Source organism: Pyxidicoccus sp. MSG2 (assembly GCF_026626705.1).
Taxonomy (GTDB): Bacteria; Myxococcota; Myxococcia; order Myxococcales; family Myxococcaceae; genus Myxococcus.
In genome coordinates, this window is the sequence record NZ_JAPNKC010000001.1 from 1372812 (window position 1) to 1430482 (window position 57671).

Annotated in this window: 41 protein-coding genes (2 of these 41 cut by a window edge); 23 read left to right on the forward strand and 18 right to left on the reverse strand. The window is 71.0% G+C overall.

The window, feature by feature from the left end; all coding sequences use genetic code 11:
* The 5 genes from OV427_RS05670 to OV427_RS05690 all read right to left on the reverse strand — a co-directional run.
* Window positions 1-2366, reverse strand: the 5' portion of a protein-coding gene (locus OV427_RS05670; RefSeq protein ID WP_267855083.1) for a UvrD-helicase domain-containing protein. Its footprint begins 1300 nt before the window's first position; only the first 2366 of its 3666 coding nucleotides appear in the window; it begins with the start codon at window positions 2364-2366; the stop codon falls past the left edge of the window.
* Complete coding sequence (locus OV427_RS05675; RefSeq protein WP_267855084.1) at window positions 2363-5602, reverse strand: PD-(D/E)XK nuclease family protein; 3240 nt, start codon at window positions 5600-5602, stop codon at window positions 2363-2365. The genes OV427_RS05670 and OV427_RS05675 overlap by 4 nt, the downstream gene beginning before the upstream one ends.
* A 153-nt stretch (window positions 5603-5755) precedes the next feature.
* Window positions 5756-6544, reverse strand: coding sequence for a GNAT family N-acetyltransferase (locus tag OV427_RS05680; protein ID WP_267855085.1), 789 nt, complete (start codon window positions 6542-6544; stop codon window positions 5756-5758).
* 36 nt (window positions 6545-6580) lie between these two features.
* Window positions 6581-7390, reverse strand: a complete 810-nt coding sequence (locus tag OV427_RS05685; RefSeq protein ID WP_267855086.1) for a GNAT family N-acetyltransferase — start codon at window positions 7388-7390, stop codon at window positions 6581-6583.
* 43 nt (window positions 7391-7433) lie between these two features.
* Window positions 7434-8378: a LysR family transcriptional regulator gene (locus tag OV427_RS05690; RefSeq protein ID WP_267855087.1), complete on the reverse strand. Its 945-nt coding sequence runs from the start codon at window positions 8376-8378 to the stop codon at window positions 7434-7436.
* 160 nt (window positions 8379-8538) lie between these two features.
* Between OV427_RS05690 and OV427_RS05695 the strand changes: the two genes are divergently transcribed.
* Window positions 8539-9582, forward strand: coding sequence for an SMP-30/gluconolactonase/LRE family protein (locus OV427_RS05695; RefSeq protein WP_267855088.1), 1044 nt, complete (start codon window positions 8539-8541; stop codon window positions 9580-9582).
* A gap of 13 nt (window positions 9583-9595) precedes the next feature.
* Here OV427_RS05695 and OV427_RS05700 read toward each other — a convergent pair whose 3' ends face one another.
* Window positions 9596-11071 carry an adenylate/guanylate cyclase domain-containing protein gene (locus OV427_RS05700; RefSeq protein WP_267855089.1) on the reverse strand — a complete coding sequence of 492 codons (1476 nt, stop codon included), beginning with the start codon at window positions 11069-11071 and terminating at the stop codon, window positions 9596-9598.
* Window positions 11072-11275: 204 nt separating this feature from the next.
* Here OV427_RS05700 and OV427_RS05705 point away from each other — a divergent pair, with 204 nt between their 5' ends.
* Together OV427_RS05705 and OV427_RS05710 are read left to right on the forward strand one after the other, a co-directional pair.
* A complete protein-coding gene (locus OV427_RS05705) occupies window positions 11276-12181 on the forward strand; it encodes a phosphatase PAP2 family protein (RefSeq protein WP_267863372.1) in 906 nt (301 codons plus the stop codon).
* A complete protein-coding gene (locus OV427_RS05710) occupies window positions 12181-13389 on the forward strand; it encodes a dienelactone hydrolase family protein (RefSeq protein ID WP_267855090.1) in 1209 nt (402 codons plus the stop codon). The genes OV427_RS05705 and OV427_RS05710 overlap by 1 nt, the downstream gene beginning before the upstream one ends.
* A gap of 19 nt (window positions 13390-13408) precedes the next feature.
* Here the strand turns inward: OV427_RS05710 and OV427_RS05715 are convergent, their stop codons facing one another.
* The 3 genes from OV427_RS05715 to OV427_RS05725 form a co-directional block, all read right to left on the reverse strand.
* The gene (locus OV427_RS05715; protein WP_267855091.1) at window positions 13409-14317 is read right to left on the reverse strand and encodes a metallophosphoesterase family protein; all 909 of its coding nucleotides are present in this window, start codon (window positions 14315-14317) and stop codon (window positions 13409-13411) included.
* Window positions 14318-14483: 166 nt separating this feature from the next.
* Complete coding sequence (locus tag OV427_RS05720; RefSeq protein ID WP_267855092.1) at window positions 14484-17429, reverse strand: choice-of-anchor D domain-containing protein; 2946 nt, start codon at window positions 17427-17429, stop codon at window positions 14484-14486.
* 282 nt (window positions 17430-17711) lie between these two features.
* Window positions 17712-18614, reverse strand: coding sequence for a DMT family transporter (locus tag OV427_RS05725; RefSeq protein ID WP_267855093.1), 903 nt, complete (start codon window positions 18612-18614; stop codon window positions 17712-17714).
* 185 nt (window positions 18615-18799) lie between these two features.
* Here OV427_RS05725 and uvrA point away from each other — a divergent pair, with 185 nt between their 5' ends.
* Together uvrA and OV427_RS05735 are read left to right on the forward strand one after the other, a co-directional pair.
* Entirely contained in the window at window positions 18800-21697 is a 2898-nt protein-coding gene (gene uvrA, locus OV427_RS05730) for an excinuclease ABC subunit UvrA (RefSeq protein WP_267855094.1), read from the forward strand.
* Window positions 21698-22067: 370 nt separating this feature from the next.
* On the forward strand, window positions 22068-23522 hold the full coding sequence (locus OV427_RS05735) for a POT family MFS transporter (RefSeq protein ID WP_267855095.1): 1455 nt from the start codon (window positions 22068-22070) through the stop codon (window positions 23520-23522).
* A 188-nt stretch (window positions 23523-23710) separates the two neighbouring features.
* Here the strand turns inward: OV427_RS05735 and OV427_RS05740 are convergent, their stop codons facing one another.
* The 4 genes from OV427_RS05740 to OV427_RS05755 all read right to left on the reverse strand — a co-directional run bounded on the left by OV427_RS05740 (window position 23711) and on the right by OV427_RS05755 (window position 31558).
* On the reverse strand, window positions 23711-25285 hold the full coding sequence (locus tag OV427_RS05740) for a peptide MFS transporter (RefSeq protein WP_267855096.1): 1575 nt from the start codon (window positions 25283-25285) through the stop codon (window positions 23711-23713).
* A 161-nt stretch (window positions 25286-25446) separates the two neighbouring features.
* Window positions 25447-28362 (reverse strand): ATP-binding protein, encoded by a 2916-nt coding sequence (locus OV427_RS05745; protein ID WP_267855097.1) that lies wholly within the window; start codon window positions 28360-28362, stop codon window positions 25447-25449.
* Entirely contained in the window at window positions 28359-29147 is a 789-nt protein-coding gene (locus OV427_RS05750; protein WP_267855098.1) for a methyltransferase domain-containing protein, read from the reverse strand. The genes OV427_RS05745 and OV427_RS05750 overlap by 4 nt, the downstream gene beginning before the upstream one ends.
* A complete protein-coding gene (locus OV427_RS05755) occupies window positions 29144-31558 on the reverse strand; it encodes a hypothetical protein (protein WP_267855099.1) in 2415 nt (804 codons plus the stop codon). Before OV427_RS05755 ends, OV427_RS05750 begins: the two co-directional genes overlap by 4 nt.
* A gap of 358 nt (window positions 31559-31916) precedes the next feature.
* Here OV427_RS05755 and nadA point away from each other — a divergent pair, with 358 nt between their 5' ends.
* From nadA to OV427_RS05770, 3 genes are all read left to right on the forward strand, one after another.
* Window positions 31917-32849 (forward strand): quinolinate synthase NadA, encoded by a 933-nt coding sequence (gene nadA / locus OV427_RS05760; protein WP_267855100.1) that lies wholly within the window; start codon window positions 31917-31919, stop codon window positions 32847-32849.
* An 82-nt stretch (window positions 32850-32931) separates the two neighbouring features.
* The gene (locus OV427_RS05765) at window positions 32932-33531 is read left to right on the forward strand and encodes a hypothetical protein (RefSeq protein ID WP_267855101.1); all 600 of its coding nucleotides are present in this window, start codon (window positions 32932-32934) and stop codon (window positions 33529-33531) included.
* Between the two features lie 68 nt (window positions 33532-33599).
* Window positions 33600-34412 (forward strand): class I SAM-dependent methyltransferase, encoded by an 813-nt coding sequence (locus OV427_RS05770; protein ID WP_267855102.1) that lies wholly within the window; start codon window positions 33600-33602, stop codon window positions 34410-34412.
* Here OV427_RS05770 and OV427_RS05775 read toward each other — a convergent pair.
* Window positions 34405-34842, reverse strand: a complete 438-nt coding sequence (locus OV427_RS05775) for a metallothionein (RefSeq protein WP_267855103.1) — start codon at window positions 34840-34842, stop codon at window positions 34405-34407. The two genes, OV427_RS05770 and OV427_RS05775, sit on opposite strands and share 8 nt — an antisense overlap.
* Window positions 34843-35013: 171 nt before the next feature.
* Between OV427_RS05775 and OV427_RS05780 the strand changes: the two genes are divergently transcribed.
* Together OV427_RS05780 and OV427_RS05785 are read left to right on the forward strand one after the other, a co-directional pair.
* The gene (locus OV427_RS05780) at window positions 35014-36582 is read left to right on the forward strand and encodes a hypothetical protein (RefSeq protein WP_267855104.1); all 1569 of its coding nucleotides are present in this window, start codon (window positions 35014-35016) and stop codon (window positions 36580-36582) included.
* Between the two features lie 89 nt (window positions 36583-36671).
* Window positions 36672-37907, forward strand: coding sequence for a hypothetical protein (locus OV427_RS05785; RefSeq protein ID WP_267855105.1), 1236 nt, complete (start codon window positions 36672-36674; stop codon window positions 37905-37907).
* 24 nt (window positions 37908-37931) lie between these two features.
* Here OV427_RS05785 and OV427_RS05790 read toward each other — a convergent pair whose 3' ends face one another.
* Both OV427_RS05790 and OV427_RS05795 read right to left on the reverse strand, forming a co-directional pair.
* Window positions 37932-38678 carry a hypothetical protein gene (locus OV427_RS05790; protein ID WP_267855106.1) on the reverse strand — a complete coding sequence of 249 codons (747 nt, stop codon included), beginning with the start codon at window positions 38676-38678 and terminating at the stop codon, window positions 37932-37934.
* A 219-nt stretch (window positions 38679-38897) separates the two neighbouring features.
* A complete protein-coding gene (locus OV427_RS05795; RefSeq protein ID WP_267855107.1) occupies window positions 38898-41372 on the reverse strand; it encodes a serine/threonine-protein kinase in 2475 nt (824 codons plus the stop codon).
* A 405-nt stretch (window positions 41373-41777) separates the two neighbouring features.
* On the opposite strand from OV427_RS05795, the gene OV427_RS05800 reads away from it, so the two are divergent.
* The 4 genes from OV427_RS05800 (at window position 41778) to OV427_RS05815 (ending at window position 45972) form a co-directional block, all read left to right on the forward strand.
* Window positions 41778-43652, forward strand: coding sequence for a hypothetical protein (locus tag OV427_RS05800; protein WP_267855108.1), 1875 nt, complete (start codon window positions 41778-41780; stop codon window positions 43650-43652).
* Window positions 43653-43745: 93 nt separating this feature from the next.
* Window positions 43746-44567, forward strand: a complete 822-nt coding sequence (locus OV427_RS05805) for a glycerophosphodiester phosphodiesterase (protein ID WP_267855109.1) — start codon at window positions 43746-43748, stop codon at window positions 44565-44567.
* A gap of 10 nt (window positions 44568-44577) precedes the next feature.
* Window positions 44578-45312, forward strand: coding sequence for a deoxynucleoside kinase (locus OV427_RS05810; protein ID WP_267855110.1), 735 nt, complete (start codon window positions 44578-44580; stop codon window positions 45310-45312).
* Window positions 45313-45453: 141 nt separating this feature from the next.
* Window positions 45454-45972: an acyl-CoA thioesterase gene (locus tag OV427_RS05815; protein WP_267855111.1), complete on the forward strand. Its 519-nt coding sequence runs from the start codon at window positions 45454-45456 to the stop codon at window positions 45970-45972.
* Between the two features lie 107 nt (window positions 45973-46079).
* Here OV427_RS05815 and OV427_RS05820 read toward each other — a convergent pair whose 3' ends face one another.
* Window positions 46080-46469 (reverse strand): HesB/IscA family protein, encoded by a 390-nt coding sequence (locus tag OV427_RS05820; protein WP_163996857.1) that lies wholly within the window; start codon window positions 46467-46469, stop codon window positions 46080-46082.
* A 128-nt stretch (window positions 46470-46597) separates the two neighbouring features.
* On the opposite strand from OV427_RS05820, the gene moeB reads away from it, so the two are divergent.
* Both moeB and OV427_RS05830 read left to right on the forward strand, forming a co-directional pair.
* On the forward strand, window positions 46598-47764 hold the full coding sequence (moeB, locus tag OV427_RS05825) for a molybdopterin-synthase adenylyltransferase MoeB (protein ID WP_267855112.1): 1167 nt from the start codon (window positions 46598-46600) through the stop codon (window positions 47762-47764).
* Between the two features lie 8 nt (window positions 47765-47772).
* The gene (locus OV427_RS05830) at window positions 47773-48105 is read left to right on the forward strand and encodes a rhodanese-like domain-containing protein (protein ID WP_267855113.1); all 333 of its coding nucleotides are present in this window, start codon (window positions 47773-47775) and stop codon (window positions 48103-48105) included.
* 18 nt (window positions 48106-48123) lie between these two features.
* Here the strand turns inward: OV427_RS05830 and OV427_RS05835 are convergent, their stop codons facing one another.
* On the reverse strand, window positions 48124-50439 hold the full coding sequence (locus OV427_RS05835) for a serine/threonine protein kinase (protein WP_267855114.1): 2316 nt from the start codon (window positions 50437-50439) through the stop codon (window positions 48124-48126).
* 127 nt (window positions 50440-50566) lie between these two features.
* Here OV427_RS05835 and OV427_RS05840 point away from each other — a divergent pair, with 127 nt between their 5' ends.
* The 7 genes from OV427_RS05840 to OV427_RS05870 form a co-directional block, all read left to right on the forward strand.
* Window positions 50567-51403 carry a hypothetical protein gene (locus OV427_RS05840; RefSeq protein ID WP_267855115.1) on the forward strand — a complete coding sequence of 279 codons (837 nt, stop codon included), beginning with the start codon at window positions 50567-50569 and terminating at the stop codon, window positions 51401-51403.
* Window positions 51404-51626: 223 nt separating this feature from the next.
* Window positions 51627-52946 carry a hypothetical protein gene (locus tag OV427_RS05845; protein WP_267855116.1) on the forward strand — a complete coding sequence of 440 codons (1320 nt, stop codon included), beginning with the start codon at window positions 51627-51629 and terminating at the stop codon, window positions 52944-52946.
* A gap of 18 nt (window positions 52947-52964) precedes the next feature.
* A complete protein-coding gene (locus tag OV427_RS05850) occupies window positions 52965-53678 on the forward strand; it encodes a VTC domain-containing protein (protein ID WP_267855117.1) in 714 nt (237 codons plus the stop codon).
* A 6-nt stretch (window positions 53679-53684) separates the two neighbouring features.
* A complete protein-coding gene (gene tmk, locus OV427_RS05855; protein WP_267855118.1) occupies window positions 53685-55394 on the forward strand; it encodes a dTMP kinase in 1710 nt (569 codons plus the stop codon).
* Window positions 55395-55400: 6 nt separating this feature from the next.
* Window positions 55401-56102 carry a DUF4956 domain-containing protein gene (locus OV427_RS05860; RefSeq protein WP_267855119.1) on the forward strand — a complete coding sequence of 234 codons (702 nt, stop codon included), beginning with the start codon at window positions 55401-55403 and terminating at the stop codon, window positions 56100-56102.
* Window positions 56099-56908 (forward strand): hypothetical protein, encoded by an 810-nt coding sequence (locus OV427_RS05865; RefSeq protein ID WP_267855120.1) that lies wholly within the window; start codon window positions 56099-56101, stop codon window positions 56906-56908. The genes OV427_RS05860 and OV427_RS05865 overlap by 4 nt, the downstream gene beginning before the upstream one ends.
* A 131-nt stretch (window positions 56909-57039) precedes the next feature.
* Window positions 57040-57671: the 5' end (the start) of a metallophosphoesterase gene (locus OV427_RS05870; RefSeq protein ID WP_267855121.1), read on the forward strand. The gene runs 1024 nt beyond the window's last position; only the first 632 of its 1656 coding nucleotides appear in the window; it begins with the start codon at window positions 57040-57042; its stop codon lies off the right edge, out of view.

Genomic DNA, 57671 nt, shown 5'->3' on the forward strand with positions numbered 1-57671 from the left:
GCGCGGTGGATGGTGAGCAGCTGCACCGCGCGCGGGTCTCCCGCGTCCAGCAGGTCCGCCTGGGCCTCGGTGGGGTCGTTCTCCGCCAGCATGCGCAGCTCGCGCGCGAAGGCCACGCACCCACCCGTGCCGCGCTCGTCCCGCCGCGACGCCAGCGCCAGCAGCTTCTCCACGTTGGCGCTCGCCTGCTCCGCGTAGGGCGAGCCTGCCAGCGCCTCGCGGTAGCCCGTCACGTCCAGCGCGGACAGCAGCAGCTCCCGCACGCCCAGCCTGTCCCGCTCGCGCCGCAGCGAGGGCAGCGCGCCCAGGAAGCGCTCCAGCCGCAGCCGCTCGCGCTCGGGGATGGACTCCAGCACCTTCGGGTCCGTCAGCCCCGTGGACGCCAGCGACAGGGGCTGGTCCCCCGCGAGAAGGAACAGCGACGCGTCCGACAGGCCCACCAGCGGAGAGCGCAGCACCGCCGCGAAGCCGAGCGAGTCCTCCGCGTCCGCCAGCAACGCCAGCAGCGAGGCCAGGTCCAGCACCTCCTGTGCGCCGTAGAAGCCCCGGCCTCGCAGCACCCGGTGCGGCACCCCGTGGCGGATGAGCGCCTGCCGGTACACCTCCAGGTGCGTGAAGGTCCGGAAGAGCATGGCCACGTCGCCACCGCGCGCCGGGCGCAGCCCCTCGCCGTCCTCGCGCTCCACGGTGGCCGGTGCGCCGGGCGCCAGCAGACACCGCAGCCGCCGGGCCACCGAGTCCGCGTCCAGCCAGCGCAGGTCCGCCGCCGTGTCCGCCTCCTCCAGTTGCAGCCGCTCCACCACCGGTGCCTCGGTGAGCGACGGGCGCACCGCGGACAGGTCGTCCTCCCCGGGGACGTAGACCACCTCGAAGGGGCGCGGCTCCTGCGCGTCGGCGGCGACGAGCACGCCCGCGAACGTCCTGTTGAAGAAGGACAGGAGCCCCGGCACGGAGCGGCGGTTGTGCTGGAGGAAGCCGCGCGTGCCGCCCTCGTCCTCAATCTTCTTCGCCAGCACGGAGAAGACGGAGACGTCCGCGCCGCGGAACTCGTAGATGGACTGCTTGCGGTCTCCCACCGCGCAGAGGAAGGCCGGCTCCAGCGGCAGCGCCGTCACCAGGTCCGCGTCCTTCACCAGCTCGCGCGGCCCGCCGTCGCGCTGCTCCGCGAGCAGCAACACCAATTCCAACTGGAGGCGGTTGGTGTCCTGGAACTCGTCCACCAGCAGCGCGCCGATGCGCTCCTGCACCTGGCGGCGGAACTCCGGGAAGTCTCGCAGCAAGTCACGGGACTTCACGAGCAACGAGGTGAAGTCGAACACGTTGCGCCGGGACAGCTCCGTGTCGTGGCGCTCCTCCACCTGCGTCAGCAGCGCACGGAAGGTGGCCTCGAAAGGAGCGGTGCGCCACGCGGCCCAGGCGTCGTCGATGCGCGGAACGGAGCCATCGCTCTTGCCGAAGATGCGCCAGTACACCTCGCGGATGGGGGCCGCCGCGCCCTTGCTCAGTCGCGCGTGGTTGCGGCCATCCGCCTTGAAGCAGGCCCGCATCCACGGGAAGCGCTCGCCCGTGCCGAAGTTCTCCGCCGTCATCCCGTTGAGTGCGCGCTCCAGCCCGCCGAGCAGCCGGCTCCACTCGCCCTTCGTGTCCAACCCCCGCGCCTCGGAGCAGAGCTGGAGGCACTTCTTGATCGACTCCTCCAGCTCTACGCGGGCCGCGGCCGCGTCACCCACGGCGGCGGTGGCGGCGCGCAGTCCCTCCTCGCGCAGCTTGCGGTAGACGGACACCAGCGCATCCACCAGCCCGTCGGAGAAGCCCGAGCCGGAGAAGCCCAGCTCCTGGCACAGCTCGCGCACCTGCGCGTCACCCTCCTCCAACGCGTCCAGCACCACGCGCTCGCACACGTCCCGCACCAGGCCCGTGGCTTCAAGCTCGTCCAGCACCTCGAAGTTCGGGTCGATGCCCACCGCCGGAGGCGCGCGGCGCAGCAACTGACCGCAGAGCGAGTGGAAGGTGCCCACCGTGGCCCCGCCCAGCTCCTCGCGCACCTGCCGCCACACGTCCGGCAGCGGGAAGGGCTTGTCCACCCGCGCCAGCGACGCGCGCAGCTCCGTCTCCTGGTCCTGCCGCGTGTCCCCCTGCGCCAGCCCGTCCAGGCGCTGCCGCACGCGCGAGCGCATCTCCGCCGCGGCCTTGTCCGTGAAGGTGAGCATGCACAGCCGCGACGGACGCAGCGCCGCGCCGACCTCGCGCGCGCCCGCCAGCAGGTGCAGCGTCATCGTCACCAGGCTGTATGTCTTGCCCGCGCCCGCGCCGGCCATCAGGGCCAGGTTGCGCTCCAGCGCGAGGAGGTGCGGCGTGTCGCTCATCCGCCCTCCTCCGTCATCCGTCGCTCGGTAATCCGGCACACGGCGCGGAAGCCACACGTGCCGCAGTCCTGGGGCCGCGCGGCGAAGCGTCCCTCGCGCAGCGTATTCACGAGCGACTCCACCGCGTTGGGCAGGTTGAGGCCGTTCTTCTCCGCCACCTGTGTGCGCACCTCCGGGTCCGTGGACAGCAGTTCGTCCATCTCCTGCGCGGAGACGACCTCGGAGAGGTGGATGGTGGCGCCGGTGCGCAGCGAGAACCACGCCGCCTGCTTCGCTTCCTTGTGGCCGCTCTCCCGCGCCGCGTAGAGGTAGAGCGGGAGCTGGAAGTCCGACGTGAGCAGCTTCTCCTTCAGCGCGCGCTTGTCCAGCCGGCCGGACTTGTAGTCGATGACGCCCACGTCACCGCCCGACATGTCGAGCCGGTCGATCTTCCCCTCGAACACGATGGCGTCGCCACCAATCGGGAGGATGACGTTGCGCCACTTGTCGTCCTGGGCGGCGGGGCCGAACTGGAGCTCGAAGCCCTCCGGCACCATCTTGTCGAAGGGCAGCCCGCGCCGCTCGTCCACGAGGATGCGGCGGGCCATGGCGCGGGCGCGCTCGTGCGCCAGCTTCCACAGCGCGGGGTGGCCCACGTGGTGGAACTTCTCGAAGTGCTTGATGGCGGACTTGAGCGCCGCGTCCAGCACCGCGTCCGGCACGTCCTCCGGCGCCTTGCCCAGCAGCTCGTGCTCCTTGAGGGACTTGAACACCTCCTCCACCACGCGGTGCCAGAAGGTGCCGCGGCCGCGCGCATCGAACTCCTCGCCCGGCTGGTCCGGCTCCGACACCTTCAGCCCATACGTGAGGAAGCCCTGGAAGCCGCAGTTGCCGAAGCGCGCCAGCGCGGACGCGGACAGCGGGCGCGTGAGGTCGAAGCGGAACGTCTCGCGCAGTGACTCGCGCAGCGTGTTGGCGTCCACCGAGCCGGAGTACGGCCCCGGCTGCCGGTTCGGGTCGCCGAAGAAGAACAGGCGCTCCACCTCCACCAGCGACAGCTCGCGCGCGCCCGTGTACCAGGGCTCCTTCTCGAACTGGCGCTTGAGCAGCGGGGCCGCCGCGTCCGGCTCGGTGACGCGCAGCTTCGGCTGGGCCAGCGCCTCCAGCGCGACGCAGCGGCGCAACTCGGCCTCGGTGAGCACCTCGTCCAGCGGAGGAATGGGCGGCAGCGAGCGCGGCGTCCACTTCAGCGCGGTGAGCCGGCGCACCTCCTCCAGGAACGCGGACGGCACCTGCTCCTGCCCGCCCGCGGCCTCCATGGCGAAGGACAGGCTCATCGTCTCCTCGGCAACGGCCAGCGCGCTGGCGAAGAGCAGCCGGTCCTCGGTGAGGCGCCATGCCGCGCGGTCCTCGAACTCGCCGCCGGTGAGGCGGAACACGTCGCGTCCCAGGTGCTGGTTGAGGGCCGAGCGCTCCGCGTCCCCCAGCAGCGGAGAAGGCGCGTCCCGTCCGGGGAAGCGGCCCTCCGTCATGCCCGCGAGGAAGAGGTGGCGGAAGGTGCGGCCTGTCAACTCGGCCACGTCGAGCACCTCCACCGCGCCACTCCGAGGCCCTCGCGGTGGCAGGTGCGCGTCCGCCATGGCGTCGCGCAGCCACCGGCCGAAGGTGCGCCGCCGCAGCTTCGGCCCGCCGCCCACGGCCTTCATCGTCCGCAACAGCCCCTGCACACGCTGACGGAGCGCCTCGCGCGCGGCCTCGTCCCGTGCGCGCGCGTCCACGGCCCGGGCGCCCAGGCCACCTTCCTCGCGCGACTCCAGCGGCCCCTCGGTATCCACCAGTCCCAGCCGCTCCACGGCGTGCCACCACGCGGTGAGCAGCTCCCCGGTGGTGCCCTCCTCGGGGATGCGGCGGCAGAAGTCCACCAGCAGCATGCAGCGCTCGCGCAGCACCTGCACGGCGTGGACGCGGTTGCCGGCCTCCTTCTTCTGCGCGCCGTAGAGCGCGAGCAGCCGTCGGGCCAGCCCATCCAGGCGCACGTCATACGCGCCGCGGTTGCGCAGCGCGCCCAGCTTGTCATCGCGCACGGCGGCGAGGGCGAAGAGGCTCGCGGGCGCGTCCGGACCTCCGCGCGACAGCGTGGGCGCGTAGCGGCTGCCCACCAACTCCGCGACGCGCTCGGCGGGGAAGCCGTCCTCCACCAGCGTCGGCAAATCCAACGCGAGCCGCACCGGGCCGGCCAGGGCCAGCGGCTCGCCCCAGGGCAGGCGCACCGGCACGCCCAGCTCGCCCAGCGACTCCGCGAGCCACCCGGCCTCCGGCCCCGGCTCGCGCCACGCAATCGCGATGTCCCCGGGCGAGGCCCCTTCCGCGATGAGCCGCCGCACGTCGCGGGCGACGAGGCGCGCCTCCTCGCGAGCCGTGGCCGCGCTCCACACGCGCAGGGCAGGCACGGCGTCCTTCAGCACGTCGCGCGGGGCGCGCGGCGAGAAGAGGTGGCGCCCCAGGTCGATGAAGGGCCGGCCCTCGAAGGTGACGTCCGCCTTGAAGAGGTCCACGTGCGGCAGCGTCTCGCCGCGGTTCTCGAAGGCGCGGAAGAGGGCCGCCAGCGCCGCGTCCGCCGCGGGCGAGCCTCCCACCGGCGTCTCCACCCGCAGCGTCACCCGCCGCGACTCGCACGCCGCCACCAGCGACAGCAGCAGCTCCAGCCCGGACGGACGCACGTCGTAGATGCCGTGCAGCACGAGCGCGCCCACGCCCTCCCAGCCCACCGGCCAGGCTCCGCTGGCCAGGGCCTCGCGAGCACCGCGCATCACGTCCTCGCGGTCCGCCAGCCCCAGCTCCGCCATCTTCTGCTCGTACAGGTGATACAGGCGGGCGAGCACCCGGCCCCTCTTCTGCCGGTCCGGCGGCAGCACCTCCACCGCGTCCTGCAGCTCGCGCGCGGTGAGGCGGCCGGCCTTCAGGTCCAACACCACGTCCAGCGCGGCGCGGGCAAAGGCGGGCTCGCGCACGTACTCGCCGAACGGTGTGGGCCCCAGGGCGGGCCCCAGCGAGGCCACCACCGTGCGAGCGGCCATCGCCGGGCACGGCCGCCGGTTCAGCTCACGCGCGCCGCCCAGCGCATTCAGCAGCTCGTCCCAGGTGAGCAGGTTGGCGCCCACCGACAGCCCGCTCGCATCCCCTCCGGCACGCAGCGCTGCCTGGCGCCGGCCGGCATCGGGGTACACGTGGAGGGTGCGGCCGGGACGGGGGGGCATTCGGGAGCGGATTGTAGAACGACCGGGCGGGTGGCTTTCATGCTCCTTTACGAGCCCGCCGCCCAGGTCCTTTCAACGCTCGCCTGTCTGCCCTGCTCGGGAAGAGTGACTTCCCGGACTTCTCAAATGAGCGCGGCGGCATTCGGACGGGACTCAGCCGTGGGCAGGTGCCGCGGCGTCGACGTAGAACAGCATCCGCGTGACGAACCGGAAGCCGACGCGCTCGTAGAGGCGGCCGGCTTCCTCGGTGATGGTGCTCAGGAACAGCACCTCCACGCCCCGCGAGAAGGCCTCCTCCGCCGCGCGCGAGACGAGCGCCGCGCCGATGCCACGCCCCCGCCACTCCTGGAGCGTCGCCACGCCCGCGAGCTCGGTGGTGCCCTGATGGGGTGAGGAGAACTGCCCGCCCGACACCGGACGCCCGTCCATCCTCGCGAGGAATGCGCGGCCGTCCTTCAGGTCCTCGAGCGTCTTCGAGACCTCCTCGTCGCCCACCGTCACCGTCTCCCCCGGGCTGAAGCCCTGGCGTGTGGTGACGCAGAAGTCGCGGACCTCCTCGCGAGGCGAATCCGGCGAGAGCACCGTGAGCGTGAGCCTCTCCGGCCCCTTGAAGGGGACGTAGGTGTCGCGCGTGCAGGCCATGAGCCGGGCCTCGGCCTCCTGGCGGTAGCCAGCGGCGCTCAGCATGCCGGCCAGCTCGGGGGCGAGTGCGTCGACGTACTCGAAGCGGGGCACGCGCTGGCGTGCCTCGAACTCGGTGCGGAGCTTCCGCAGCGCCTCGCGCGTGTCACCCGTCACCGGCCCGTCGGGGATGACGTAGTTCAGATAGACCATCGCGTCGAACGGATGGAAGTAGGCGGTGAAGGGCGGGACGGGAACGGAGGTGTATCGCTCCCTCGCGGCGTGGCGCATCGACTCCTGCAGGCGTTCGATGAGGTTCATGGCCGCGCACCGTAACAGGGCGGTGCCGCGCCCGCGCTACGGCGTGAAGCGATGGACGAGCTCCAATTGCGAGAGCGTCGGATGCGAGAATCCCGCTCCGAGGAAGAAGCGGTCGCACAGTCCCTCCGGGACGATGGCGCCCGCCGCGATGGGCTTGCCCGGCCACGCCGCCGCCAGCGCGCGGAGCAGCCTGCGTCCGAACCCCTTCCCTCGCGCCTCCGGCTCCACGGCGATGGCGCGCAGCGCGAGCGTAGGCGCGGAGACATCCCCGAGCACCGCCACCGCGGGCCCGAGCCGGAACGCCCGCGCGGGAAGTGCGAGCCCCGCCACCGTGGAAGGAGCCATCTGCCAGGGCAGGTTGTCGGGAAGCAACCGCGCGCAGGCCAGGGGCTCCACCTCCTCCAGGGCAGCAGGCTCCGGTGATGGCGTCCCCACGAAGCCCACCAGGCGACGCTCGCGCTGGAAGCCCAGACGCACATAGAGCTTCACCGCGGGCGCATTCTGCTCGATGACCTCCAGCACCATGCGCGTGTCCCCGCGGGCACGCGCCTCCTCCAGCAGCGGCAACAGCATGGACGCACCCAGCTTGCGATTCCGATGCGAGGGCACGATGCCCATGCCAGCGACGCGGCTCACCCTTCCCCGCCGCGCCATCAACACCAGGCCCACCGGCTCACCGTCCACCCGCGCGATGCGGCTGTCCGCCAGGGAGATGTGCTCCGTCCTCACGCGCGCGTCGAACAGCACTGGCGCGTCGGGAATGGTGACGAAGTAGCCCTCGAACGAGCGGGCGAAGAGCGTGGAGAGGGCGCGCGGCGAGAAGTCCGAAGCGGGCGTGAGTTCCATGAAGTCTTTCCAGGCGTGAGACAGCGGCGGGTCTATCAAATCCTCACGTCCCCGAGCGACGCTTCCCCACCCGCTCCCACGGAGGTGTGCCCGCGTACCGCTCCGCGAGGAAGGAGACGAAGGCCTTCACCTTCGACGGCACCAGCCGGCCCGGCGGGTGCACCGCGAAGATGCCGGTGTCTGGCACCGACCAGCCCTCCAGCACCCGCACGAGCCTCCCGGCGCGCAGGTCCTCCGCGATGAGGAACGTGGCGAGCATGGTGACCCCACAGCCCGCCACCGCCGCCAGTCGCAGTGCCTCGGCGTTGTCCGCGACGAGCACCGGACGGCCTTTCGCCGCCACCTGCTCGTCCCCCCGGTGGAGGTTCCACACCTGCCCGTCCGAGAGCGGGCTGAAGTAGAGGCAGGGCTGGTGGGCGAGGTCCTCGGGCTTCGCCAGCGGCCGGCGGCCCCGGAGGTAGGAAGGGGCCGCGCAGAGGATGCGGTGGTTCGTCGCGAGCCGGCGCACGACGAGGCTCGAATCCGTGAGCGTGCCGATGCGGATGGCCACGTCGAAGCCCTCCTGCACGAGGTCCACGTAGTGGTCCATGAACGAGAACTCCAGCCCGATGCGCGGGTAGCGACGCAGGAAGTCCGGCAGCAATGGGGCCACCTGGAGCTGGCCGAACAGGTTGGGCACGGCCACCCGCAGCCGGCCCCGAGGCTCACCCGCCAGACCCGAGACGAGCGCCTCCGCGTCCTCCACGCGGGTGAGCACGTCGCCGCACCGCTCCAGGTACAGCGTCCCGGCCTCCGTCAGCGACACGTGGCGCGTGGTGCGCCGCAGGAGCGCGGTGCCCAGCGCGTCCTCCAGTCTCGCGATGCGCCGGCTCAAGGCGGAGGCGCTGATGCCAAGCTCCCGGGCCGCGTCCGCGAAGCTCAAGGCCCGCGCCACCGCCGTGAAGCTGAGCATGTCCTCCAGCCGGTCCCTCAGTGCCGCGCGCTCCATCCCAGGCCCTCCGCATTGTTGCGTGCCGTGCACGAGTGTAGTGCGCCGTCCCCCGATGATGGGACAAGAGCCGTGGGCTACTGATGCGCGGCACGCACTGGAAGCACGAGGGCCATTCAGGCCACACCTGCTTCCGGGCTCTTCGCCGGAGCGCACGCAGATGACGGACACGCGGCATTCGAGGTTGTACTGCCTGCACCTGCTGGGAGCCCTCACCTCGGCGCTCCTGCTTGTCACCCCCGAGGCTCCCGGCGCCGCTCCCGAGGGCGCCACCTCGCGCCGCGAGCGGTTGTCCCTGCCCGAAGGCTTCACGTACCCCAACGGCATCACCCACTCGGAGGACGGGACGCTCTTCGTCGGCTCGGTGTCGAGCGGGCGCATCCTGCGCCGGGCTCCCGGAGGCGGGTGGACGGTGCTGTTCCCCGGCTCCGAGGAGGTCTTCGCCGTGACGAGCCTGCGGCTGGATGCGCCGCGCGGCCTGCTCTGGGGGACCTCTCCCGACGTCATGGGGCTGATACGCCCGGATGGCTCCCTGGGGAGGCGCGCGCACCGGCTCTTCGCGGTGGATGCACGCACCGGCGCGGTGCGACGCATCATCCCCGTACCCGAGGGTGGCCTTGGCAATGACCTCACCGTCGCACCGGATGGCGGGCTGTACGTGACGGACAGCACGCGGGCCGCCGTCCTGTACCTGCGGCCCGGGGGTGAGCGCCTGGAGACCTACGTGTCCGACGCGCGCTTCGCGTCGAAAGCCCCGGGGCTCTCCGGCATCGGGCCCGCGGGAATCGCCCTGGCGCCGGACGGGAAGACGCTCGCCATCAACACCTTTGGTCCCGGCGGGCTCTTCCTCGTGCGCCCGGGAGGGGCGAGGAAACCTCCCGCCGTGAGCGAGGTGGAGCTGCCGCGCCGCCTCGAGAACCCCGACGGGATGCGCTTCGCACCGGATGGCCGACTGCTCGTGCTGGAGGGGGCGTCCCAGAGCGGCGATGGGCGCGTGGTCCGCATCGACGTGCTCGGGAAGACCGCCGGTCCGAAGCGCATCGAGGTGCTGGCCTCCGGAATGGAGTCTCCCGTCAACCTCACGGTGGAAGCGAACGGCCGCGTCTGGGTCACCGAGGCCCGGCTGCGCGAGCGATTGCTGAAGGGAGCGGCGGCGAAGGTGCCGGACGCGTTCTGGGTGACGGCGCTGTCACCCGAGAACTGAGCGGCGTCCGTGCTCACGCGGCCTGGCTGTCTCCCGCATCACGCGCCAGCGTGAACAGGCGCATCGGCTCCGCGACGCCCTTGAGGGTGACGGACTCCACCTCGCGGACGTCGAGCTTCCCCGCGAGCCGCCGGGCCACCTCGTCGCTGAACAGGAGCGCGGGCAGTGGCTCGCGAGCGCGGCTCTCGATGCGGGCGGCCACGTTGACGGCGTGGCCGATGACGGTGAACTCCAGCCGCTCCGCGCAGCCGAGGTACCCCGCGACGACCTCGCCCGCGTGCACGCCGATGCCGGACTGGAGACGCAGCCCGCGTCCGGCGAGCCGGGTGTTGTAGTCCTTCAGGCGCTGCTGCATCTCCCGCGCTGCGGCCACGGCGGCGGCGGCCGGGTTGTCAGTGCCATCGGTGAGGCCGAAGACCGCGAGCACCGCGTCGCCGATGAACTTGTCCACCATGCCACCATGATTCTGGATGGCGGCCACCATCTCCCCGAAGTAGCCGTTGAGGACCTCGATGAGGTCTTCGGGAGAGAGCGACTCGGACAGCGGGGTGAAGTCGCGCAGGTCGCTGAAGAGGAGGACCATGTCGCGCCGACGTCCTCCCAGTTGCGCGGCACGTCCCGGGCGCGCGTAGTTCTCGATGAACTCGTGGGCCACCTGGGGTGAGACGAAGCGGCCGAAGGCCTCGCGGATGCGCTCGCGGAGTCGGAGCCCGTCGGCCATGTCGTTGATGCCCAGGGCGATGAGCCCCAATTCGTCCGGGCGGCTCGTGGACGCGGCGGGATGGAGGTCTCCGCTGCCGACGCGGCGCACCGCCTCCAACAGCTTCTCCGAGTCCCGCCGCAGGCTCCGCCCATAGGCCACGGCCGCGACGAGCGCGGCCGCGGTGATGGCGGCGGCGAGGAGCGAGGCTTCAATCAGCGACTGCCGGCTCCCATGAAGCTCGCCCACCATGCGCACCAGGGCGAGCAGGAGCACCAGCACGGGGATGGAGGTGAAGAGGACGTAGCCCTCCATGAGCCGGTCTCCCAGTCGCTCGCGCAATTGCGCCACGGGCGAGGACGTGGAGGGCTTGAGCTGCTCGAAGAGGAGGTACTCCACCTGGGCGATGAGGCCGCCGCCGAGCAGCCAGTACCCGACGGCGAGCTTCACGTGACTGAGGAACGGGAAGGTCGGGTAGAGCCAGAGGTGCAGCGTGAAGGCAGCGAAGCCTGTCACCACCCACGTGCCCACGGAGAGCAGATAGGCATGGCGGGCCGGGGTGCGGCTTCCGTCCGACTCGGGTGCGAAGTGGAACACGACCTCTCGCAGGACCATGTGGACCGCGGAAAGCGCGAGCACGGAGCGCAGCAGCACGTGGGGCGGCAACGAGCAGATGAAGGTGCAGACGAGCCGCGCGTAGAGGTACGTGAACGCGCCCACCAGGAGCGTGCCTCCGTGCAACGAGAGGCGGACCTTGAGCGGGAACCGGGTGGCGAAGGAAGTCGTCATGGCGTGTTCGCTTCGCGACTCTAGGCCATCCACCGCCCGGGCGTTCATCAAGGCCCGGCGCTGACGCGGCGGGTCGGTCCGCGAGGCGGACTCCAACGAGCGAGCAGGCACAAGGGCGCACAGGAGAAAGCGTCGGCGCCACCGGCCTGGAGTTCACGGACGTATAGGCCACCGGAAGGTGGAACGGTGATGCGGGAGCCCCCTATGCTCGGCTCCGTGCGCCCTGCTCCCATCGCCGTCGTGTTGGCCTTCCTGCTGGCCCTCGCACCGCTGTCTCCTGCCTCCGCGCAGGAGGACCCGGACCCCCAGCTCAACGAACTCCGCTTCGACTGGAAGCGGGACGGCATCATCACCGGCACCGCCGCCGCGCTCTGGATTTCCAGCGAGGCCCTCTTCAAGGACGACCTCGCCCCCGCGCAGTGCCGCTGGTGCGACCGCGCTCCCGACGGCACCGACACCCTCAACCGGTTGGACCGCTGGGGCCGCGGGCTCGCGGGTGAGACGGAGCAGTCCCGCAAGCGCGCCAACACCTGGAGCAACATCCTCGGCTTCGCCGTGGTGCCCGCCAGCGTCCTTGGCATCCAGTTCGCCGTGGGCCGCGGCTCCGGCATGCCCGACCGCTTCTTCGCCGAGGACGCCACCATCATCATCCAGAGCGCCGTGCTCGCCTCCGTGGCCAACCAGACGGTGAAGTTCATCGCCGGCCGCGAGCGCCCCTTCGTGCACCAGCTCCCCGAAGACCAGAAGGGCCTCACCGCCCACCCCAACGACAACAACGTCTCCTTCTACAGCGGCCACACCAACCTCATGTTCTCCATGGTCGTGTCCGCGGGCACCGTGGCCGCGATGCGTGGCTATGAGCACCAGGGGTGGATCTGGGCCGTGGGCCTGCCGCTCGCCACCTCCGTGGGCCTGCTGCGCATGGGCGCCGACAAGCACTACCTCACCGACGTCGTCACCGGCGCCGTGATGGGCTCCGCGTTCGGCGTCGCCGTCCCCCTGCTGCTGCACGGACGCACCGGAGCCACCACGGGCCCGGACCGTCCGGGCACCGTGCGGATGATGCCCATGGCCGGCGCGCACATGGCGGGAATCTCGGGCACCTTCTGATGGGCACACGCGCGCTCAGACGCTGGCTGCTCGCGCTGTCCGTCCTCGCCGGCTGCCACGCGGCCCCGCCCGCGCCTTCTGTCCGTCCCCTGCTGGCACCGACGCCCGCGAGCACCGCCCCCGCCCTCTGGGGCCCGCTCCGCATGGGCACCCATGACGTGGGCCTGCGCGTGCTGGCCATCCCCGCCGGGAAGGACGCCGCCGACGCGCGCCAACTCCAGCTCACCGTCTGGTATCCCGCTCGCATCGGAGCCTCCGCCTCGCGCCTGCACTACCGCGACTACGTGGGCCTCACCGGCTCCGAGCAGCACCCGGAGTCCTGGGAGGATGCGGCCGTCTCCGAGGCCGCGGTGTCCCGCTACCAGCAACTCGTCACGGGGATGGGGCTGCCCGAGGCGGACGTGTCGGCCTGGCTGGGCACGGAGGTCGCCGCGGTGCGCGGGGCCACTCCGGCCCCGGGCCGCCATCCGCTGGTGCTCGTGGCACAGGGGCGCTTCCACTCCGCGCACCACCAGGCGGTGCTGGCCGAGTTCCTCGCGAGCCACGGCTACGTCGTGGCCACCACGCCCTTCCCCGCGCACCTCGCGCCCCCGTCGGAGAACGAGGATGTCCTCGCCATCGCACGGGGCCAGGCCCGGGAGCTTGCGCGCGCGCTCGAGGTCATGAAGGCGGACACGAGCGTGGACGCCTCCCGCGTGGCCCTGGTGGCGCACAGCTTCGGAGCCCGCGCCGCGTTCCTCTTCGCGCGGGAGCACCCGGAGACCGCGGCCCTCGTGAGCCTGGACGGCGGCATCGCCAACAGCCTGGGCAGGGAGTGGCTCACCGGCCTCCCCGACTTCCGCCCGGAGGACTTCCACGCGGCGCTGCTCCACCTCTACCAGGAGGGCGACGCGGTGGTGGTGCCCGACTTCGACCTCGTGCGCTCGCTGCGCGGCGCGGACCGGTGGCTCGTGCGCGTCGCGGGCCTGCGGCACCTCGACTTCACCAGCGTCGGCGCCGCCACCGCCGTGGCCCCGGCCCTCGCGCCCGACGGCCAGTCCACGGCGACGTCACGAGGCTGGGCCGCCTGCGCGAATGCCACGCGCCTCTTCCTGGATGCGAAGGTCCGCCAGCAGGCGCGCGCACTCGAGTCGCTCGCCCTGCCACCGGGACCATCCATTGCCGCGCCCGCGCTCACGGTGACACACCTGGCACCGGGTCAGCCCTGAGCGAGCCCTCCGAGGGGAGTCAGTACTCCGCACCCACCGGGGCCCCTTCGCCGTCACCTCCCAGCGGCGGCAGCGCGGCCAGGTCCCACCGCTGACCGGACTCCCACGACACGTTGCCGGACGTGCCCCAGCCCGCGCGCATCGCCTCGCGCCCCTGGTACTCCAGCCAGAAGACGGACTCCTGCGCCCGGGCCGCCTGGTCCAGGCAGGCAATGCGCGTGGCCGGCCGGCCCGGCCCCTCCAACGTCACCGCGAAGGCCTTGTGCGAGTGCCCACACAGCACCCACCGCGGATGCACCGTGTCCACCAGCCGCCGCGTCACCGGATTGCCAATCCAATACGAGGGCAGCGGCCTCGGCGGCATCGGGTTCTCCTCGCGCGCCCGCTGGACGATGCCTCGCGGCCACTCGTGGACCAGCAGCAGGTCCACGTCTCGCAGCGCGGACACCTGCTCCACCTCCGCCGTGCGGAAGTAGCCGGCCTGCTTCATCGTGTCCTGGGTGGTGGGCCGCTTCAGCGGCTGCTCGATGAAGCGTGGCGCGTGGATGCCCGACAGGTACCCCACCCGCAAGCCGAGCAGCTCCCGAAGGCCCGCGCGCCCCAGGTAGCAGACGCCCGGGGCCAGCTCGCCGCCGCCCTGCAGGTCATGCAGCGCCTCGAAGTCCTCGTTGTTCCCGCCGATGAAGTACAGCGGCCGCTTCACCCGGCGCACCCCGTCCGCGTACTCCGCGAACTCCGCCGGCATGGTGCGCTTGGCCGCCTTGCGCCGGTGGTCGTCCGCGCGGCGGAAGGCCTCCACGTCCCCCACCGCCAGCACCAGGTCCACGCGGCGACCACGCGCCTGCTCCAGCGCGTCCAGCCACGTCTCCACGCGGTGGAAGCGCCCGTGGATGTCACCCAGGGCGGCGACGAGAAGGGATTCCGGCATCTCGCCCGGAAGGCTGCACGCGCCTGCCCCGCCCTGTCGAGTCATCTTTGTCACGTGGGGGTCAATGGCTGACAGATAGCCCTCACACACGGGCTGGAGAAACGACGGGGGCGCCCCCACCTCGCGGTGGGAGCGCCCCGGACACAGTCAGGACTTCCGGTGTGGGCTAGTTGCAACCCAGCGGGTACGTCACCTCCACCATGGAGCCGGGCGCGGGGGCCGCGTCGCGCTCGAAGAGGATGGAGTTGGTGTCGGCGTCATACTCCCAGCCGTCCGTCACCTTCACGCCATCCACCTCGACGACGATGCGCTCCGGGTCCGCCGGCACCTCGGTCAACGTGAAGCGGCGGTTCGGACCGAAGGCGCTGTTGGAGAGCTTCTCCAGGGACGCGGCCCAGTTGGGCGTGCAGATGCTCTCCACCGCGCCACCCGTGGCCCGGGCCAGCTGGATGTAGCGGCTGCCGGAGCTGCTGGAGGTGGGGCAGGTGCCCAGGTCCGTCGGCCCGACGATGGCGTTGATGCTCAGCCGCGTCTTGTCATTGCCCTTCAGCGCCAGGAAGTACGTCTCGTAGAAGGACACCGGCTGCGAGCTGAAGTCCTCCTCGTCCGACAGGAAGATGATGGCCAGCTTCGCGTCCTCGCGCAGGAAGCCGCCGTTGCCGTCATTGGCCAGCGGGGTGCGCGGGTCGTCCTGCTGGTAGAGCAGCGGGTCCGACAGCGCGCGGTGCGCCGCGTCCAGGCCCTGCTCGTTCCAATGGCACACGCCCACCCGGGTGTTGCTGGCGAAGACGCCCGCCGCGTTGGGCGTGGCCGGGGTGATGATGCGCGGCCGCGAGCCATCCACCGGGAACAGGCGGCCATTCTCACCGCCCTGCGCGCCGCCCGGGCACTCGGACCAGCCGCCCGGAGACGGGTCCAGGCCCGTGGTGGTGACGCCGATGCGGTAGTCCACCGCCGCCTGGTTCGCCGCGCTCAGGAAGGCCGCGAAGTTCTGCCCCAGGCTCTGCTGCTCCTCCATCATGGAGCCGGAGTTATCCACCACGAAGAGCACGTCCACCTTCGCCTCGGACTCCTGGAAGAAGCGGTCCGTCTGCTCCGCCTTCGTCACCCCGCGGCCGACGAGGCCCGCGGTGAAGACGGACCCGTCATCCAGCGTGAAGCGCAGCGCCGCCGTGTCGTCGCCATCATCCTGCGGCGTGTAGGTGGCGAGCACCTGCACCCGGCCGCCCCTGGGCAGCGTGTGGGGGAAGGGCGTCAGGGACGCCGCGCTGAACTCATTGCCCACCTGCTCCAGCGCCAAGCCGGTCAGCTGCACCTGGCCGAGGCAGTTGTTGATGGCGAGCACCTCGCGGACGCGGGGCCCGCAGGACAGCTTGGTGATGCCGAAGTCCACCGTGGTGGGCTGCACCGCGAAGCAGTGCTTCACGCCCTCGCCGGAGACCTGCACCAGCGGGTGGCCCAGCGTCGGGTGGTTCACCCACGCCTCGGCCATGCCGGAGAAGAGGCCCTCCGACTCCGGCTTGAAGCTCACCACCAGCGTCGCCTTCTGCCCCGGCTCCAGCACGCGGTTCTCCACGTCCAGCGAGCTGAAGGCCTCGTCCGAGCCCGGCGACAACTGCATGGAGGCCAGGTAGCACGCCTCCGTGCCGGTGTTGCGCACCGACACGCCCAGCGCCACCGACGCGCCCACCGGCACCTTCCCGAAGCTGAGCGTCTGGGGCACGTCGTACTGGCAGGGCTTGAAGACGCGGCCCTGGCCCGACAGCGACACCGCCTCCGTGGCGGAGGTGGCGCTGGTGCGCACCGTCACCGCGAGCTGCCCGGCGCTGGCCGCCGTCAGGCCCACGCGCGGGCTGAACGTCACACCGACCTTCGCCGTCTCACCGGCCGGCACCGTCACACTCGCGGGCGCCTGGGCCAGCGTGAAGTAGCCGCCCTGCGACGTGTCGAGCTGCAGGTTGCTCACCAGCACGTTCTCCCGGCAGCGGTTGATGACCTGCACCTCGCGCGTGGCCGTCATGCCCTCGGCCACCACGCCGAAGTCCACCTTGCGCGGGAGCACCGTGACACACGAGGCGCCGCCCTCTCCCGCCAGCGACACCTTGGGGCCCGGCGCGCTCGAGCCCTGCTCACGCACGCCAACCTCCACCCGGCCGTCGCGCACGCGCCCCAGCGCCACCGGCGTGAAGGCCACGCGCAGCTCCACCGTCGCGCCCGCCGGCAGCACCCCACCGGCCACCACCGGCTCGCTCACCACCTTGAAGACGCCGCCCGGGTTGTCCAGAAGCTGCACCCCCGAGTAGCTCAGCGCCACCGTGCCCTGGTTGCGCACCGTAATCGACTGCTCCGCCGTGGCCCCCAGCGCCACCCGGCCGAAGTCCAGGCGCAGCGGCGTCACCTCCAGCTTGGAGGCGATGCCCAGCCCGTGCAGCGGAATCACCGCGGGCTCGCAGCCCTCGCACACCACCACGTGCAGCGCGGCCTCCGCCGAGCCCAGGCGGCCCGGCGCGAAGGCCACCGGCACCACGCGCTCCTCGCCCGCGGCCAGCGTCGGGGCCTGGCCCTTCCCGGCGGTGAACTGGTCCGCGTCCGTGCCCTGGATGGACAGCACCAGCGGGCTCTCCACGTCGGAGGGATTGCGCACCGTCACCTCGCGCATCTCCACCATGCCCATGGCCACGTTGCCGAAGTCGAGCGCCGTCTCCGGCACCTCGACGAAGGCCTTCACGCCGCGGCCGTTGACGGGCACCAGCCCTTCCGACTCGGCGTCGCTGAGGATTTCCACCATGCCCTGCACCACGCCCTCCACCTGCGGCGTGAAGCGGACTTCAATCTCCTGCTCGCCGCCGGCGTTCAGGACGAAGGGCTCGAAGGGGGGAACCTCCACGTTGGGCACGGTGGAGACAGCGCCCTCCACGCGGTACGAGGCGCGCCCCCCGTTGGCGATCTTCAGCTTGAAGACCTTGGTGCGTCCCAGCGCCGAGGGGCCAAACTCAATCGTCTCCGGGCGAACCAGGAAGGCGCTCTTCGCCTTCTGCGACGACGGCCGCTCACAGCCAACACCCACCAGCAACGCCGCCGCCACCCACGCCACCCACAGCGCCCTGCTCATAACGACCTCCCGCCACGCCCGGGGACCACGAATTTCGCGAACCGCGGTGATCCACGGCCCTGGCGGTGGGCCCTCTGCAACCCGGGTGCCCACGCCTCCACGGGGGAAGACGTCGGCAGGCCGACGCGGCAAACCTCTGGCCTCTATGGGAAAGGACTGGCACCGCGCGTGGAACAACATTTCCCATTCGGGCTGAAGGACTGGAATTCCTTCAGGAAGCGCGGTTACCACACGGACGAATCCGACGGACGGGAGGGGCTGCCGGGTTCAGCGGGCGACGTTTCAGACCGTGGGACGGGATGCCGGTGCCAACAGCCGTCCCACCACGCCGGTGCCCCACAACACGCCGCCCACGCACACCAGCGCGCCGGTGACGGCGAGCGGCGACACGGGCTCGCTCAACAGCAGCGCGCCCATCACCCACGAGAAGGCCGGCGTGAGCTGCGTGGCCACGCCGCCCGCCACCGCGGTGACGTAGCCAAAGGCATACGTGAAGGTCATCTGCGCCGCGACGGACGTCAGCCCCACGCCCAGCAGCGGCAGCACCACGTCCCACCCCAGCGGCCGCCAGTCCTGCACCGCGAAGGGCAGGCTGAACAGGAGGCCGAAGAGACAGAAGGAGAAGAAGACGGTGGCCGAGTCCGTGTCGTGCCGCAGCGCGCGCACCACCACCACCGCCGCGCCGCCCAGCACCGCCGAGCCCATGCCCGCCCACGCCCCCAGGCCCAGCGACAGCGACGCGCCGCCCGCCATGCTGCTCCACATCACCAGGCCCGCCCCCAGCGTGGTGAGCGCCAGCCCGCCCAGCAGCGGCCCGGTGACTCGCTCGCCCAGGAAGAGCCAGCCGATGATGGCCGCGTAGATGGGCCAGCACGCGTTGAGCATCACCGCCGGCCCCACCGTCATCCGGTCGATGGCGATGAAGTACAGGTAGACGGCCGCGCCGCCGAAGACGCCGCGCAGCGCCCACAGGGACAGGCGCCCGTAGCGCGGCTTGCGCCCCAGGGCGGGGAAATAGATGGCCAGGAACACCAGCCCGATGAGGAAGCGGCCGGACGCCACCTGCCCGGGGGACAGCCGGCCCGCCAGCAGCCGCGTGCACAGCGCCATCACCGCGAAGAGGAAGCTCGAGAAGACGAGCAGGGGGGTGCCGCGGTAGCGCTCGGGGAGGACCCAGCCGTTCATGGACGGGCGCACCCTACAGGGAAACCCATGGGGCGGCAGCCTGCCCTGCCGGCCCTGCCCGCCCGGCCGGGGACCTGGCACATGTGGGATGTGCGTTGAAACCCGGCGCGTTGGCCGTCATTCACTCCACCCGTGCGAGTTTCCCCGCACCGGAACACCCATTCAGTGGTAAACGCCCGCCCATCATGTCCGAGCCCGACGTCATCTCCCTCCGAGGCGCCAAGGAGCACAACCTCAAGAACGTCTCCCTGGACATCCCCAAGAAGAAGCTCGTCGTCTTCACGGGGGTCTCGGGGTCCGGCAAGAGCTCGCTCGCCTTCGACACGCTCTACGCGGAAGGCCAGCGTCGCTACGTGGAGAGCCTCTCCGCCTATGCCCGGCAGTTCCTCGGGCAGATGGAGAAGCCGAAGTACGACACCATCCGCGGCCTGTCGCCCACCATCTCCATCGAGCAGAAGGCGGCCAGCAACAACCCGCGCTCCACGGTGGGCACCGTCACCGAGGTGCACGACTACCTGCGCGTGCTCTACGCCTCCATCGGCGTGCAGCACTGCCCCCACTGCGGGCGCAAGGTGGGCAAGCAGAGCGCACAGCAGATTGTCGACGAAATCCTGAAGATGCCCGCGGGCAGCAAGATTCAGGTGCTCGCGCCGCTCGTCACCAACCGCAAGGGCGAGCACAAGGATTTGCTCACCGAGGCGCAGAAGCGCGGCTTCTCCCGCGCGCGCATCGACGGGGCGCTGAAGAGCCTGGAGGAGCGCATCGAGCTGGACAAGAAGTCCAAGCACGACATCGCGCTCGTCATCGACCGGCTGGTGCTCAAGCCCGACCTCAAGACGCGCCTCACCGACTCCGTGGAGACGGCGCTGCGCGAGGGCAAGGGCACCCTCATCGTCACCGACGAGAAGGGCACCCCGGCCTCGGACCGCGTCATGTCCGAGCTGAACGCGTGCCCCACCTGCGGCCTGTCCTTCGGAGATTTGACGCCCGCGTCCTTCTCCTTCAACAACCCGCTGGGCATGTGCACGGACTGCAACGGCCTGGGCACCAAGCCGGAGATGGACCCGGACCTCATCGTCCCGGACCCGTCCCGCAGCATCCGCGATGGCGCGATTGAACCGTGGGCCACCGGCATGAATCGCGGCGAGGGCTGGACGGCGGACTTCGTGGAGAGCCTGGCCAAGGCGTTCAAGATTGATCTGGACGTGCCCTACGCGAAGCTGTCCAAGCGCGAGCAGACCACGCTGATGTACGGCTCCAACGGCAAGAGCTTCACCGTCGAGTGGGGCGAGGGCGGCCAGTACAAGATGGAGTGGGAGGGCCTGGTCGAGCGCATGATGCGCAACTTCAAGACCACCACCTCCGAGGCCCGCCGCACCGAGCTGCAGAAGTACTTCAGCAGCAAGCCCTGCCCGTCGTGCAAGGGCGAGCGCCTGAAGCCGGAGAGCCGCGCGGTGAAGGTCCACGGCCAGTCGATTGTGCAATTGAGCCGGCTGACCATCTCCGACGCGCTGGGCTTCCTCGGGGAGATGGGCCTGTCCGCGCACGAGCGGAAGATCGCCACCGAGCTGTTGAAGGAGATTCGCAGCCGCCTGTCCTTCCTGGTGGACGTGGGCCTGGGCTACCTGATGCTGGACCGCACCGCGTCCACGCTGTCCGGCGGCGAGAGCCAGCGCATCCGGCTGGCGTCGCAGATGGGCAGCGAGCTGACGGGCGTCATCTACATCCTCGACGAGCCCTCCATCGGCCTGCACCAGCGCGACAACGGCAAGCTGCTGACCACGCTCAAGCGCCTGCGCGACCTGGGCAACTCCGTCCTCGTGGTGGAGCACGACGAGGAGACGATGGAGGAGGCGGACTGGCTGGTGGACTTCGGCCCCGGCGCGGGTGAGCTGGGCGGACAGGTGGTGGCCCAGGGCACGCCGGCGCAGGTGATGGCGAACGAGGACAGCGAGACGGGCGCGTACCTCTCCGGGCGGAAGGAAATCGAGATTCCGCAGCAGCGCCGCAAGCCGGACCCCAAGCGCAAGCTGGTGATTCAGGGAGCGACGGAGAACAACCTGAAGAATGTGGACGCGGAGATTCCGCTCGGCGTCTTCAGCGCGATTACCGGCGTGTCCGGCGCGGGCAAGTCCACGCTCATCAACGAAATCCTCTACCCCGCCCTGGCGCGGCACCTCTACGAGAGCCGCGAGTCGCCCGGCAAGCACAAGTCGATTCAAGGCTTCGAGCACCTGGACAAGGTCATCGACATCGACCAGCGCCCCATCGGCCGCACCCCGCGCAGCAACCCGGCCACGTACACCAAGCTGTTCGACAACATCCGCGAGGTGTTCGCGATGACGCCGGAGGCGCGCGCCTTCGGCTACGGGCCGGGCCGCTTCAGCTTCAACATCAAGGGCGGCCGCTGCGAGTCGTGCGAGGGCGACGGCGTGAAGCTGGTGGAGATGCACTTCCTCGCGGACGTGTACGTGCCCTGCGAGGTGTGCGCCGGCAAGCGCTTCAACGAGGCCACCCTCCGCGTGCGCTACAAGGGGAAGAACATCGCCGAGGTGCTCGACATGAGCGTGCGCGAGGCGATGGAGCACTTCGGCGCGCACAAGGACATCATGCGCGTGCTGCAGACGTTGCATGACGTGGGCCTGAGCTACATCCGCCTGGGCCAGCCCTCCCCCACCCTGTCCGGCGGCGAGGCCCAGCGAATCAAGCTGGCGCGTGAGTTGGCGCGCGTGGCCACCGGCCGCACGCTCTACATCCTCGACGAGCCCACCACGGGCCTGCACTTCGAGGACATCCGCAAGCTGTTGTCCGTGCTCAACCGGCTGGTGGAGGCGGGCAACAGCGTGCTCGTCATCGAGCACAACCTGGATGTCATCAAGAGCGCGGACTGGGTCATCGACCTGGGCCCCGAGGGCGGCGCGGGCGGCGGCAGGATTCTCGCCACGGGCACGCCCGAGCAGGTGGCTCGGGTGGAGGGCAGCCACACCGGCCGCTACCTGGGGCACGTGCTGACGAAGGCGCGCAGGGCCCGGGTGGGCCAGCGCGTGGACGGCCCCGCGGTGGAGCTGCAGGAAGCCAGCTGACGTCCGACCACACCGGCCGCCGCTTCCGTGACAATGGAGCGGGGGGCGGGGGTGCCTTCATTCACCCCCAACCCCCCGTCCACCTTGGAGGAATGGTGTCACGGGAGGGGTGTGGCTCAAGAAGTGAGACGTACAGCGAGTCACATGATATGGCTGTCTCAATTCCTGTCAAACGCGACACAACTAATCGAGTTGTATCGTGAAACAGCATCTGTATTGGAATTGCGTGCCCATGCTCGTGGGAGAATTCCGGTAGGGGTGCGGGTAAGCGTGCCGGGCGGGGGTGGAGTTGGGGCGGGGGGTTGGGTAGGGTTCGAATCCTTGTTTTCTGGGAGCCCCCACCTTCTGCCACGAGAGAGTACCCTGTCGCATGGCACAGCCCACCGCCGCCGCGCAGAGCAACAAGTTCCCCCCGCAAATCCCGTACATCATCGGCCAGGAGGCCTGTGAGCGGTTCAGCTTCTACGGGATGCGCGGAATCCTCACCGTGTTCCTGGCGGACTACCTGCTCCGGCAGACCGCGGGTGAGGGCGAGGACCGCGCCGCCCTCGCGAAGAGCTACTTCCACCTCTTCATGTTCGGCGTGTACTGGTTCCCGCTCGTGGGCGGGTGGCTCGCCGACCGGGTGTTCGGCAAGTTCAAGGTCATCCTCTGGCTGAGCCTGGTGTACTGCGCGGGCCACGCGTGCCTGGCGTTCTTCGAGAACGTGCCGCTGGGCTTCTACTTCGGGCTGCTGCTCATCGCGATGGGCTCGGGCGGAATCAAGCCGTGTGTCGCGGCGATGGTGGGGGACCAGTTCGACGAGTCCAACAAGCACCTCGTGAACAAGATCTTCTCCATCTTCTACTGGAGCATCAACCTCGGCTCGTTCTTCGCGGCGCTCTTCATCCCGGCCATCCTGGCGAAGTACGGGCCGTCGGTGGCGTTCGGCATTCCGGGCATCCTGATGTTCATCGCCACGGCCATCTACTGGCTGGGCCGCCGCCACTACGTGTTGGTGCCGCCCACGGGGAAGAACCCGCACTCGTTCTTCCACGTGGTCATGTCCGCGCTGTCGCCGAAGGGCGGGCGCGTGAAGGGCTCGCACTGGCTGGACGCCGCGCGGGCCGAGCACCCCGAGCCCGCCGTCGAGGGCGTCAAGGCGGTGCTCCGCCTCGTGCTGCTCTTCATCCCGGTGATGTTCTTCTGGATGATTTTCGACCAGAAGGCCTCGACGCTGGTGCTGCAGGCCAAGGCGATGGACCCGGTGGTGGGCCCCTTCACCTTCCAGCCGAGCCAGATTCAGCTCATCAACCCCGGCCTGGTGATGATTCTCATCCCGCTGCTCACGGTGGCGGTGTACCCGCTGTTCAAGCGCCTGGGCTGGGAGTTGACGCCGCTGCGCCGCATGCCGCTGGGCATGGTGCTGTGCGCGGCGTCCTACGTCATTGCCGGCTTCTTCCAGATCCGCATGGACGAGAAGGAGGTGCTCAACATCGCGTGGATGGTGCTGCCCTACGCGGTGCTGACGGTGGCGGAGATTCTGGTGTCCACCACGGGCCTGGAGTTCGCGTACACGCAGGCGCCCCGCGAGATGAAGAGCGTGGTGCAGTCGCTGTGGCTGGTGACGACGGCACTCGCGAACATCTTCGTGGCCTTCATCTCGGGCATCAAGGCGTTCCAGGGCCCGAGCCAGTTCTTCTTCTACGGCAGCCTCGCGCTGCTGGCGGGACTGATGCTCTGGCTCGTGGCGCGTAGGTTCCAGGTGCGCGACTACTTCCAGGCCGCGGCCCCCGTCCCCACCGGCGAGCACACCACGGCCGGAGCGACGGCCAAGACGGCGTAGCCCACCGCGCCCCGGCTCCGGAAGACGGGGCTGGGGGCTGCCGGTGCCGGGCGTCGGCCGCGAGCGACTGACGCCCGCCGCCCGGGGGTGCAGGGAAAACAAAAACGCCGGAGCCCCTCACGGGTGCTCCGGCGTTTTCGCTTCACGCGGAAGGTGGGGCGACTGGCGCCCCAACCGTCAGGCGTGGCTCAGGCCGCGGCCGCGGCGCCGCCCTGCGTGGTGGTGGCGGGCGCGGCGGGCTTCACCTCGTCCGTGCCGTGCATGAGCGCCTTCACCTTGCCGCTCAGCGCCCAGAGGAGGCCGCCGCCCAGCACGCCCACCGCGACGAGCGAGAGGAACACGTTGAACTCGCCCATCTGCTCACTGTAGCCGCCCACCACGCCGGACAGCTTGTTGGCCGCCGCGTTGGCGAGGAACCACACGCCCATCATCGCGCTGACCATCCGCGCCGGGGCGACCTTCGTCACCATGGAGAGGCCCACGGGGGACAGGCACAGCTCGCCCACGGTGTGGAAGAGGTAGGCCATGATGACCCACCAGGCGGCCGCCTTGCCCATCAGCGCGCTCTCGCGCGAGGCGCCCACCATGAAGAGGAAGCCCAGGCCCATGAAGATGAGGCCGAAGGCCATCTTCACCGCCACGTTCGGGTCCTTGCCGCGCGCGGCCAGCCGGCTCCAGAGCGCCGCCATGAGCGGGGCGAGCAGCACGATGAACGCGGAGTTGAAGTTCTGGAACCAGGTCGTGGGGATCTGCCAGCCGAACACGCCGCGGTCCACCTTCTGGTCCGTGTAGAGGTTCATCAGGCCGCCGGCCTGCTCGAAGCCCATCCAGAAGAGGACGACGAAGACGGCGATGATGAAGATGGAGATGACGCGGTCGCGCTCCTGCTTCGTCAGCGCGCCGGCCTGCGCCTCCGCCGCGCTCTGTCCCTTGTTCAGCACGTTGTTGCCCATGAACGCGCAGAACGCGAACACCGCGCCCGCGGCGATGAAGCGCACCAGCGTGGCCACGGACGTGTCCTCGGCGAGCGACGGCACCAGGGCCGCCAGGCCGTAGAAGACGACGACGGCGATGGTGATGGCCACCGCGTACATCCCCACCCGGCGCCAGGCCTCGCGGCGCTCCGCGTCCGTCTTCTGGGGCGTCAGGCCCACCTTGCCGAGCAGGTTGCGGCTCAGCGCGAGGAACGTGACGAGGCCCAGGAACATGCCCACGCCGGCGGCGCCGAAGCCCCAGTGCCAGCCGACCTTCTCACCCAGGGTGCCGCAGATGAAGTTGCCGAGCACCGCGCCCAGGTTGATGCCCATGTAGAAGATGGTGAAGGCGCCGTCGCGACGGCCGTCACCCTGCTCGTACAGGCCACCCACCATGGTGGAGATGTTGGGCTTGAAGAAGCCGTTGCCGGCGATCAGGAAACCGAGCCCCGTGAAGAAGACGGCCTGTCCTGGAAGTGCAAGCAAGAGATGGCCAATCATCATCAGCGTGCCGCCGAAGACCACGGCCTTCCGCTGCCCGATGAGGTTGTCGGCGATGTAGCCACCTGCAATCGGCGTCAGGTACACGAGGCCGGTGTACGTGCCGTAGAGCGAGAGCGCGTTCCCCGTGGTCCAGCCCCAGCCGGCGACCTTGTCGGTGAGGAAGAGCACCAGCAGGCCACGCATGCCGTAATAGGACATGCGCTCCCACATCTCGGTGAAGAACAGGAGGTAGAGCCCTCGGGGGTGGCCCTTGCGGGCGGCGCCCGCGGCGTCGGTGGCTTGCATGCCGTGGTTTCCTTGAAAGGAGGGGTGTAACGGAAAAGAGGCGTGACTGTAGCAGACACGCCGGCCGTGCCCAGGAGGACACCTGGGGACACGGAGAATTCCCTACTCACTGAATGGGCAACCCGACTGCCGGTCCGGGCAGGCGGGCGTTGGCGGCCGGCTCAGCCCAGGCGTCCGACGCGAGGCTCCGGGGCGGGCTCGGAGTGCCCGCTCGGAGCGACGGCCGGGGGACGCAGTGGCAGGCGGACCTCCACCTGGGTGCCCTCGCCGAGCGCGCTGGTGAGGGTGATGTGCCCGCCATGACGCAGGATGATGCGGCGGCTGAGCGCCAGGCCCAGGCCCGTGCCCTCCCCCGCCGCGCGGGTGGAGAAGAAGGGCTGGAAGAGGCGCTCCATGTCCTCCTTGCGGATGCCCACCCCGTCGTCGCTGATGGTGACCACCGCCTCGTCGCCGCGGCACACCGTGGCCACCTTCACGCGCCCGTGCTCGCCCACGGCCTTGAGGGCGTTGTCGAGCAGGTTGAGCCACACCTGGTTGAGGGTGCCCGGGTCTCCCAGCAGCATCTCCGTGCACTGGTAGGCGCGCTCCACCGTCACGCCGGAGGGCACCTTCCACGCCAGGACGCTCAGCGTGGACTCCAGCGACGCGTCCAGGGACAGCGCCACCGGCGTGTCGCTGGTGCGGGTGAAGGAGAGCAGGGACTCGGCCAGGTGGCGGATGCGCTGGCCGCACTCCTCCACCACCTCCAGCATGGCCTTGCCCAGGTCCGCTTCCGCGGGCCCGCCGGCCATCATGTCCTTGAGCGGCTGCAGCGCGTTCATCAGCCCGTTGAGCGGGTTGCGCACCTCGTGCGCGAAGCCGGAGGTGAGCAGACCGATGGCCGCCAGCCGCTCGTTCTCCGCCGCGCGCACCGCCGCCTCGCGCAGGCGCAACTGGGTTTCGATGCGGGCCAGCAATTCGCGCGGGCTGAAGGGCTTGCCCAGGTAGTCGTTGGCGCCGGTGCCCAGGGCCTCCACCTTCGCGGACACCTCCTGCCGCGCGGTGAGGAGGATGATGGGGATGTCCACCGTGCGCGAGTCGGCGCGCAGCGCCACCAGCATCTGCAGGCCGGAGAGCACGGGCATCATCACGTCGGACACGATGAGGTGCGGCCGCTCCGTCAGCGCGCGCTGCCGTCCCTCCTCGCCGTTGACGGCCTCCAGCACCTGGTAGTGCTGGGACAGCAGGCCGGTGACGAACCTGCGGATTTCGGCGTCGTCCTCCACCACCAGCACGCGGTGCGCATCGGGCCTGGGGCCCGCGTGGTCCCTCGCGGGCGCGGACGAGGAGACGGTGCCGGCCGGGCCACCCGTCTCCAGCGCGGGGAAGGCCCCGGAGGTGCGACGGTCCCGACGCACCGGAACGATGGCGTCCGCCCGGCGCCGCTCGCGCAAGTCCTCGCGGATGTGGGCGGAGCCCTTGGGCAGCCGGACGTGGAAGGTGGAGCCCTTGCCCAGCTCGCTCTTCACCGTGATTCCGCCCGAGTGCAGCTCCAGCGTCTCCTTCACCAGCGCCAGGCCAATGCCGGTGCCGCCGAAGCGCCGGGTGCCGCTGTTGTCCGCCTGGGCGAAGCGGTCGAAGATGACGGCGCAGTCCTGCTGGGAGATGCCCTGGCCGGTGTCCTCCACCTCGACGTGCACGTCCGTCGCGTCCTCGCTCACGCGCACCGTCACCCCGCCCTTCTGGGTGAACTTGAGCGCGTTGGACAGCAGGTTCTGGAAGACGATGTCGATGCGCTCGTGGTCCACCTGGACGGGCGTCAGCACCTGGCCCTCCAGCTTCAGCCACACGCCCTGCCGCTCCGCCATGGTGAAGAAGGGCGGCAGCACCGAGCTCAAGAAGCCGTGCAGCTCCAACGGCTGGTAGCGCAGCCGCGCCTTGCCGGACTCCAGCTGCGCCAGGTCGAGCAGGTTGTTGATGAGCCGCAACAGGCGCTGGGCGCTGCGCTCCATGGTGGACACGTGCTGCTCCACCACCGCCGGCAGCCCCTCCGCGCGCTTCTCCAGCGACTCCAGCGTCAGCAGGATGAGGGTGAGCGGCGTGCGCAGCTCATGGCTCACGTTGTCGAAGAACTCGCTCTTGAGCCGGTCCAGCTCCTGCTGCCGGGAGAGCGACAGCTCCAGCTTGGCGTTGGCCTCGGACAGCGCCTGGGTGCGCTCGGCGACGCGGTCTTCCAGTGCCACGTTGGCGCGGAAGATCTCCTCGTTGCGCCGCTGCAAGTCCTCCAGCGAGGTGCGCAGGCCCTGGTGCTGCTCGGACAGCAGCGCGTCCTTGCGCAGCAGGGCCCCGCGCGTGTCCAGCCACGTCCCCACGGCGACGCCCGCCATGCCCAGGGCGGTGACGGCGAACACGGGCGGCGCCAAGTCCAGCGCACCGCAGGCCAGGCCGCCCAGCATCCCCACCAGGCCGCCCGCGGCGAAGCGCCAGGCCAGGGGCGGCAGGTTCTGCCAATGGCACTCGTACTCGCAGCAGGGTGCCCCCTCTACCTGGCACTGGAGCTCCTTCACGTCCGCGAGGGGCAGGTTCCAGACGGTGGGGAACGCGGCGAGGTTGGCCTGGCGCGTGCGGCAGAGGTTGCGATTGCTCTCGCGGATGCGGCTGGAGTACTGCACCTTCACCCACGAGTCGGCCATCTGCAGGATGCGGAAGCCGCCCACGCGGTTGTAGGTGTGGTCCAGCTCCAGCGCGCGCTCGTAGACGCTGCGCGGGGTGGCCACCGCCCGCATCATGTAGAAGAGGAAGCCCACCGCCTCCGGGCTGGCGATGCGGCGGCCCGCCTTGGTGATGAAGTCCGGGTCCCCCGAGTCCCTGTCCAACACGTCGAAGAGGCGCTCGGTGAAGTCCAGCGAGACGAAGTTGGTGAGCGTCTCCACGTACTCCAGCGACAGCGGCAGTCCCTCGCGGCGCCAGACGCGCTGCAGCCGCTCGCGCCCGTACGTGCGCTCGTAGTGCAGCAGCAGGGCGCGAAACATCCTGACGCTGATCTCGGGCGTGTCGGGGGCCGGCGGTGCGGTCGCCAGGTCCGCGGGGACGGTCAACGCTTCACTCCTTCCGTGGTCAACACCATCGCATACTTGAGGGTGTCGGGGTCGTCCAGGAGGGCAAGGAAGCGCTGGCAGAAGGTGTCATAGGGCTGCGCGCCCCCGAAGAACCGCTCCGCCAGCGGGCGCAGGGTGCGGAAGCGGATGACCCAGTCCTCGTGCAGCCGCGCGTCCACCGGGCCCGCCGCCACGTAGAAGGGGGAGACATGCACGCGCAGGTCCGCCAGCCCCGCCTTGCGGAAGAGGTGGAACATCTTCCGCCCGGCGTGCAGGTCGAAGCGCGCCTCGCGCAGGGCCAGGAGCAGCTTCTGGCTCTCCTGTTCCAGGTCTTCCGGGTAAGGCCAGTTCCACAGCCCCACCCCGTCGATGTCGGCCACCACCACCCGGCCGCCGGGCTTCGCCACCCGCACCAGCTCCTCCAGCGCGGGCATCGGCTCGTGCAGGTACTCGAAGACGTACTGACACCAGACGTAGTCGAAGTGGCTGGAAGGCAGCTTCGTGTCCGGCAGCGCGCCCTGGAGCACCTCCACGTTGGGCCGCCCGGAGAGCAGCGCGCGCGCCGCCTCGAAGTGCGCGGCGAGCGGCTCCATGGCCACCACCCGGCCGGAAGGGCCCACCACGTCCAGCATCTCCGCGGTGATGATGCCCGGGCCGCAACCGGCGTCGAGCGCCACCTGCCCCGGCGAAAGTCCCGTCAGCCGCAGCCGGTCCGCATAGGAGTTGGCGCTCGCCTGGGCCCTCAGGCGCCGCACCTCCTCGTCCGACTGCATGAGGTAGCTCATGCCGCGATGTCCTTGTCGTCCAGTTTCACGGTGCCGCGGGGGTTGGCGGCGAGCCGCTCGAAGACGGCGAGCAGGTAGGCGTTCCAGTCGCGCACCAGCCGGCGGTGCGCGGTGAACTCCATCACCTTGCCGAGGTTGTGGAAGCCCAGGCCCTCCAGCGCGGACAGGTCCGCGTCCGTGGCCAGGCACTCCGCGGTGGAGCGGCCGCGCCGGGCCGAGTCCGCCACCGCGTGCGTCACCAGGGCGCGGCGCACCGCGTCCGCCTCCTGGGCGTCCTTCTCCACCATGACGAGCGAGAAGGCGTTGTACCACTCGGCCCAGAAGAGGCCCGGGGTGGAGTCCTCCATGAGGACGAAGCCCTGGGGGCCCTCGCGGCCCTCCACCATGGCGATGGTGCGCGAGCGGCGCAGGCCCGCGTCGTTGTAGCGGCCGCCGAGCGTGCCCAGCGACATCTCCCCCTCCACCAGGTCCGAGCTGCGCAGGCGGACCACGTCCTCCGTCTCGCGCAGGTGCTGCTCCAGCCAGCGCAAATCGGACGTCTCCGCCGGGCGCACGCGCAAATCCTCGCGCGGCGGCGGCAGCGCCGCGTCCACCGGCAGGCGGCAGGGGGTGAAGGCGTACAGGCTGCTCAGGCCCGGGCGCTCCAGGCGGCTGGCGATGGCCCCGTAGATGCGCGACGTCCACCGGTTGCGGCAGCGCCAGAGGGCGCGCAGGTACTCCACGTCCTCCAGGCTCTCCGCGTAGTCGGCCGCCAGCGCCACCAGTTCCTGGGAGATGGACTCGTGGCGGTGGTAGCCCGGCCGCACCACCAGGTGCTGCGACAGCCACGTCTTCGAGTAGATGCGCAGGCCGGAGATGTGGCCGTAGAGCCGGCCTTCGCGCTGGTAGACGATGGCCTTGGACAGGCCATGGGCGCCGTTGCCCAGCGCCTTGTGGGCCGACAGCAGCGCCTCCTGCGGCGGACCGTCATGGTACGGGTAGTCCGGGAAGCGCACCTCAGCCGCGCGGAACAAATCCCAGATGTCGGGGAAGTCCAGCTCGGAGCCGTCGCGCGCGTCCGGGCAGCGCGCCTGGATGAAGGCGTCCAGGATGGCGGTGCGTGCCTCCGGGGCCAGCTCGAGGATGCGCACACCGCAGCGGCGGGGGCGGCCCATGCCGCCATTCTCGTCGCTGATGGTGAGCTGCCCGGTGTCCTGCACCTGGGCGCGGCAGCGTGAGCGCGTGCCGTCCGGCAGGTGCAGCGTCACCTCGTCCAGCACCAGCCCGGGCGGAAACACCTCGTGGCCGGCGTCGAAGGGGAAGGCGAAGCCGCCGGTGTGCAAATCCAGCAGCGGCCGGTAGAGCGACTCCCCGGTGAAGGGGGAGTCGAAGGACACGGCGAAGGGTCTCTCAGCGGTCGAACGGAAGCGCAGGCTGTTGCGGCGGTGATGAAGGCTCAGGGAGCGCGGCAGGGCCACCTCCACCTGGTGCTCCTCCACCGCCAGCACGGCCGTGGTGCCCACGTGGCAGACGCCGCCGAAGTCCAGGCACAGCTGCACCACGTCACCGGGGTGGAACAGCCCGCCGGGCCGCGTCTGCTCGCGCAGCACCAGCCGCGACGCCTCCGGGTGCACCTCCGCGCTGACGAAGTCCACCAGCCGGTTGCCCTCGTGCGTGCGCAGGCCGAAGCCCACGCCCGCGCGCACCGCGCGGCGCAAGAGGCCGCGGATGCGCACCGCGTCCTGGAGCAGCGGCGTGGGCGTGGTGCGCGTGTGCTCCATGGGTTTCTCCAGGGACACGCCCAGCTGGAAGCCGCCGCCCTCCTGCGCGCGCAGCGGGCGCACCATGCGCACCGTGGCATGGCCGGCGCGCAGCACCAGCGCATTGCTCCGGAACACCTGGAGGCCCTCCAGCTCCGTACCCGGCGTCAGCCGCTCAATCCGGACGCTGGGCTCCAGGCGCAGGCCGAGGCCGCCGGTGCCCACGTCGAGCAGCTCGGCGCGGAAGGCGGTGCCGTCCGCCACGAAGCGCGCCTCCAGGGTGCCCTGCGGCACGCGGCGCTCGGACTCGCGCAGCTCCAGCAGCTCCAGCACCGAGCGGCGCAGCGCGGGCGAGGGCTCGTCGTCGAGGGTGAAGAACATGTGACCCGCGGCCGCCACGTCCACGAGGCTGTGGTGCGTGCGGACGTTGTCCCGGGGACACAGCACGGCGCGGATGGCGCGGGGCGCATGGCGCTCCAAATCCTTCAGCAGCCGGGGGAAGGGGTCCGGATGGGTGAGCACCAGCACGGGGGTGCCCTTCTTGAGGAATTCGACCGCTTCCTCGCGGTTGGAGGCCTCGAGAATCTCGTAGCCCGCCAGCACGGACCGAAGCTGCGTACGACGCTCCGCCTCCGGGTGCACGACCAGCACTGCGCGCGTCGTCACGGTCATATGTCCTCCTCCACCGGGCGTCATCAGACTGTCTTCCGGAAAAAACCGACCTCTCAGGTTCAGGGATGAGAATTGCTGACTAAGACTCCGTCGGGATCCCCGAAGGCGTCCGTCTCACATCCCCCGCTTTCCGAAAGCCCCAGTCGCAGTGGCGTGAAGCCCATGCGATGCGTCCGGCTCAGGCGGCCATCTTAGCGAACCTCGCAGGGAAGGGAGTGCCCTGCATGAGGACAGGGGCGATGTTCGATAAGGGCCGGCAGCCTGAGTCACGACCGCCCGGCCTTCTGGGGAGTGGGGTAAACCGCACCCTGGCCTGCCTTCGCGGACCCGGTTAAATGTCGGTTCCAGGGAGGTGCCCATGGGCGCCGAGGTGGATTACGCGAGGGAAATCCAGGAGTTCAAGCGTTCCATGAACGCCGTCATCCTGGCGCATTACTACCAGGAGAGTGAGGTCCAGGACCTGGCGGACTTCGTGGGGGACAGCCTCGCGTTGGCGCAGGCGGCCGCGACGACGAAGGCGGACGTCATCGTCTTCTGCGGCGTGCACTTCATGGCGGAGACGGCGAAAATCCTCAACCCGTCGCGTCAGGTGCTGCTGCCGGACCTCAAGGCCGGCTGCTCACTGTCCGACCGGTGCCCGCCGGCGGCCTTCAAGGCCTTCAAGGACAAGCACCCGGGCGCCTTCGTGGTGAGCTACGTGAACAGCTCCGCCGCGGTGAAGGCGATGAGCGACGTCATCTGCACGTCCTCCAACGCGGTGAAAATCGTCAACCACGTGCCGAAAGACAGGCAGGTGCTCTTCGCCCCGGACCAGCACCTGGGGCGCTACGTGATGAAACAGACCGGTCGCGACATGGTGCTGTGGCCGGGCAGCTGCATCGTCCACGAAATCTTCAGTGAGAAGAAGCTGGTGCAGCTGAAGGTGGAGCACCCGGAGGCCGAAGTCGTGGCGCATCCGGAATGCGAGGCGGCGGTGCTGCGGCACGCGGACTTCATCGGGTCCACCAAGGGGCTGTTGGACCACGTGCTGAAGAGCCCGAAGGAGAAGTTCATCGTGGTGACGGAGGCGGGCATCCTCCACCAGATGAAGAAGGGGGCGCCGCACAAGACGTTCATCCCCGCCCCGCCGGACAATGGCTGTGCGTGCAACGAGTGCCCGTACATGCGGCTCAACACGCTGGAGAAGCTGTGGCGCTGCATGAAGGACCGGACGCCGGAGCTGGTGATGCCGGAGGACCTGCGCGAGGCCGCGCGGGCGCCACTGCAGCGCATGCTGGAGTGGTCGGTTTAAGGGCGGGCAGGAGAACTCGCGGCAGCGGACATTTGCCAACTCGCGCCTTGCGCCGGAAACGGCAGGGTGCAATGGAGCAGGCGTGGCCTTCCGATTCCTCGCAGTCCCCGCGCACCGTCTGGTGAACTACCCCCAGTCGCTGCCGGACGATGAGCGCCTCGAGCCGGAGCTGCCTCCGGTGCACGAGGCCGTGGAGCGCGCCCTGACGGGCGCCGAGTTCCGGGACGTGCGCGCCCGCGACAGGATGCGCGCCCTCTTGCAGGGGGACCGCCCCCCCACGCTGGGCGCCCCCGAGGCGGGCTTCGGCCCGTCCGCCATCTTCGCGCAGCCGCCGGGTGACCTGCCGGCGCTGCTGCGGCTGGCGGACGAGCTGGAGAACCTGGCGAAGCGAGAGGCCGGCGAGCGCGCCCTGGTGTGGAAGTGCACCGAGTGCGGGGCCCGCTACGCGGTGCCGGTGGCGTTGGTGCGCCAGGTGTCCATCCGCTGCGAGCGGTGCGGCAACCCGGTGGAGCTGACGTCCCCGCGCAGCCTGGGTGAGGAGGCGCTCATCGACCCGTTCCTGGGCGCGGTGAACCACAGCCGGCGCGAGCTGGCGGCCTTCTTCCGCGAGGCCATGGCGCGCGGCTGGCCGGTGCTGGTGGCCGAGGACAAGCGCGTCACGCGCAATCCGCCGTCGGCCTGAAGCGCCGGGCGTGCCCCGGGTGAAAGCGGTTCTCGTGTGGGGCCGGGGGCGGTAGCCTCGCCGGCTCCATGCGGCGCGCGCTCGTTCCCCTCCTGCGATGTCCCCGGTGCCGGCGTGGCGCTCTCCAGCCGGAGGCGGACGCCGCGGTGCTGCTCTTCGGCCCGCTGCGCTGCGGCGAGTGCCGCGCGACGTACCCCGTGGCCGAGGGCGTGGCGGACCTCGTGGTGGAGCACTCCGCCGCGGGCACGGTGCAGCGCGGCCTGGAGAACCGCTGGGTGGCGCGCTCGTACGAGCGCTATGTGCGCCCCGTCCTGGAGCGCGCCCTCACCCGCCAGGAGCTGGACCGCGACAGCGAGTACCTCCTCTACCGCAGCCTGCTGGGCCGGCCGGAGGCGCCGGTGCTGGACGTGGGCTGTGGCACGGGACTGTTGGCGCGGCGGCTGGCGCGCGAGCCGGACTTCCCCGCCGTGGCGGCGATGGACGTGTCCCGCGCCATGCTGGAGGAAGGCGTGGCCCAGGCGCGCGAGGCCGGCGCCACGGTGGACTTCCTCCGCGCCGAGGCCCCGCACCTCCCCTTCCAGGACGGTGCGCTGGGGGCGGTGCTGATGGCCGGCTCGCTGCACTTCGTGGCGGACCTGGGCCGGATGATGCTGGAGGTGGCGCGGGTGCTGCGCCCCGGCGGCCGCTGGGTGGCCAGCACCTACGTGCCCCCGGGCGCGGCCGCGGCGCTCGTGCACCGGCGGCTGGGACTGCATCCGCGCGGCGAGGCCATGCTGCGTGCGGAGGCGTCCGCGGCGGGGCTGGTGCGCTTCGAGCGCGTGGCCCTGCCGCCGCTGCTGGTGCTCAAGGCGGAGAAGGGCTCCGCCGAGTCACTCAGATGAAGATGCCGGCGGAGGCGTCGTAGCGCGCCTCCTGGAGCTTCAGTTCGGCGGGACGGCCGCGCAGCGCGTCCATCACCTGGTGCCTGGGCTTCTGGCACTTGGCGCAGTTGCACGAGCCCTTCTTGCAGGTGCAGTCCGCCTTGCTGCCGCAGTCGCACTTGCCGGCGATGAGCGAGTCCAGCGCGTCCAGCGGGCGCTCCACCTCGCCGCGCGCGGGCGACGGCTTCGCGTCCACCGCGCCGGCCTCGTCGGCCTTCTTCGCGTCGGACTGGGAGGCGTCCGCCTTCTTCGCGTCGGCCTTGGCGGCCTCGGCCTTCTTCGCTTCCGCGGCGGCCCGAGCGTGGGCCTCGCAGGCGTGCGCCGAGCCCGGCGCCAGCAGCAGCCCTCCGGCCATCAGCCCCGCGGCCACCAGCGTCGCGATGCGCGTCATGTCCGTTCTCCTTCGGGATACCGCCACGGCACCCACTCGCCGCGCTCATACCGCAGCCCCCGCCCCCTGCCAAGGATGATGGCCGCACCTTTGTCTACCTCTGAAGCCTGGCCGACTGCTCCACGGGTTGCTCGCGGGGGCCGGAAGCGGCGCGTACAGTCCGCGCCCTCCGTGACGAACCGAACCGAACGACTCGTCTACGCCGCGGCCCTGGTGCTGGGCGCCCTGCCCCTCTGGGCGTCGCGCTACCTGCCCATGGCGGACCTGCCGCAGCACCTGTACCTCATCTCCGTCCTGCACCGGCTGGATGACCCCACCACGCTGTACCCGCAGCTGTTCGCCGCGCGGCACGCGCTGACGCCGTACCTCGGTTACTACTACCTCGTCAGCGCCCTCAACTGGCTGCTCCCGCTGGAGACCGCCAACCGCGTCTTCCTCACCGCCTACGTGGTGGGGCTGCCTCTGGGCCTGGGCTTCCTCTTGCGCAGCCTGGGCCGGCCGATGTGGCCCTCGCTGCTGGCCCTGCCCTTCGCGTACGGCGACAGCTTCGGCTGGGGCTTCGTCAACTACTGCGCGGCGCTGCCGCTGACGCTGCTGTGCTGTGGCCTCTTCGTGCGCGCGCTGGAGGACGCACCCCGCCGCCGCGCATGGGCCGTGGGGCTGGCCGTGTGCCTGGTGGCGGTGCTGCTCTTCCACGTGCAGGCCTTCGGATTCCTCGCCTTCGGGCTGCCGTGGCTGCTCGTCACCACGGCGGTGCCGGAGGACGCCACCGCGAAGGGCGTGGCCGCGCGGCTCAGGCCCCGCGTGCCGGCGCTCGTGGGCGTGGTGCCCGGCGTGGCGCTCTTCCTGGGCTGGGTGGTGCTGCGCTTCGGCGAGCCGCCGGACATCCAGCCCGGGGTGCCCTGGAAGGCGTGGGGGCCCACCTTCTCGCCGCAGAACCTGGCGTGGAAGAGCTTCGAGCAGAACCGGGCCGAGTTCTTCGACGTGCTGGCCAACACCTTCCGGGACGGCTCGGACCGGTGGGCGCTGTACGCCGTGGGCGCGGTGGCGCTGGCCGGGTGGCTGGCGGGCCTCATGCGGCCGGAGCGCCCGGCGACGCGAGGGCCGGTGGCCGGGGCGCGGCTGTTGGGGCTGGGCGTGCTGGCGCTCGCGCTCTACTTCCTGCTGCCCTTCGACATCCGCGGCTACGTCTACTACCTCAACACGCGCTACTCGCACCTGGCCGCGGCGCTGCTGGTGGTCACCATGCCCGCCACCGTCCAGGCCTGGCGGCGCCCCCTGGGGATGGCGGCCGCGGCGTGCGCGCTGGTGCTGGCCTTCGTGATGACGAGCGGCTACCGCGCCTTCTCGCGCGAGGCCGCCGCCGAGTGGGAGCCGCTGGTCGCCGCCACCGCGCCGAGGCCGCGCGTGATGGGGCTCATCTTCGACACCCAGTCGCGCGTGGTGCGCTTCCCCGTCTTCATCCACGGCGCCGCCGTGCTGGCCCGCGCGCGCGGCGGCGTGCCCAACTTCACCTTCGCCTCCACGCCCCACTCGCCCCTGCGCTACCCCGGCGAGGTGCCTCCCACCTTCCCCTCCGAGTGGAATCCGCAGCAACTGGACTACGCCACGCAGGGCGTCTGGTACGACCACTTCCTCGTGCGCGGCGTGCACCCCTCGCGCGTGTTCGGCGAGCGGCTCCAGTCGGAATTGGTGGTGGTGGCCGAGTCCGGGCGGAGCTGGCTGGTGCGCCGCCGCTGAAGCACACGGGGCACGAGTGTGGGCCAGTGGGCTCACGTCCCTCACGTCGCGTGCCCCGCACCGTGCCGCGTGCAGTAGAAGGCGCGGGCATGAGCCCCACCGAGCCCCGCCCCCTGCTGGACGCGCTGCGCGCCGGCACCCCGCTGCCCGCCTTTCCCGCCGATGCGGTGGAGTCCGCCCGGGCGCTCGCGCGGGACGTGCGCGCGGCCACGCCCGCCGCCGTGGAGCCCCTGCCGGAAGCCCTTGCCGCCGCCGTGCTGGAGGCCGCCGTGCTGGAGGGCCTGCCCGCCCTGCCCGAGGCCCTGTCCGCCTCGTCGGTGAAGCCCCTGGCCAAGGCGGCGAAGAAGGCGCTGTACCGGCTGCGCTCACGCGGCGTCGCAGTGGCCGAGGCCCCGCGCCCCAGCGCCCCGGAGGCCCCTCGCGCCGCCGCGCCCGCGCCGGACGCCCTGCCGGCGATGGCCTCCACCATCACCAACGCGGGCGAGCGGGCGCTCGTCATGGGCCGCGTGCTGCGCGGCGGCGGCGTGGAGATGGTGCAGGCCCTCGTCTCCGACGTGGAGGGCGTGATGGAGCTGCGCGTGGGCGAGAAGAGCCGGGGCAACTTCCGGCGCCTGCTCAAGGAGGGCCTGGCGCAGGGCGGCACGGTGGAGGTGCCCCAGCACGAGGCCGCCCTCCTGCTCGCCGAGGCCGCCGGCACCAACCTCCGCGCGCGCACGCCCTTCCCGCCCGACCTGGACCTGGCGCTGCGCCACTTCGGCGTGCAGCCCCAGACGGAGCCCACCGCCCTGCCCCCGCCCGAGCCCGAGGACGTGCGCCGCGTCCTGGAAGGCGACCTGCTCCACGCGACGCCGGAAATGGCCTCGTGGCTGCCCCCGGAGCCCGAGGTGAAGCGGCTCCTGCAGAAGCTGGACGAGGTGATGCACAGCCCGCTGGCCCTCAGCGACGTGCAGCGCCAGGAGCAACTCCAGGCGGCGGTGCGCACCGTGGCCCGCGACTTCTTCGCCACCCCGGAGGCCCGCCAGCGTTACGCCCTGCGGCTGTGGCGGATGGCCGACTTCTTCGAGCGCACCACCCGCCCGCATGAGGCGGAGGTGGCCCGGGGCGAGGCCCGCCGCCTCTTCCACGGCGCCGAGGAGCCCTTCTCGCGCTTCGTGGAGCGGCTCTTCGAGAAGGTGCTCGCCCTCGTGGCCGCCGCCGGCGCCCGCGCCGAGGCCCAGGGGGCCGCGACGACCCAGCCCCCAGGTACGAATCCGAAGGAGGCCCCCGCGGCCGCGCCCGCCCCCAGTCTGGAGCGGCGCAGCCCCGGCGGCCTCATCCTCCCCTGAGGCGCGGGGAGGAGGTACGCCCGCTCACAGCGAGGTGACGCGGGCGCGCAGCAGCAGGTCCAGGTTCTCCCGCTCCCAGGCCTGGGCGCGCGAGAAGTCATGGAAGCGCTTCTCGTGCTCCATCATCTCGGGCGGGTGGATGCAGCGCCGGCCGTCCTCGCCCCGCCGCGTCCGGTACACGTGGTGGAGCATCTCGTGGAAGACAATCCACTCCACGAAGTAGCGGGGCACCATCGGCTGGTCCAACGCCGGGTGGATGCGGATGACCTTCGAGTCCGCCGAGTACGAGCCCATCTTGATGCTCTTGCGCGGCCCCTTCACCCGCGGCGCCGGGCCGTAGGTGATCGCCGCGTCGATGCGGCTGCTGAAGTAGCGCTCGTTGAGCCGGGCGAAGATGCGCTCCAAATCATGGTGCTGGCCCTCCGGCTCCAGGCGGATGCGCTTGCGCATCTGCGCCGGGGACAACCGGCGGATGTAGGCGCGATTGCGCTCGATGTAGCGGTCCAACATCACGCTCGCATCCGGGTCGCCCTTGCGCACGAAGCCGGCGAGCGCCTGCACCACGTCATCCGGAGCGGCGAGGAACATGTGGTGCAGCCGCAGCCGCCACATCGAGCGCTGGCGCTGGAACGTCAGCATGGTGTGCGTGTTGTCGTGGATCTCCAACGCGACCTTCGCGCGCAACCGCGTGCGTAGGCGGCGTTCGAGTACGCGCCGCCACACCTTGAGGAGCCTGTTGGGCTCCGGTGCGACGGGAAGCTGCCGGGCCACCCGGCCGGCCGTGTAACTCCTCTTCGTGACTACGCTTTTCTGACTCTTCGGGCGCGCCATAAGGGTCACGGATTCTACGGACCCGTCTGACATGTATCAATGCGCTCAGAATGATGAAAACCTAGGAATTCCAACGACTTAAGGACACTCAAGCCCACCCGGTCCCACTTGTCCGCCCCGGGGGGAGGATGCCGCATACGGGCCAAGTGCCCGACACGACTAGCGGCGGCCCCGGCACGGAACCGGGAGGACCAGCGGCCCCTCGCCCGCCGCCTCTATAAGGTAGGGCTTTGTACCCCTGGGAGCCCGACGTCCCGGGCAGGCGTAGCGCACCTTGAGGGCGCCGGGCGGCAGGGAGATGACCTTGTTGACGGGCAGCCGCTCGCCCCCCTCCTGTCGCAGGACGGTGCGGGCCGGCGCCTCGAAGCGCACCGCCACGAGGGCGGGCTCCGGCGCGGGCTCGGGCGTGCCCGCGTCGGCGGTGGCGACGGCGGGCTCGGGCTCCTGCGCGTCGTCACCGGTGGGCGCCACGCTCTCGCTGCCCGCGTCCGCCACCAGCGCCTTCACGCTCACCTCGTCACCTCCCGGCGAGGGCGTCTCCACGACAGGCTTCGGAGGCGCGGGCACGGGCGGCGTCGCGGCGGGCTTCGGATTCGCGGGCTGCTGCAGGACGGTGGCGGAGAGGTCGGGCTGCGTCACCGCCGCCTGGGGCGCGCGCAGGGCCCAGACGACTCCGGCGCCGAGCGCGAGCAGCAGCGCGCCGCCACCGGCCACCAGCAGGGCCACGGAGAAGCCGCGCCGCGGGAGGTTCGCCTTCGTGTTCGCGTACAGCTCCCCCGAATCGTCGAGGTCGCCCGCGTAGCTGTCGTAGCCCGCGGTGGACTCGTCGTCGTCCGGGTCCGGCCGCAGCGTGGGCGTCGGGTCCGTGAACTCCACCGTGGACATGCCCGAATCGGTGGGGAAGTAGTCGTCCTCCTCGTCCGGTGCGGCCAGCCGCGACGCCGCCAGGCCGGGGCGCGACGCGGCCCGCTGATTCACCGTGGCCGGGGTGATGGAGACGGACTGCGACGCCTCCGCGTCCACCGTCGAGGGACGGCGCGGCGCCGAGGGAGGCGTGACGGAGACGGACTCCTCCTCGTTCGGGCGGGGCGTGCGGCGGGGCGGCGCCGTCACCGGGGCCGGCGGCGGCGAGACGCGGCGCGAGCGCGGCCCCTCGGAGAGGTTGGAGGGACGCGGCGGCGGCGGCGGTGGCTCGGCCTGAGCGCCGGAGCGGCGCGTGGGCACCGGCGGCGCGGAGGGCGTGCGGGGGCGCTCGTCGCCACGAGCGCGGCCGCGCTGCGGCACCGTGTGCTCGGCGTCCTCGGCGTCCTCCCACGCCAGCTCCGCCGCCACCTCGGCCGCGAGCTGGTTGCCGCTGGGCGCGGTGTTGATGGCGGTGGACACGTCCGCGGTGTCCTCGTCATCCCGGCCGCCGGTGGGCAGGTCGCGTGGGCGCGCCATCTGCGTCGCGGGCTCCGGCTCGTCGCCGTAGGCGGGCACCGGCAGCGAGTCACCCGAGGCGCGGCGCAGGGGCCGGGCGGTGAGGCCCGGCGTGAGCAACGAGGGCGCTTCCGAGGCGGGCGTGGTGGTGGACAGCGTGGGGGCGGTGCTCTCCAGGAGGGAGGGGCGCTCCAGCGGCTCGGGCACCGGCGGCCGCGTGGCCGGCAGCGGCACGGTGGCGTCGCGGCGCCCGGCGCCACGCGCCACGGGGATGTGGAGGACGGTGCGCTCCTCCTCCGCGCCCAGCAGCCGGGCGATGTAGTCCGACACGTCCAGGCTCTGCCGCAGCACGCCCGAGTCGAGGAAGGACTCCAGGTCCGCGCGCACCGCCGAGGCCCGCTGGTAGCGCTGCCCCCGGTCCTTGGTGAGGCAGCGCATGATGATGCGCGACAGCGCCTCCGGGTAGTCGTCGCGCAGCAGGTGCGGCGGAGGCGGGTCCTCGTAGCGGATGGCGTAGAGGATGCCCTCGGTGGTGGGCTTGGAGAAGGGCTGCCGGCCGGTGGTGATTTCGTACAGCATGGTGCCCAGCGCGAAGATGTCCGCGCGGTGGTCCAGCCGCTCCTGCGACACCTGCTCCGGCGCCAGGTAGAGGAACTTGCCCTTGATGACGCCCGGCTTGCTGCGCTCCATGAAGGCGCCGGCCTTGGCGATGCCGAAGTCGACGAGTTTGATGCGCCCGTCGTAGGCAATCATCACGTTCTGCGGGCTGACGTCCCGGTGGATGAGCTCCAGCGGGCGCCCGTCCACGCCCCGGCTGTGGTGCGCGTAGTCCAGGCCCCCCGCCACGCCCGCGCAGATGCGCGCCGCCACGCCGTAGGGCACCGTGGCGCCGTACTTGGCCTCCTCGGAGACCACGCGCCGCAGGTCCACGCCCTCCACGTACTCCATGGCGATGAAGATGCTGTCGTTCCAGTTCCCCAGCTCGAACACCTGCACGATGTTGGGGTGGTGCAGCTGCGCGGCGATGCGCGCCTCGTCCAGGAACATCTGGACGAACTCCGGCTCCTCCGACAGGTACGGGAGGATCCGCTTCAACACCACCAGCTCCGGGTCCGGCGGACGCTGCGCCAGGAACAGCTCCGCCATGCCTCCCACGGCGAGCCGCTTGATCAGCAGGTAGTTTCCGAACGGGATGGCCGTCTGGGGCGAGCTCACGGAAGGCAACGCAGTCTGTCTGGAGGTGGGTGAGGCGTACTTTTCCTGAGCTTACCCACAATCACAGGGTTGGCGAAGCCAGCGACCCCACCTGCTTCGGTGGGTACCTGACAGGACCGGACAATCAGAAAATGAAGCCGCCCTTCCCAGGACTAGCGAGTGGCGGCGGATCATCCACCGGTGCAAGGAATCACGCCCGCATCCCGAAAAGCAGTCCCCGGAGCCGCCGTCGGGTGTGCTGCGGATTCCGCATCCACGCGTGAAGCGTGCGGGAACACGGGCCTTCTCCTAGAGGGAAATCAAGGGATTGTGACGGCTCCGTTTCCAACGGATCCGTCATTGGACGCCCCCCCGGGCTGCGGTGTAAGAGCGGGACCACCTAACGCATCCTGGAGGCATGACCCAATGGTATTTCGCAATGGGCGGTTGGTGCTGGTGGCTGGTCTCACCGCGCTCGCCGCGGTGGCCTGCTCTGACCGTGACAACGAGTGTGACACCAACGTTGACTGTGCCACCGGCCAGGTCTGCACGGCGAATGTCTGCGTGAGCCCGACCCCGGTGGATGCCGGGACGGATGCCGGGACGGATGCCGGCACCGACGCGGGCACGGATGCCGGGCCGTCGAATACGGACATCCCCGCGGACCTGACCAGCCCCGAGAACACGCAGATCTCGGCGTTCATCGCGGCGACCGCGAACACCAACGGCACCCCGACCCCGGTGAGCCCGCCGCTGGCCATCACCAACGTGTTCGTCACGTACGTCGCGCCCGCGGTCGGCTCCACGCCGGCGGCCTTCTACGTGCAGGCGACCGCGCCGGGCCCCTCCTTCGCGGTGAAGCTGGACGCCGCCGCCCAGACGCCCGCGCTCGTGGTGGGTGACAAGATCTCCTTCAACGTGACGGAGAAGACCCTCTTCAACGGCCTCAACCAGGCGAGCGCCATCACCGGCCTCACCCGCGTGAGCCAGGGCGCCCCGGTGCAGAACCTGGTGGATGCCGGCACCCCGGGCCTCACCGTGGACATCAGCAGCCGCACGGACGTGAAGAGCGCCGCGGCGCTCGCGGCCTACGAGTCGGACCTCGTGCAGGTGCGCGGCACGGTGGCTGGCGCTCCCACCGCCTCGGGCAGCAGCTTCACCACCTTCACCTTCACCACCGAGGGCTCGCCCACGCCGGCGAGCAGCTTCATCCTGCGCATCCCCAACACCGTGGTGGCGACCTCCGGCATCGCCCAGCTGTGCAACTTCACCGCGGTGGCCGTGCCCTACGCCCGCTTCGGCACCACGGCGCAGATCTCCCCGTTCCGCGCCAGCGACCTCATCACGGCCTGCCCCGTCACCGTGTCGGGCGCGCGCTCGGTGGGCCCGACCACGGCGGAGGTGCTCTTCAACGTGAACGTGGACGCGGCCACCGTGGCGGCCGAAGACTTCACCATCACCCCGGCGCTCGCCATCAGTGCGGTGGAAGTCACGGGCAAACAGGTGAAGCTCACCACCGCGGCCCAGACCGAGGGCACGCGCTACAGCGTGACGGCGGCGGGCCTGAGCGGCACCAACGGAGCTCCCGTGAGCACCACTGCGGCGACGGCCATCTTCTGGGGCGCCGGCGACGCGCCGCCCACCGGCCTGCTCATCAACGAGGTGGAGTCTGACAACGTCGCGGCCACGGCCGGCGCCGTGGATGACAAGGAGTTCATCGAGCTCATCAACAACACCGACGCGCCCGTGCACGTGGGCAACATGGTGGTGGTCCTCGTCAACGCGACCCCCAGCGGCAGCCCTCCCACCGCGCCCTCCGCCAACCGCCAGGAGTACCGCCGCTTCGAGCTGTCCTCCGTGACGGATGGCACCACCGCCACCGACACGCTCGCCCCCGGCGCGGTGCTCGTCCTCGGTCCCGCCACCGTGACGAGCTCGCTGCCCGCGGGCACCCTGCGCGTCACCATCACCAACCCGCTCACGGACATCATCCAGAACGGCGCGGACGACTCGGTCGGCCTGCTCTACTACCCCACCGGCGTGCTGACCGACGCGCTCTGGTACGAGGCCTCCAAGGATGCCGCCGCCCCCACCGTCTTCACCGGGACCATCGCGACGGGTGCGGGTGACAAGGAGCTCTCCTTCGCCGAGGGCACCCCGACCGACCTCTTCGAGAGCAACTCCAACGACGTGTCCTTCCAGCGCAAGGTGAACCCCGACGTGGCCGGCACGGTGCTGGACACGAACAACAACAAGGCCGACTTCGAGGTCGCGCTGCCCACCCCGGGCGTCAAGCGCTAGTCGCGGACGACGTCTGAAGTACCGGGCCGCAGCCTCCCATCGGGGGCTGCGGCCTTCGTCTTTTCCGGCCGCCGCTGCCGCTACAATGGCCGCATGTCCCCTCCCCTCCTCCCCTTCCTCCGGGGCCTGCGGCCCACGCTGCACATCTCCCACCGCGGTGGCGCGGCGCTGGCCCCGGAGAACACGCTGGACGCCTTCCGCCAGGCAGTGGAGCGCTACCGCACGGACATGCTGGAGCTGGACGTGCACCTCACCCGCGACGGCGAGGTGGTGGTGGCCCATGACGCCACCCTGGAGCGCTGCACCGACGGCACCGGGCCGCTGGCCGACCTCACCCTGGCGGAGCTGCGGCGGCTGGACGCGGGCTTCTACTTCAGCCCGGACGAGGGCCGCACCTTCCCCTTCCGGGGACGGAGTGCCCGCATCCCCACCCTGCGCGAGGTGCTGCGCGCCTTCCCGTCCCTGCGCCTCAACATCGAGCTGAAGCCGGACGTGCCCGGAATCGAAGACGCCTTCGCCCAGCTCCTGAAGGAGGAGGCCGCCCTGGAGCGGGTGTGCATGGGCAGCGAGCAGGACGCCGTGGGTGAGCGGCTGGCCGCGCGGCTCCCGGACGCCTGCCACTTCTACCCGCGTGACGCGCTGGCCGCCTTCGTCATCGCCCTGCGCGGCGGGGAGACGCCTCCGGAGGACCCGCGCTTCACCGTCCTCGACATGCCCCTGTACTTCGGGGACATCCGGCTGGTGGACCCGGCCTTCCTCCGCGAGTGCGCGGCCCGCGGCAAGTGGGTCAATGTCTGGACGGTGGATGACCCGGCGGAGATGGAGCAGCTGCTACAGGAAGGGGTCGGCGGCATCATGACCGACCGGCCGGACCTGCTGAGGCAGCGAATGGACGCCTCCACGAAGCCGGGTTAAGCCCAGCTCCATGCCCCGCACCACCTCGCGCCAGCGCCCGTCCGCCGCACCGGCCGCCCCCGCAGGGGACGACGCCGAAACCGCCTCCCGCCCCCGCAACACGCTGCGGGTGAAGGTGCCCCGGGCCCGGCGCTTCGTGGCGCTCGCGGGCAACATCGGCGCGGGCAAGACGACGGCCGCCAAGCTCATCTGCCAGAGCTTCGGCTACCAGCTCTTCGACGAGCCCGTCATCGACAACCGCTTCCTGCGTGACTACTACGCGGACATGTCGCGCTGGTCCTTCACGCTCCAGCTCGAGTTCCTCATCCGCCGCGTGGAGCACCACGAGCTCATCCACTCGTACAAGCGCAGCTGCGTGCAGGACCGCACGCTGTACGAGGACCCGGAAATCTTCGCCAAGTACCTCCACGGCCTGGGGCACATGACGAACGCGGAGCTGGACCTGTACTACGAGTACTTCCAGCGCCTGTCGCGCCACATCATCCAGCCCGACAAGGTCATCTGCTTCGAAGTGGGCAGCGTGGACGTGCTCCTGCAGCGCATCCGCACCCGCGGCCGCGAGGAGGAGAAGGGCATCCGCCACCAGTTCCTGCGCGGCCTCAACGGCTACTACGCGAGCTTCCCGCTGGTGCTGCAGGAGAAGTACGGCGTGGACTGCCTCGTGATGGACGTGTCCTCCCAGGACATCCGCCGCGGGAAGGGCCGCGAGGAGTTCCTCGACCGCGTCTCCGCCTTCCTGGCCTGAAGCGCACCGCCTGCTAGTAGGGACGGGCCCCCGAATCTCAACCGGGTTCTCCGCGCTTGCGCGCGTTAAACCCCGGTGCCATTCACGGGACGACACCGCCCCTGTCCCCCAGGCGCCGCGTCCCAGAACCGAAGGTGTGAGATGCCCGACTTGAGCCCCAAGAATCCGAAGGACACGGAGGTGGTGATGACACAGCTCATCCTCCCTCCGGACGCCAACAACCTGAACGCCGCCTTCGGTGGGAAGGTGATGGAGTGGATCGACATCTGCGGCGCGGTGGCGGCGCAGCGTCACTGTCGGCAGGTGGTCGTCACCGCGTCCATGGATGACTTGCACTTCCACGCGCCCATCAAGGTGGGCTGGGTGGCGCTGCTGCACGCACGGGTGCTGGCCGCCTTCCGCACGTCCATGGAGGTGGGGGTGACGGTGCACGCGGAGAACCCGCTCACCGGGGAGCGCTTCCTCACCACCAGCGCGCTGCTCACCTTCGTGGCCATCGACAAGGACGGGGGCAAGGTGCAGGTGCCGCCGGTGCTGATGGCGACGGACGCCGAGCGCGAGGCCTTCCGCGAGGCGGAGGCCCGCCGCACCCAGCGCCTGGCGCGCCAGAAGGAGAACCAGAACTGGCTGAAGGTGATGAAGCCCCTCGCCGGGGCCTGAAGGCCCGCCAGCGAAGGGACACGCCAAGGCCGGGGAGAGCGCACCCGCCCCACCCCGGCCCGTGGGCCCGGCCTAAAACGGGCGCCACCTGCGAACCACCGCGCCGCTCAGGTGGTGAACGACGTGCCGCAGCCGCAGGAGGACTTCGCGTTCGGGTTGTTGAACTTGAAGCCCGAGCCGGTGATGGCGGAGACGTAGTCGATCTCCGTGCCCTCGAGGTACTGGCTGCTCATCGCGTCGCTGGCAATCTTCACGCCGTCCTGCTCCCACACGGCGTCGCCGGCCTTGGTCTCCTTGACCAGGTTCAGGTCGTAGCCCAGGCCGCTGCAGCCGGCGGGGACGACGCGGATGGAGAAGAAGTAGCCCTCGAAGCCCTGGGCCTTGATGACCGCCTTCACCTGATTGATGGCGGCCTCCGTCAGGCGCACGGCCACGCCCGGGGTGGCCTGGGGGGCCGTCGCGGTACCGGGGGCGGACGTCGTCGTGGTGCTTTCCATGTCGGTTGCTCTCCTATGACGGGCCTTATAACGCCCGGGCCGGGAAAATCCATGGGGCCGGCCGTCCATCCGCCCGGGGGCCCACATCCGGACGGACGGGCCGGGGGCGGCGGGTTATACCCGGCGTCATGGCTCCCACCTTCCAAGAGCTGCTGGCCGGAGTGAAGCAGGAGATCCGCGAAGTCTCCGTGGACGAGGTGAAGCGCCTGCTGGACACCCGGGCCCCCGTGAAGCTCGTGGACGTACGGGAGGCGGACGAGTACGCGGGCGGCCGGCTGCCCGGCGCCCTGCACATCCCCCGGGGCTACCTGGAGCTGCGGATTGAAGACCGGGCCCGCCGGGACGAGGACGTCGTCGTGTACTGCGCGGGCGGCACCCGCTCCGCGCTGGCCGCGAAGACGCTGAAGGAGCTGGGCTACACGCGGGTGGCGTCCATGGCGGGCGGCTACAACCGGTGGAGCGACGCGGCCCACCCCGTGGAGAAGCCCTTCGTCCTCACCGCCGAGCAGAAGGAGCGCTACCGCCGCCACCTCATCCTCCCCGAGGTGGGCGAGGAGGGGCAGGAGAAGCTGCTGAAGGCGCGGGTGCTGCTGCTGGGGGCCGGAGGACTGGGCTCGCCCGCGGCGCTGTACCTCGCCGCGGCCGGCGTGGGCACGCTGGGCATCGTCGACTCGGACGTGGTGGACCTGAGCAACCTCCAGCGCCAGGTCATCCACACGCGCGAGTCGCAGGGCCAGCCCAAAGTCGTCAGCGCCCGCGCCGCGATTGAGGCGCTCAACCCGGACGTGAAGGTGCGGCCCTTCCAGGAGCGACTCACCTCGGAGAACGTGCTGCGCGTGCTCGAGGGCTTCGACCTGGTGCTGGACGGCGGGGACAACTTCCCCACCCGCTACCTCCTCAACGACGCGTGCGTGATGCGGGGCATGCCCAACATCCACGGCTCCATCTTCCGCTTCGAGGGCCAGGTGACGTCCTTCGTCCCCGGCCAGGGCCCCTGCTACCGCTGCCTCTACCCCGCCCCGCCGCCGCCGGAGCTGGCCCCGTCGTGCGCGGAGGCCGGCGTGCTGGGCGTGCTGCCCGGAATCATCGGCCTGCTCCAGGCCAACGAGGCCCTCAAGCTCATCCTCGGCCGGGGCGAGCCCCTCACCGGCCGACTCGTCACCTTCGACGCGCTGGGCACCCGCTTCCAGGAACTGAAGCTGCGCAGGGACCCGAAGTGTCCCGTGTGCGCGCCGGGCGCGAAGGTGGAGCTCATCGACTACGAGCAGTTCTGTTCCGCCCCCACCGCCGCTTGAGGCCACGGATGCCCATCCCCGAAATCCTTCCCACCCGCCTCGCCGAGCTGCTTTCGGGCCCACCCGAGTCCCGGCCCGCGCTGCTGGACGTGCGCTTCCCGGACGAGCACGCGTGGGTGGCGCTCCCGGACTCGGTGCTCATCCCCCTGCCGGAGCTGGACGAGCGCGCCGACGAGCTGGAGGCCCTGCGCGGCCGCCCCGTCGTCGTCTACTGCCACCACGGCGTGCGCAGCCTGGACGGCGCGGCCTATCTGATGGCGAGGGGACTGGAGGCCGTGTCGCTCAAGGGCGGCATCGACCTGTACTCGCGGCAGGTGGACCCCACCCTGCCCCGCTACTGACGCCTCGCTGACGCGTTACTAGCCCACGAAGGCGCTGAGGTCCTGCGTCTCCTTGTTGATGATGCCGGGCTTGATGTCGACCTCGAAGAAGAAGGGCTCCTTGAGGGGGCCGCCGTTGAGCTCCAGCTTGTGGCGGCCCTCCATCAGCTCCATCTTCAGGCCCTTGCTCCCCGAGTAGCTGCCCACGTCCTGGCCGTTGCGCCGCACGGTGATGCCGCGCATCCCATCCGGCTTCAGCGTGAGCTGGAGGTGGCCGCGCTTGAACTCGTACGTGACGACCTTGGGCTGGCCGGGCTCGCCGAAGGCCAGCGCTTCGCTGTCCTCGCGGTAGATGCCCTGCTGCTCGTTCTCCAGGATGAGCGTGTCCTGCAGGTGCGCGCCCGCCGCCAGCGTCAGCGGCGTGTAGCCCAGCTCCGTCACCGGCTGGTCGCTGTGGCACTTGGGAGTGTGCTTCACCGACACCTTCACCCGCTCGTTGGTGTTGACGGTGACGTGCACGCCCTGCCCGTCCTGCGCCGTGCCGTTGAGCACCGAGAGGATGGGCTTGTGGAAGATGGCGATGACGATGAGCAGGCCCACGATGAAGCCCACCGTGGCCACGTTGCGCGTGGCCATGGTGCGGCGCGTGCGCTGGGCGGACTCCGCGAGGGCGCGGTCCACCGCGTCGTCGTCGTCACGTCGCACCGCCGGGGCAGGGCCCGAGGAGCGGCGGGGCGGCGGCGGCTCCGGCATCTCCGCGCGGCTGTCCACGCGGCTGTTGGTGCGACGGCGCGGCGGCTCCACGGCGGACTGCATGCCGGTGGTGCGGCGGCGCGGCGGCGCGACGGGCTCCGGCGGAGGCGGAAGGAGCGTGCGCTCGTCGTCCTCCTCCTCGTCGTCGCGGCCGCGCTCGTCCACCTGCGGGAGGTTGGCGCGCGAGCGGGACGGGGACGGCGGCGGCAGCGTGTCCACGTCCTCGTCCGCCAGCGCGGGCGCGCGCGTGCTGGAGCGGCGCGGCGGCGGCAGCGGCTGCTCGCCCGTGGGCGTCCGGCGCAGGTCCGCGCGGGAGTTGGTGCGCGCCACCTGCGTGGCGTTGGGGTTGGACTGGCGGCGCACCCCTTCGGACGTGCGGCGGGGGGACACATGCTCGTCCGTGCCCGCTGGCGCCTCCCACTCGCCCGGGTCCTCCGGCTCCACCGCCGGGGCGACGGCCGAGGCACGGCGCGGCGGGGGCGGCACCGAGGCGCGGGCCGAGGAAGCGCGCGGGCGCACCGGGTGGGAGGCCTCGCCCGGGGGCGCCTCCCAGCTCATGTCCGCCGCGGGGGAAGACCTGCTCCGGCCCTTCTCCTGGGGCGGCGGGGGCGGCTGCGGCGTGCCGGAGTTGTTGGAGTCCTCGCCCACCGGGACGACCTGGCCCTGGGCCTTCTCGTCGGCCAGCCGGTCCGCGAAGAGCGTCTCCATCAGCTCGGAGATCTGCACCGAGCCGGCCACCCAGCGCTGCCCGACGAGGATTTCCTCCAGCGCCATCTGGAACTGGCGCGCGTCCCGGTACCGGTCGTCCGCGTTCTTGGCGATGGCCCGCATCACCACCGGGTCCATCTCCTCCGGCACGTCCGCCACCTGCGAGGGCGCGGTGATGGCGCACTCCATGGCGGCCTGCAGCGTCGCCAGCTCGGAGTCCCGCTTGAGGGGCCGCACGCCGGTGAGCAATTCGTAGAGGACCAGGCCGATGGCGAAGATGTCCGCGCGCCCGTCCAGCGGCTTGCCGGCGGCCTGCTCCGGGGCCATGTACGCGAACTTGCCCTTGATGGCGCCGGACTTCGTCAGCGACGCCTGGTCCGCCGCCTTGGCGATGCCGAAGTCCACCAGCTTCACCGAGCCGTCGAAGCTGATGAGGATGTTCTGCGGCGAGATGTCGCGGTGCACCACACGCAGCGGCCGGCCCGCGTCGTCCGTGCGGCTGTGGGCGTAGTGCAGGCCCTCGCACGCGGCGGCGACGATGCGGATGGCCAGCGGCCGGGCCACCCACTGCCCGGAGCCCGCCGCCTTGCGCATGACCCGGCCCAGGTCCTCGCCGTGGATGAACTCCATGGCGATGAAGTAGGTGCCGTTGGCCTCGCCGAACTCGTAGACCTGGGCGATGTTCGGGTGGTTGAAGCGCGCCGCGATCAGCGCCTCGTTCCGGAACATCTCCACGAACTCACGGTCCTCAGCGAGGTGCGGAAGGATGCGCTTCACCACGAGGTTCTTTTGGAACCCCTCGATGCCCATCTGGCGCGCAAGCCATACTTCGGCCATGCCGCCCGTGGCGAGCTTCTTCAGAAGCTGGTATTTCCCGAATGATTGAGGGTTCATCCCGGGACTCTGGCCGCAGGGAGCAGCTCAGGTGGAATGCGTCAGGGCACGGCATACTAGAGGACCGCCGCCTCCATGGCAAAGGCAGGTCTCAAGGAAATCTGGATGGGCGCTGGTTGCCTGCCTGGTGGCCGCCGGCATCGCGGTCGCCGCGCCCTCTAACGATCAGATCCGCGTGGAGCGCCGGGGAGACCTGCTGGAGCTGCGCTGGGCGGACGCCGAGGAGCGGCTCCAGGGCACCCTCTACCCCGCCCTCCCCCGGGCGGGTGAGCCCGTCACGCTGTCGCTGCATGTGGGCAACTTCCAGGGCCCCGAGTTCGACGGCCCCATCACCCTCACCTTCCAGCAGGCCGGCGCCCCCGCCCAGGTGACGCGGACCCTGACCCGGCAGGGGGTCAACTGGCACACCGAGCTCACGCCGGATGAATCCGGCATGTGGGAGCTGGAGGTGCGCTACCGGAATACGCACCTGAAGGTGCTCACCGCCCGGTTCGTGGTGGCGGATCAACCGCTGCCGCGCGGCCTGGGCTGGGGGTTGATCAGCGTGGCGGCCGTCACGGCGCTGGTGCTCGGCCTGCGCGGCGGCCTGCGCCGTATCCGCGCGTCGACGGCGGCGCCGGAGGGCACCAGCGGATCCACGGCCGGTCCACCGCCCGTGAGCACCGACCCCACCGCGGCCCCGACTCCGCCGGCCCCGGCCGCATCGGCCGTGATCACCGCGCCGCCGGCTTCGGAGCAGCCGGCCGGGTCCGTCGCCTCCGCACCACCGGCTCCGGAGGCTCGGCCCGAGCTTGGCGAATCGCCCGTCGCCTCCGCGCCGCCGGCTCCGGAGGCTCGGCCCGAGCTTGGCGAATCGCCCGTCGCCTCCGCACCACCGGCTTCGGAGCCTCGGCCCGAGCCCACCGCCGCACCGGACCCTGGCGGGTCTCTCACCCCGCCGCCGGATCCGTCGTCCACCCGGTAACTCCTTCCAACCGACGGGCATTCGTACAGGCCCGCCTGCCCGGGGCGTGGGAACTTTCGTTCCCAGTCACGGGCAGGTGAACGCCCTGTGACGCTCGCTACTGGACGCATCGCGCGCGCATCCCGCTCTCATCCAACGCTCATCCGTCCACCACCCGACGTCCCACGGACGGGCACCGGTGTTGCACACGGAGCCTTCCGACTGCGGCGGGGAGGCGAGGGACATGGGCGGGTGGCGGTTGGATGAACGGGCGAGGCGGGGCCTACTCGCCGCAGTCCTTCTGGGCATGCCCGCGCTCGCGAGCGCGGGAGCGACTGCTCCGGAGGAAGTGGCTTCCAGCACGGATGCCGCGGAAGACACGCTCTCGGGCGGTGTGGTGGATGGCGTGGAGGGGACCGGGGGCGGTGAGCCGGCGGGTGCGGCCACGGAGGGGCCCACGGGTGACGACTCGGGCGAGGTGATGGAGGGGGCACTGGCCGAAGCGGTGCCAGCGCAGGGGCTGCCCGAGGAGCAGGTGTCGCCCGTGGGCCCGGTGCCGGGCAAGTCCGAGCCGGTGTCGGAGAAGCAGGGCAAGAAGAAGAAGAAGGCGAAGCCCGGCGAGCCGCAGGACGAGTCGCTGGGTGAGAACCCCGATGCCGTGGACGACACGGCCGCGGAGGACAAGGAGAAACTGCGCGTCTTCGGCCGCGTGTACGCGAGGGCCAGCGCGGACGAGCGCCAGAAGTACCAGCGCTCGCTGAGCATCCCTTCCGCGCGCGTGGGCGTCAGCACGTCGCTGTCCAACCTCGAGGCGGAGGTGACGGCGGACCTCGCGGACAAGTCGATTCTGAAGGACGCCTTCGTGCGCCTCGCGGACGACTCGAAGCGCTTCCGGCTGTACGGCGGCCAGTTCAAGTCGCCCTTCCTCCAGCGCTCGCTGGAGTCTTCGTGGGATTTGCCCCTGGTGAGCCGCGGGCTCGTGGAGGACTACCTCACCGAGGTGCACCAGCTCGGCGGCCGCCGGTTGGGCCTCATGGGCGAAGTACGACTGAAGGACGCCTGGGGCCTCAAGCTGTCCGCGGGCGTCTTCGAGGGTGCCAAGGACGAGGCGGGCGTGCGCATGAAGGAGGACGTCGCCGCGCGGCTGAGCCTCCGCCCCTTCAAGGCGCTCACCGTGGGCGTGAGCACCTATGTCGCGGAGGCGCTGGAAGTCGTGCGCAAGTACGCCGTGGCCGCCGACGCGGAGCTGAGCCTGGGCGCGCTGTCGCTCACCGGTGAGGCCATCACGGGCCGGCTGCCACTGGGCCCCTTCACCTCGCAGTTGCTGCTGGCGCACTACACGCTGCCCGTGGGCGGCAGGGAGTGGGCGCTCCAGCCCGTCGCGGGCTTCGAGGCGCTCCAGCTTCGCGGCGACGTGGAGGGCAAGGGCCACGCGATGGTGGGCGGGCTCAATGTCCTGTTGGGGGACCGCTTCAAGGCGATGTTCCAGGCGGAGCGCGCGCTGCGTCCGGGGGACGAGGCCGCCGCGCTCGAGTACTCACTGCAGCTCGCCGCCCGTTTCTGAGCACGGAGACACGACACCATGCTCTCGTTCGCGGAAGGTGAAGTCACCAGGCTCCGGCGTGAGTTCAAGCTCGTGCTGGGGGAGGAAGCGGCGCCGGCTTTCTGCGGGCGCCTGTCGCGCGAGCTGGGGGGGCACCTGCCTCCGCCCACGCGCATCGTCTCCGTCTACTTCGACCGGCCGGGTTGCCCGCTGGCGGAGCGCGCGCTGCGCACGCCCGACGACTGCCTCAAGGTCCGCACCAAGGAGTACTCGCCGGACCTGGGCGCGGGCGGCCACCAGCGGGTGGTGCTGGAGGTGAAGCGCGAGCGGCACGGCCTGACGCAGAAGCGCCGGGTGTGGGTGCCGCGCACGGACCTGGGGCGCGTGCTGCGCGGCGGTGCCGGCCTGCTGCCGCTCATCGCGGGAGGCAGCCTCGTGCCGGTACTGGCCGTCACGTACAAGCGGCACGTGTACCAGGCCACGCAGGAGTGGCGGGTGACGGTGGACCGGGACATCGCCTTCCACACGATTTCGCCGGAGCTGGCGCTGTCGCAGCTGTCGCTGACGGCGGAGCGGTTGGGCCCACCCCAGTCGATGGACAATCGGGTGGTGGTGGAGGTGAAGCACCTCGGGTGTGAGTTGCCCGAGTGGCTGGCGTCGCTCAATCCGGGCGGAGCGCCGGCGTACAGCAAGTTCGCGGAAGGGATGGCGAGGGTCTACGCCTTCGCCACGGATGGGGTCGTAGGGGGATAGGGCACCGTGTTCATCGACTTCGAGGGTATTGACGGCAGCGGGAAGACCACACTGTCCAACCTGCTGGCCGCGCGGCTCAAGAAACTGGGCTACCGGGTGGCGCATGCGCGGGAAGGGGGCGAATTGCAGGCGCCCGCCGCGCGACGCGTACGGGAGCTGACGCGCGACTCACGGCTCCTGGAGATGTCTCCACGCACCGAGTTCTTCCTCAACCTGGCCAGGGATGCGCAGCAACTGGAAGAGGTGATTTCACCCGCGCTGCGCCGGGGTGAGGTGTGCATCACCGACCGCTACCTGTACTCGCAACTGGCGCTGAGCGGCGGTGGGCGAGGGCTGCCCATGGCCGAGCTGAGGCCGGCGTGCGAGCTGGCATCGCAGGGCCTGTGGCCGGACCTGGTCATCCTGGTGGACGTGGACCCGGACCTGGCGCGCTGGCGCAAGCGCCTGGGCAAGGTGCAGAGCGCGCGCGTGTCGGACGGCGACAGCCGCAAGGGGCTGGCCGGCGCGGGCCTGGCGGTGCGGGTGCGCGAGTCCTTCCTGGAGATGGCGCGCAAGGATCCGCAGCGCTGGCTCATCCTGGAGAACAACGACGTGCCACTGCGCATGCTGGAACAGCGGCTGGTGGACGCGGTGGTGGCGCGGCTGGAGGGGCGGGAGATGCCGGTGCAGCGCATCGTCCCCGCGCCGTCCGCCCTGCCCGCGGGCCCGACGACGGTGGAGAACACGGAGGAGCGCTTCTTCCACGCGCTGGACTCGGTGGAGGTGCGCGAGCCGGCGCTGGCGGTGTGGATGGTGGGCGGCATGCCCGGACTGCCCGCATACCAGCGGCGGCTGACCTACGCGGAGCGCTTCCCCGCGCTCACCGCGCGCGGCCTCGGCGGGCTGGACGACGAGCCGGCCTGGACGCTGCGCGAGGTGCTGGCGTCAGCGGCGCCCGCGGAGGTGGCCTCCAGCCTGGGCGGCCTGACGGGCGCGCGGGCGGCGATGTTGCGCGAGCGCCTGTATGCGCAGGCTCCGACGGAGGTGCTGTCCGGCCTCAAGCGGGACAGCTCGACCCAGGCGTGGGCCCTGCGCGAGCGCGGGATGAAGGACGGCCGGCTCCCGGACGTGCTCTCCGGGCTCTCCGGCGTGGACGGCGACGAGTCCTGGGTGGTGCGCGAGGCGGGCATGCAGCGCAAGCTGTACGCGGAAGTCGCGCGCAGCCTGGGCGGGCTCACCACGGCGCGCGCGGATGCGCTGCGCGAGGTGCTGTTGCCACATGACCGGCTGGCGGTGCTGCGCAGCACCAACGGCCTGGACACGCCGGTGGCGCGCGGCCTGCGCGAGGCGCTGGCGGACAAGGCGCTGAAGCTGGTGCTGCGCTCGCTCACGGGCCTCACCACGAACGAGGCCTGGGCGCTGCGCGAGAAGGGCGCGCCGCTGACGAAGGAGGCGCTGGACTCGGTGGACGGCCTGGACGACCCGCGCGCGTGGAAGCTGCGCGTGGCGTACGCGAACCGCTGGTCCTCCACGGTGCTGTCGTCGCTCAAGGGCCTGCCGCTCGGGCCACATGCCCGCACGCTCATCGACCGCGTGCTCGAGGCGAACCCCGCCCGGCTGCCAGTGCTGCGCAACGCGTACGCCGTCATCGCCACCGCGCGCGGCCTCGCCACCGCGCCCACGCGTGCGGCCCGCCCCGAGGCGGACGTCACGGCGCGTGCGGAAGTGCAGGGATAGCGGCCCATGGACCCGTTCTCGTCGTTGCTCGAAGGCGCGAAGTCGGAGCTGGGGTCGATACACGCGGGGGCCATGTTCCCCCGCATGCTGGCGGCGACGCTCATCGGCGCGCTGCTGTCGCTGCGGCCCTGGCGGCTCTTGATGAAGCGCTCGCTGCCGAAGGCGGAGATGATTCAGGCGCAGGTGCTGCTGTGCGCCGCGGCGGCGGTGATTACCGCCGTCATCGGAGACAGCGTGGCCAAGGCCTTCGGCCTCGTGGGCCTGGGCGGCTTCGTGCGCTTCCGCTCGGGGCTGAAGGACCCGCGCGACGCGGCCATCCTCTTCCTGATGATTGGCCTGGGCATGGCGTGCGGCCACGGCAGCCTGGGGCTGGCGGGCATGGGCACCCTGTTCGTGGCGGGGCTGCTGTGGGTGCTCGACCTGTTCAACCGCGAGGAGAAGAGCGCGCCGAAGCAGCGGCTGATGCTGTCCGCGCAGGCGGATGACCTGGTGGGCGCGGAGGCCACGCTGCGGCGGGCGCTGGGCGAGCGGAACGTGCTGGTGAAGAGCTGCGCGCTCGACTTCGACGCGCGGCGCGTGGAGCTGGAAGTGGAGGAGCCGGAGCCGGGCTCCCTCGCGGCGGCGATGGGCCGCACCGAGGGGACGCCGTTGAGGGGGCTGCGGTGGACGGCGGTGAGCCCGAAAGGGGCACGGGAGGACATGGTATGACGCGCAGGTGGATGGCCGCGCTCGCGGCGGGCTGGGTGCTGGTGGCGTGTGGTGGCGGGAGCAGCCTGCCTCCGGGACCGGGGGACGACTCGCAGAATCCCCCCATCGGCAACCCGGACGGCAGCATCGACCTGCCCGGTGACGTGGTGAACCCGGACGACAACAACCCGGACGAAACGCCCGCGGAGTCGACCTCGCTGTGGCCCCTGACGACGGGCTCCACGTGGGTCTACGACATCAAGGACCCCGTGCAGGGCGAGTTCAAGAAGACGGTGACGGTGCTGGGCCCGCGCGAGGTGCCGGACACCCAGGGCAAGATGACCGGGGTGCTGGTGCACAGCCGCCAGGACCGCACGCAGAACGGGATGGTCTACGAGGAGTACTCGTGGCAGCTCGAGCTGACCAACGGCCTGGTGGTGCGCCTGCGCGAGGAGGACCACAAGGACGGCGCGCAGATTCGCTCCACCGTCTGGTCTCCGGCCACGGTGAAGTCCGTCGCCCGCGCGCCCGAGTCCCTGCCCTGGTCCTACCAGAGCGCGGTGCAGGAGCAGACGGTGCTGGGCGACGGGACGAAGGAGGACAGCGACCCGACGTACAACTGGCGCGTGGTGGAGAAGGGCCTGACGCTGCAGACGAAGGCGGGCACCTTCACCAACGTCATCAAGGTCCAGCGCGACAAGCTCAACGACGCGGGCGAGGTGAAGGAGGGCAAGGAGCGCACGTACTGGCTCGCGCCCGGCGTGGGCAAGATTCGTGAGGAAGGCGAGCGCACCGAGGAGCTCGTCTCCTACGACGTGAAGAAGTAACGCCCCTCCGGAGAGGCGGCGGACGCGTGAGGGCTCGCTCCGCCGCCTGCCCGTCACACAGTGCTGAGTGGATGAAGGTTGGTGAATGAACGGTTGGGCTTCCGCCCCGAGTTGGTTCGGGAGGAGGCCTCATGCACCGGACGTCCACATCCACCTTCGCGCCCCTGGTGGCGGCGCTGATGCTCGTGACAGGCGTCGCCTGCGCGGGCGTGCTGCCTCGCGACCCGTTCCTCCAGAAGGTGGGGCCGGACACCGCCACGGTGGCGTTCCGCCTCGCGGCCGACTGCTCGCCCACCGTGCGCTACGGCGTGGGGACGGCCGACCAGACGGTCGCCTCCGTGGACAAGGGGCGCATCCACGCGGTGGTGCTGACGGGGCTGAAGCCCGCCACCGAGTACACCTACGTGGTGGACGCCTGCGGCAAGACGACGCCGGCGAAGCACTTCCGCACCGCGCCCGTGCCCGGCACCCGCAACGTGCACTTCACCGCGGTGGGTGACTTCGGCACCGGCGGCACGGACCAGAAGCTGGTGGCCACGGCCATGCTCAAGATGAAGCCGGAGCTGTTCGTGGCGCTGGGCGACAACGCCTACTCGTCCGGTACCGAGTCCGAAATCCAGAACAACCTCTTCACGCCGATGGCGGACCTGCTCGCCGAGGTGCCCCTCTTCGCGTCGCTGGGCAACCACGAGTACGTGACGAACCAGGGGCAGCCGTACCTGGACAACCTCTACCTGCCGTCCAACAACCCGGCGAACAGCGA

Excerpts from the sequence above, each read along its gene's own strand:
- OV427_RS05685 (WP_267855086.1), bottom strand. The coding sequence starts at position 7,390 with ATGGAACTCACGCCCGCTTCGGACTTCTCGCCGCGCGCCCTCTCCACG.
- OV427_RS05835 (WP_267855114.1), bottom strand. The coding sequence starts at position 50,439 with ATGAACCCTCAATCATTCGGGAAATACCAGCTTCTGAAGAAGCTCGCC.
- OV427_RS05705 (WP_267863372.1), top strand. The coding sequence starts at position 11,276 with ATGCTCGGCTCCGTGCGCCCTGCTCCCATCGCCGTCGTGTTGGCCTTC.
- OV427_RS05845 (WP_267855116.1), top strand. The coding sequence starts at position 51,627 with ATGGGCGGGTGGCGGTTGGATGAACGGGCGAGGCGGGGCCTACTCGCC.
- OV427_RS05850 (WP_267855117.1), top strand. The coding sequence starts at position 52,965 with ATGCTCTCGTTCGCGGAAGGTGAAGTCACCAGGCTCCGGCGTGAGTTC.
- OV427_RS05810 (WP_267855110.1), top strand. The coding sequence starts at position 44,578 with ATGCCCCGCACCACCTCGCGCCAGCGCCCGTCCGCCGCACCGGCCGCC.
- OV427_RS05805 (WP_267855109.1), top strand. The coding sequence starts at position 43,746 with ATGTCCCCTCCCCTCCTCCCCTTCCTCCGGGGCCTGCGGCCCACGCTG.
- OV427_RS05785 (WP_267855105.1), top strand. The coding sequence starts at position 36,672 with ATGAGCCCCACCGAGCCCCGCCCCCTGCTGGACGCGCTGCGCGCCGGC.
- OV427_RS05815 (WP_267855111.1), top strand. The coding sequence starts at position 45,454 with ATGCCCGACTTGAGCCCCAAGAATCCGAAGGACACGGAGGTGGTGATG.
- OV427_RS05690 (WP_267855087.1), bottom strand. The coding sequence starts at position 8,378 with ATGGAGCGCGCGGCACTGAGGGACCGGCTGGAGGACATGCTCAGCTTC.
- moeB (WP_267855112.1), top strand. The coding sequence starts at position 46,598 with ATGGCTCCCACCTTCCAAGAGCTGCTGGCCGGAGTGAAGCAGGAGATC.
- OV427_RS05695 (WP_267855088.1), top strand. The coding sequence starts at position 8,539 with ATGACGGACACGCGGCATTCGAGGTTGTACTGCCTGCACCTGCTGGGA.
- OV427_RS05715 (WP_267855091.1), bottom strand. The coding sequence starts at position 14,317 with ATGCCGGAATCCCTTCTCGTCGCCGCCCTGGGTGACATCCACGGGCGC.
- OV427_RS05720 (WP_267855092.1), bottom strand. The coding sequence starts at position 17,429 with ATGAGCAGGGCGCTGTGGGTGGCGTGGGTGGCGGCGGCGTTGCTGGTG.
- nadA (WP_267855100.1), top strand. The coding sequence starts at position 31,917 with ATGGGCGCCGAGGTGGATTACGCGAGGGAAATCCAGGAGTTCAAGCGT.
- OV427_RS05770 (WP_267855102.1), top strand. The coding sequence starts at position 33,600 with ATGCGGCGCGCGCTCGTTCCCCTCCTGCGATGTCCCCGGTGCCGGCGT.
- OV427_RS05700 (WP_267855089.1), bottom strand. The coding sequence starts at position 11,071 with ATGACGACTTCCTTCGCCACCCGGTTCCCGCTCAAGGTCCGCCTCTCG.
- OV427_RS05775 (WP_267855103.1), bottom strand. The coding sequence starts at position 34,842 with ATGACGCGCATCGCGACGCTGGTGGCCGCGGGGCTGATGGCCGGAGGG.
- OV427_RS05820 (WP_163996857.1), bottom strand. The coding sequence starts at position 46,469 with ATGGAAAGCACCACGACGACGTCCGCCCCCGGTACCGCGACGGCCCCC.
- OV427_RS05735 (WP_267855095.1), top strand. The coding sequence starts at position 22,068 with ATGGCACAGCCCACCGCCGCCGCGCAGAGCAACAAGTTCCCCCCGCAA.
- OV427_RS05725 (WP_267855093.1), bottom strand. The coding sequence starts at position 18,614 with ATGAACGGCTGGGTCCTCCCCGAGCGCTACCGCGGCACCCCCCTGCTC.
- OV427_RS05800 (WP_267855108.1), top strand. The coding sequence starts at position 41,778 with ATGGTATTTCGCAATGGGCGGTTGGTGCTGGTGGCTGGTCTCACCGCG.
- OV427_RS05830 (WP_267855113.1), top strand. The coding sequence starts at position 47,773 with ATGCCCATCCCCGAAATCCTTCCCACCCGCCTCGCCGAGCTGCTTTCG.
- OV427_RS05680 (WP_267855085.1), bottom strand. The coding sequence starts at position 6,544 with ATGAACCTCATCGAACGCCTGCAGGAGTCGATGCGCCACGCCGCGAGG.
- OV427_RS05865 (WP_267855120.1), top strand. The coding sequence starts at position 56,099 with ATGACGCGCAGGTGGATGGCCGCGCTCGCGGCGGGCTGGGTGCTGGTG.
- OV427_RS05750 (WP_267855098.1), bottom strand. The coding sequence starts at position 29,147 with ATGAGCTACCTCATGCAGTCGGACGAGGAGGTGCGGCGCCTGAGGGCC.
- OV427_RS05675 (WP_267855084.1), bottom strand. The coding sequence starts at position 5,602 with ATGCCCCCCCGTCCCGGCCGCACCCTCCACGTGTACCCCGATGCCGGC.
- OV427_RS05860 (WP_267855119.1), top strand. The coding sequence starts at position 55,401 with ATGGACCCGTTCTCGTCGTTGCTCGAAGGCGCGAAGTCGGAGCTGGGG.
- OV427_RS05710 (WP_267855090.1), top strand. The coding sequence starts at position 12,181 with ATGGGCACACGCGCGCTCAGACGCTGGCTGCTCGCGCTGTCCGTCCTC.
- uvrA (WP_267855094.1), top strand. The coding sequence starts at position 18,800 with ATGTCCGAGCCCGACGTCATCTCCCTCCGAGGCGCCAAGGAGCACAAC.
- OV427_RS05740 (WP_267855096.1), bottom strand. The coding sequence starts at position 25,285 with ATGCAAGCCACCGACGCCGCGGGCGCCGCCCGCAAGGGCCACCCCCGA.
- OV427_RS05755 (WP_267855099.1), bottom strand. The coding sequence starts at position 31,558 with ATGACCGTGACGACGCGCGCAGTGCTGGTCGTGCACCCGGAGGCGGAG.